This is a genomic window from Vibrio barjaei, assembly GCF_001639065.2.
GTDB lineage: Bacteria > Pseudomonadota > Gammaproteobacteria > Enterobacterales > Vibrionaceae > Vibrio > Vibrio barjaei.
Genome location: NZ_LQXO02000052.1, coordinates 1 through 44,513, shown reverse-complemented (window position 1 = coordinate 44,513; position 44,513 = coordinate 1). Strand labels below are relative to the sequence as shown.

General features: G+C 44.6%; 41 protein-coding genes. 25 read left to right on the top strand and 16 right to left on the bottom strand.

Annotated features, from left to right (window positions below):
• On the top strand, positions 1–181 hold a 181-nt coding region (locus AWH66_RS26250), incomplete at its 5' end, for a hypothetical protein (RefSeq protein ID WP_276204921.1).
• Positions 182–189: 8 nt separating this feature from the next.
• Here AWH66_RS26250 and AWH66_RS20625 read toward each other — a convergent pair.
• Positions 190–708 (bottom strand): regulatory protein ToxS, encoded by a 519-nt coding sequence (locus tag AWH66_RS20625; protein WP_063604089.1) that lies wholly within the window; start codon positions 706–708, stop codon positions 190–192.
• An 11-nt stretch (positions 709–719) separates the two neighbouring features.
• Positions 720–1,550 carry a winged helix-turn-helix domain-containing protein gene (locus tag AWH66_RS20620; protein WP_063604090.1) on the bottom strand — a complete coding sequence of 277 codons (831 nt, stop codon included), beginning with the start codon at positions 1,548–1,550 and terminating at the stop codon, positions 720–722.
• A gap of 261 nt (positions 1,551–1,811) precedes the next feature.
• On the opposite strand from AWH66_RS20620, the gene htpG reads away from it, so the two are divergent.
• The 3 genes from htpG to hemH all read left to right on the top strand — a co-directional run bounded on the left by htpG (position 1,812) and on the right by hemH (position 5,758).
• Positions 1,812–3,716 (top strand): molecular chaperone HtpG, encoded by a 1,905-nt coding sequence (gene htpG, locus AWH66_RS20615; protein WP_063604091.1) that lies wholly within the window; start codon positions 1,812–1,814, stop codon positions 3,714–3,716.
• Positions 3,717–4,035: 319 nt separating this feature from the next.
• Entirely contained in the window at positions 4,036–4,680 is a 645-nt protein-coding gene (gene adk / locus AWH66_RS20610) for an adenylate kinase (protein ID WP_006071083.1), read from the top strand.
• A gap of 118 nt (positions 4,681–4,798) precedes the next feature.
• Positions 4,799–5,758 (top strand): ferrochelatase, encoded by a 960-nt coding sequence (hemH, locus tag AWH66_RS20605; protein ID WP_063604092.1) that lies wholly within the window; start codon positions 4,799–4,801, stop codon positions 5,756–5,758.
• Between the two features lie 75 nt (positions 5,759–5,833).
• On the opposite strand, the gene AWH66_RS20600 is transcribed toward hemH, so the two are convergent.
• Positions 5,834–7,219, bottom strand: a complete 1,386-nt coding sequence (locus tag AWH66_RS20600) for a peptide MFS transporter (RefSeq protein ID WP_006071085.1) — start codon at positions 7,217–7,219, stop codon at positions 5,834–5,836.
• Positions 7,220–7,522: 303 nt separating this feature from the next.
• Between AWH66_RS20600 and rfaH the strand changes: the two genes are divergently transcribed.
• Positions 7,523–8,014 carry a transcription/translation regulatory transformer protein RfaH gene (gene rfaH, locus AWH66_RS20595; protein WP_006071087.1) on the top strand — a complete coding sequence of 164 codons (492 nt, stop codon included), beginning with the start codon at positions 7,523–7,525 and terminating at the stop codon, positions 8,012–8,014.
• Between the two features lie 57 nt (positions 8,015–8,071).
• On the opposite strand, the gene dapD is transcribed toward rfaH, so the two are convergent.
• The 3 genes from dapD to AWH66_RS20580 all read right to left on the bottom strand — a co-directional run bounded on the left by dapD (position 8,072) and on the right by AWH66_RS20580 (position 10,683).
• Positions 8,072–9,103 (bottom strand): 2,3,4,5-tetrahydropyridine-2,6-dicarboxylate N-succinyltransferase, encoded by a 1,032-nt coding sequence (dapD, locus tag AWH66_RS20590; RefSeq protein ID WP_006071089.1) that lies wholly within the window; start codon positions 9,101–9,103, stop codon positions 8,072–8,074.
• Between the two features lie 263 nt (positions 9,104–9,366).
• Positions 9,367–9,663 (bottom strand): YebG family protein, encoded by a 297-nt coding sequence (locus AWH66_RS20585; protein ID WP_006071091.1) that lies wholly within the window; start codon positions 9,661–9,663, stop codon positions 9,367–9,369.
• Between the two features lie 126 nt (positions 9,664–9,789).
• Entirely contained in the window at positions 9,790–10,683 is an 894-nt protein-coding gene (locus AWH66_RS20580; protein ID WP_006071093.1) for a LysR family transcriptional regulator, read from the bottom strand.
• A 97-nt stretch (positions 10,684–10,780) separates the two neighbouring features.
• On the opposite strand from AWH66_RS20580, the gene AWH66_RS20575 reads away from it, so the two are divergent.
• The 4 genes from AWH66_RS20575 to recD all read left to right on the top strand — a co-directional run bounded on the left by AWH66_RS20575 (position 10,781) and on the right by recD (position 21,337).
• Positions 10,781–11,755, top strand: coding sequence for a TDT family transporter (locus AWH66_RS20575; protein ID WP_038229216.1), 975 nt, complete (start codon positions 10,781–10,783; stop codon positions 11,753–11,755).
• A 76-nt stretch (positions 11,756–11,831) separates the two neighbouring features.
• Positions 11,832–15,308, top strand: coding sequence for an exodeoxyribonuclease V subunit gamma (recC, locus tag AWH66_RS20570; protein WP_063604093.1), 3,477 nt, complete (start codon positions 11,832–11,834; stop codon positions 15,306–15,308).
• A 246-nt stretch (positions 15,309–15,554) separates the two neighbouring features.
• Entirely contained in the window at positions 15,555–19,172 is a 3,618-nt protein-coding gene (gene recB / locus AWH66_RS20565) for an exodeoxyribonuclease V subunit beta (RefSeq protein ID WP_063604094.1), read from the top strand.
• Positions 19,172–21,337 carry an exodeoxyribonuclease V subunit alpha gene (recD, locus tag AWH66_RS20560; protein ID WP_063604095.1) on the top strand — a complete coding sequence of 722 codons (2,166 nt, stop codon included), beginning with the start codon at positions 19,172–19,174 and terminating at the stop codon, positions 21,335–21,337. Before recB ends, recD begins: the two co-directional genes overlap by 1 nt.
• 67 nt (positions 21,338–21,404) lie before the next feature.
• Here recD and AWH66_RS20555 read toward each other — a convergent pair whose 3' ends face one another.
• Positions 21,405–21,584, bottom strand: a complete 180-nt coding sequence (locus tag AWH66_RS20555) for a hypothetical protein (RefSeq protein ID WP_006071100.1) — start codon at positions 21,582–21,584, stop codon at positions 21,405–21,407.
• A 198-nt stretch (positions 21,585–21,782) separates the two neighbouring features.
• Positions 21,783–23,120, bottom strand: coding sequence for an amino-acid N-acetyltransferase (argA, locus tag AWH66_RS20550; protein ID WP_063604096.1), 1,338 nt, complete (start codon positions 23,118–23,120; stop codon positions 21,783–21,785).
• Positions 23,121–23,266: 146 nt separating this feature from the next.
• On the opposite strand from argA, the gene AWH66_RS20545 reads away from it, so the two are divergent.
• From AWH66_RS20545 to csdE, 4 genes are all read left to right on the top strand, one after another.
• A complete protein-coding gene (locus AWH66_RS20545) occupies positions 23,267–23,713 on the top strand; it encodes a DUF2850 domain-containing protein (protein ID WP_063604097.1) in 447 nt (148 codons plus the stop codon).
• Positions 23,714–23,783: 70 nt separating this feature from the next.
• The gene (gene mltA / locus AWH66_RS20540) at positions 23,784–24,881 is read left to right on the top strand and encodes a murein transglycosylase A (protein WP_063604170.1); all 1,098 of its coding nucleotides are present in this window, start codon (positions 23,784–23,786) and stop codon (positions 24,879–24,881) included.
• A 106-nt stretch (positions 24,882–24,987) separates the two neighbouring features.
• Positions 24,988–25,800, top strand: coding sequence for a tRNA cyclic N6-threonylcarbamoyladenosine(37) synthase TcdA (tcdA, locus tag AWH66_RS20535; protein WP_063604098.1), 813 nt, complete (start codon positions 24,988–24,990; stop codon positions 25,798–25,800).
• 9 nt (positions 25,801–25,809) lie between these two features.
• Positions 25,810–26,241, top strand: a complete 432-nt coding sequence (csdE, locus tag AWH66_RS20530) for a cysteine desulfurase sulfur acceptor subunit CsdE (protein WP_063604099.1) — start codon at positions 25,810–25,812, stop codon at positions 26,239–26,241.
• Between the two features lie 81 nt (positions 26,242–26,322).
• On the opposite strand, the gene csdA is transcribed toward csdE, so the two are convergent.
• The 4 genes from csdA to AWH66_RS20510 form a co-directional block, all read right to left on the bottom strand.
• The gene (gene csdA, locus AWH66_RS20525; protein ID WP_063604100.1) at positions 26,323–27,522 is read right to left on the bottom strand and encodes a cysteine desulfurase CsdA; all 1,200 of its coding nucleotides are present in this window, start codon (positions 27,520–27,522) and stop codon (positions 26,323–26,325) included.
• Positions 27,515–28,120 (bottom strand): DJ-1 family glyoxalase III, encoded by a 606-nt coding sequence (locus AWH66_RS20520; protein ID WP_063604101.1) that lies wholly within the window; start codon positions 28,118–28,120, stop codon positions 27,515–27,517. Before AWH66_RS20520 ends, csdA begins: the two co-directional genes overlap by 8 nt.
• Positions 28,113–29,006, bottom strand: coding sequence for a 2-dehydropantoate 2-reductase (panE, locus tag AWH66_RS20515; RefSeq protein WP_063604102.1), 894 nt, complete (start codon positions 29,004–29,006; stop codon positions 28,113–28,115). The genes AWH66_RS20520 and panE overlap by 8 nt, the downstream gene beginning before the upstream one ends.
• A gap of 130 nt (positions 29,007–29,136) precedes the next feature.
• A complete protein-coding gene (locus tag AWH66_RS20510) occupies positions 29,137–29,922 on the bottom strand; it encodes an outer membrane protein OmpK (RefSeq protein ID WP_063604103.1) in 786 nt (261 codons plus the stop codon).
• A 305-nt stretch (positions 29,923–30,227) separates the two neighbouring features.
• Between AWH66_RS20510 and AWH66_RS20505 the strand changes: the two genes are divergently transcribed.
• The 3 genes from AWH66_RS20505 to AWH66_RS20495 all read left to right on the top strand — a co-directional run bounded on the left by AWH66_RS20505 (position 30,228) and on the right by AWH66_RS20495 (position 32,176).
• The gene (locus AWH66_RS20505) at positions 30,228–30,824 is read left to right on the top strand and encodes an LON peptidase substrate-binding domain-containing protein (protein WP_063604104.1); all 597 of its coding nucleotides are present in this window, start codon (positions 30,228–30,230) and stop codon (positions 30,822–30,824) included.
• A 91-nt stretch (positions 30,825–30,915) separates the two neighbouring features.
• On the top strand, positions 30,916–31,494 hold the full coding sequence (locus tag AWH66_RS20500; protein WP_063604105.1) for an RNA polymerase sigma factor: 579 nt from the start codon (positions 30,916–30,918) through the stop codon (positions 31,492–31,494).
• Between the two features lies 1 nt (position 31,495).
• Positions 31,496–32,176, top strand: coding sequence for a ChrR family anti-sigma-E factor (locus AWH66_RS20495; protein ID WP_063604106.1), 681 nt, complete (start codon positions 31,496–31,498; stop codon positions 32,174–32,176).
• Positions 32,177–32,244: 68 nt separating this feature from the next.
• Here the strand turns inward: AWH66_RS20495 and AWH66_RS20490 are convergent, their stop codons facing one another.
• The 4 genes from AWH66_RS20490 to AWH66_RS20475 form a co-directional block, all read right to left on the bottom strand.
• Positions 32,245–33,612, bottom strand: coding sequence for an AmpG family muropeptide MFS transporter (locus tag AWH66_RS20490; protein WP_063604171.1), 1,368 nt, complete (start codon positions 33,610–33,612; stop codon positions 32,245–32,247).
• A 124-nt stretch (positions 33,613–33,736) separates the two neighbouring features.
• Positions 33,737–34,282 carry a peptidylprolyl isomerase gene (locus AWH66_RS20485; RefSeq protein WP_083400087.1) on the bottom strand — a complete coding sequence of 182 codons (546 nt, stop codon included), beginning with the start codon at positions 34,280–34,282 and terminating at the stop codon, positions 33,737–33,739.
• Positions 34,282–34,851, bottom strand: coding sequence for a YajG family lipoprotein (locus AWH66_RS20480; RefSeq protein WP_063604107.1), 570 nt, complete (start codon positions 34,849–34,851; stop codon positions 34,282–34,284). The genes AWH66_RS20485 and AWH66_RS20480 overlap by 1 nt, the downstream gene beginning before the upstream one ends.
• A 126-nt stretch (positions 34,852–34,977) precedes the next feature.
• Entirely contained in the window at positions 34,978–36,108 is a 1,131-nt protein-coding gene (locus AWH66_RS20475) for a methyltransferase (protein ID WP_063604108.1), read from the bottom strand.
• A 151-nt stretch (positions 36,109–36,259) separates the two neighbouring features.
• Here AWH66_RS20475 and bolA point away from each other — a divergent pair, with 151 nt between their 5' ends.
• From bolA to nqrM, 9 genes are all read left to right on the top strand, one after another.
• A complete protein-coding gene (bolA, locus tag AWH66_RS20470) occupies positions 36,260–36,568 on the top strand; it encodes a transcriptional regulator BolA (RefSeq protein ID WP_062458105.1) in 309 nt (102 codons plus the stop codon).
• A gap of 505 nt (positions 36,569–37,073) precedes the next feature.
• Positions 37,074–38,414 (top strand): Na(+)-translocating NADH-quinone reductase subunit A, encoded by a 1,341-nt coding sequence (locus AWH66_RS25750; protein WP_063604109.1) that lies wholly within the window; start codon positions 37,074–37,076, stop codon positions 38,412–38,414.
• A 3-nt stretch (positions 38,415–38,417) separates the two neighbouring features.
• A complete protein-coding gene (locus tag AWH66_RS25745; protein ID WP_063604110.1) occupies positions 38,418–39,659 on the top strand; it encodes an NADH:ubiquinone reductase (Na(+)-transporting) subunit B in 1,242 nt (413 codons plus the stop codon).
• Positions 39,649–40,431, top strand: a complete 783-nt coding sequence (locus AWH66_RS20455) for a Na(+)-translocating NADH-quinone reductase subunit C (protein WP_063604111.1) — start codon at positions 39,649–39,651, stop codon at positions 40,429–40,431. Before AWH66_RS25745 ends, AWH66_RS20455 begins: the two co-directional genes overlap by 11 nt.
• Positions 40,431–41,063, top strand: coding sequence for an NADH:ubiquinone reductase (Na(+)-transporting) subunit D (locus tag AWH66_RS20450; RefSeq protein WP_006075183.1), 633 nt, complete (start codon positions 40,431–40,433; stop codon positions 41,061–41,063). The genes AWH66_RS20455 and AWH66_RS20450 overlap by 1 nt, the downstream gene beginning before the upstream one ends.
• 7 nt (positions 41,064–41,070) lie before the next feature.
• Positions 41,071–41,667, top strand: a complete 597-nt coding sequence (gene nqrE, locus AWH66_RS20445) for an NADH:ubiquinone reductase (Na(+)-transporting) subunit E (protein ID WP_006075182.1) — start codon at positions 41,071–41,073, stop codon at positions 41,665–41,667.
• Between the two features lie 17 nt (positions 41,668–41,684).
• Entirely contained in the window at positions 41,685–42,908 is a 1,224-nt protein-coding gene (gene nqrF / locus AWH66_RS20440; RefSeq protein ID WP_063604112.1) for an NADH:ubiquinone reductase (Na(+)-transporting) subunit F, read from the top strand.
• Positions 42,909–43,070: 162 nt separating this feature from the next.
• Positions 43,071–44,096: an FAD:protein FMN transferase gene (locus tag AWH66_RS20435; RefSeq protein ID WP_063604113.1), complete on the top strand. Its 1,026-nt coding sequence runs from the start codon at positions 43,071–43,073 to the stop codon at positions 44,094–44,096.
• A 12-nt stretch (positions 44,097–44,108) separates the two neighbouring features.
• Entirely contained in the window at positions 44,109–44,342 is a 234-nt protein-coding gene (nqrM, locus tag AWH66_RS20430; RefSeq protein ID WP_006075179.1) for a (Na+)-NQR maturation NqrM, read from the top strand.
• Positions 44,343–44,513 lie beyond the last annotated feature (171 nt).

The following is a 44,513-nucleotide window of genomic DNA, read 5'->3' as shown; positions in this document are numbered from 1 at the left end:
CTTCAAGTTCGATTTTGGCACAAGCAAAGCAAGCGCCAAACGCAGCATTGAGCCTATTAGGCTAAGCATCGCCTTAGATGGCAAACAAAAAACCAGAGCATTGGCTCTGGTTTTTTTATGGGCTAACACTTTTTTGCTACAAAAAACAAAAGAGGCAGATCGCCTCCTTTATAAAATTTAATATCTGACTTAGTTGGAAAACAAGATGGATGAACCTTGGTTTAAACTGGTCAGCAATAGTGTTTTTTCGTTAACGATATCAATACGGCGACTTTGCTGAGCTTCCATTTTTAGGAACTGCTTAATCATCGCAAGTTGCTCATGAGTAAACTCATCCGATTGTGCCGTCGCGGTGTCTTTGAACTCTCGAGGTGAAATCAGTAAGTAGTTGTCACTAATGGTCCAAGTGCCTTTCTCTGAAATCTTAATCAAGGTGTGCTTTTCAGGATCACTACCGTACAAGCGCATTGAAGATTCACGGATATACTCACCACCCGGTAAATACTTTACGTTAGCCGACATTTCTAAACGGCTTAACGGTCCAATATCCGTATCCGGATAGTCACGAGCAGCAATAATACCTACCATGTTGGATTGCCATTCATTGGAGGTTAGAACTTGCTCGATTTTTAAATCACTTCCCCAGTAAAGCCAAGCACTTAGAGCAGTAGATAGAGCAAGTAAAATAGCAGCGTATTTCATTTTCATCAGGACACTCCTTACTTGCACACTTTGCTTAAGTCTGATTGCTCAGTAAAAATACGCATTGTGCTATTTTCACCAGAGAACTCGACGCTATGAATAAAGTTAAGGGCAATTTGATCACTCTGATCGCCTGTTACAATCACCTCTAGAGGCAGCATGTCGTCGGTATGTGTTTCAATATACTTAGCAACACATTGCTCAATCTTTGGTTGCCAGCTAGAGACGTCAGGGTGGTTTTCAGGCGTTACAATCTTAACGCTTTCCACCGTACCAAGCTCTTTAAAGCTTGATTGCGCTGGATTGGTTGCCATAAGCACAAGAATAGGTAACAAAATTGCCACCACGACCATTGCCCAAACGGTTGGTGGGGTTTTCTCTTTTGGAGCTGGTGGGATGACTGGATCTGAGTAAGGAGTCGCTGACGCGGTACTTGGCTCTTGCAGTTCTTTGGCAAGGTCAACAACAGGAGCTTCGTTTATGGCTTCTGAGGACGCTACAGGTACAGAACGCTCTACACTAGATATAAGCTGATAGCCACGTTTAGGTACTGTCTTAACAAATTGCGGTGACTTTGTTGGATCTTTCAGCATCTTACGGAGCGTAGAAATAGCTTGAGTCAAGCTTGAGTCATCGACCTCAAAACCTTGATCTCTCCAAACAAATTCATGAAGATCGTTACGGGTCACGACTTCGTTCGGTCTTTCAGCGAGTAGAAGTAAAATGCGACTTTCATTACTACCAAGACGGACTACTTCATCGTTATTGGTTTGATCGACTAAAGAGTTGCTATTTGGGTCGAAAATGTACTTTTGACCGAGTATAAACTTAGTGCCTATGTTACTCATTGCATTCTTCTTTTTAGTGCCGCAACGCGACAGATACTGATATTTTGGCACTGAATGACTGCAGGGCCAATTATAGGATTTTAGGATTTTTTTATAGTCAGGGGCAGTAGGATAATAAAAACAAATCAAAAAAACAGCATTTTTATGTTTTTTGACCTTGAATTTACAATCTTCATCCTCATTTCTTTAGCAGATTAATCATACGAATAGCGAGTTCCAGAAAATGTCGAAACTCGATATTAAATGTGTAATGGAGATAGCATGAGCACCGCTGAAACTAACAATAAAGAAACCCGTGGCTTTCAGTCAGAGGTAAAACAACTTCTTCACTTAATGATTCACTCTCTGTATTCAAATAAAGAGATCTTTCTAAGAGAGTTAATCTCGAATGCGTCTGACGCGGCCGATAAGCTGCGCTTTCAGGCGCTATCGAACGCTGACTTATATCAAGGTGATGCAGACCTAGGCGTTAAGTTGTCGTTCGATGCAGACAGTAACACATTAACCGTTTCCGATAATGGTATCGGTATGATGCGCGATGACGTGATCGAACACTTAGGTACCATTGCAAAATCAGGTACAAAAGAGTTTTTTGCTAAATTGTCAGATGAGCAAAGTAAAGACTCACAACTTATCGGTCAATTCGGTGTTGGTTTCTACTCAGCGTTTATCGTGGCAGACGCAGTGACCGTGCGCACACGTGCAGCGGGCGCAGCAGCCGATCAAGCAGTGCAATGGCACTCAGCAGGTGAAGGCGACTACACCATCGAAGATATCACTAAAGAAACTCGTGGGACGGATATCATTCTTCACATGCGTGAAGAAGGCAAAGAGTTCCTATCTGAATGGCGCCTTCGTGATGTGATCAGCAAATATTCAGACCACATCGGCATTCCTGTGTCTATTTGGACGCTTGAGCGTGATGAAGAAGGTAAAGAGACAGAACAAGGTAAGTGGGAACAGATCAACAAAGCTCAAGCACTTTGGACTCGCAACAAATCTGATATTACCGATGAAGAGTATCAAGAGTTTTATAAGCATGTGTCTCATGATTTTGCTGACCCTCTGCTATGGAGTCACAACCGCGTAGAAGGTAAGAACGACTACACTAGCCTGTTGTATATTCCAGCTAAAGCGCCTTGGGATATGATGAATCGCGATCATAAGAGCGGACTAAAGCTTTATGTGCAACGTGTATTTATTATGGATGACGCAGAACAGTTCATGCCATCTTATTTGCGTTTTGTCCGTGGTCTAATTGATTCAAATGACCTACCACTAAACGTTTCGCGTGAAATTCTTCAAGACAACAAAGTAACTCAGTCGCTGCGCGGTGCATGTACCAAGCGCGTGCTAACTATGCTCGAACGCATGGCTAAGAATGATGAAGAGAAATATCAATCGTTCTGGAAAGAGTTTGGCCTAGTAATGAAAGAAGGCCCTGCGGAAGACATGGCAAATAAGGAGAAGGTCGCTGGCCTGCTTCGTTTTGCGTCGACGGAGGTGGATTCTGCTGAGCAAACTGTGTCTCTTGCGTCTTATGTTGAGCGCATGAAAGAGGAACAAGACAAGATCTATTACCTAACTGCGGATAGTTACGCGGCAGCAAAAAACAGCCCACACTTAGAGCAATTCAAAGCGAAAGGCATTGAAGTTATTCTGATGTATGACCGCATCGACGAATGGCTGATGAACTACCTAACCGAGTTTGACGGTAAGCAGTTCCAGTCCATTACTAAGTCGGGTCTTGATTTAAGTAAATTTGAAGACGAAGCGGAAAAAGAGAAGCAAAAAGAGACAGAGGAAGAGTTCAAGTCTGTGGTCGAGCGCACTCGAGCTTACTTAGGTGATCGCGTTAAGGAAGTTCGCACTACGTTCAAGCTTGCGACTACTCCAGCTGTTGTGGTTACCGATGATTTCGAAATGGGCACACAGATGGCGAAGCTGCTTGAAGCGGCCGGTCAGGAAGTGCCTGAAGTGAAGTATATCTTCGAAATTAACCCAGAGCATGAGCTAGTTAAGCGCATGGCAGATGAAGCGGATGAAGACGCCTTTGGTCGCTGGGTTGAAGTATTACTAGGGCAAGCAATGCTAGCTGAGCGTGGCTCTATGACAGACCCGTCTCAATTCCTAGGTGCAGTGAATAAGCTTTTGTCTAAAGTCTAATAACCTTAGATTTATTTTGTGACTCAAAGCATAAAAATGAGCCCAATAGTATTGGGCTCATTCATTTTAAAGTGTGGTTTAACACAGAGTTAGCGAACTTTAGGTGCTTGTTGGCTATTCTTTAGTCGTATTTCGCGCCAAGCAAAAGATTTCTGTGTTAGAATGCGCCGCACGCATAAACATTCAAATCTTTGTTGAGCAATGTTTATACATTCAGAATTCACCTTTATACCGAAACTTATCGTAAAGCAGCCTCTAAGGTGAAGCCTTTCGCTGTGAGCTTCGGTATAAAATCTTTTTAAGTATAAGAGGACAAGTCATGCGCATCATTCTTTTAGGTGCTCCAGGTGCTGGTAAAGGCACACAAGCTCAATTCATCATGGAGAAGTACGGTATCCCTCAAATCTCTACTGGTGACATGCTACGTGCAGCAATCAAAGCAGGCACTGAGCTTGGTAAGAAAGCCAAAGCGGTTATCGATGCAGGTCAACTAGTATCAGACGATATCATTCTTGGTCTAATCAAAGAGCGTATTGCTCAAGATGACTGTGAAAAAGGTTTCCTACTAGATGGTTTCCCTCGCACTATCCCTCAAGCTGATGGCCTGAAAGAGATGGGTGTTGACGTAGACTACGTTATCGAGTTTGATGTTGCTGATGACGTGATCGTTGAGCGTATGGCGGGCCGTCGTGCTCACCTAGCATCTGGTCGTACATACCACGTTGTTTACAACCCACCTAAAGTGGAAGGTAAAGACGACGTAACAGGTGAAGACCTAGTGGTTCGTGATGACGACAAAGAAGAGACAGTGCGTGCTCGTCTAGGCGTTTACCACGATCAAACTGCGCCGCTGATTGCTTACTACGGTAAAGAAGCAGAAGCGGGTAACACTAAGTACCTGAAATTTGACGGTACTAAGCAAGTTGCTGACGTAAGCGCAGATATCGAAAAAGCTCTGTCTTAATTCGCAATTGTGAATCAAGTAAAAAAACGACCTTATTAGGTCGTTTTTTTTGATCCATGGATGGTCAGCTAGAGTATATAATCCGTTTAGAAATCAAATAACAACTAAAAGGAAGTCTATGAGCGGTTCGCTAAAAACGGGAGTTTTGCTGGTTAACTTAGGTACGCCTGATGAACCTACAGCAAAAGGAGTGAAAGCGTTCTTACAAGAATTCTTGCACGATCACCGCGTTGTGGATATGAATCGTTGGCTTTGGTGCCCTATTTTGCACGGGGTCATCTTGCCTATTCGTTCTCCTAAGGTCGCTAAACTGTATCAATCAGTGTGGATGGAGCAGGGCTCACCACTAATGGTGTATTCCCGTCAACAAGCTGACAAGCTGGCGCAAGCTCTAAATATGCCTGTTGAACTCGGTATGAGCTACGGCAATCCTTCGCTTAAAGATGGTCTATCAAGACTACTAGACCAAGGGGTTGATAAGGTCGTGGTACTGCCACTTTACCCTCAGTACTCTGGGACGACGACTGCCGCTGCATTTGATGGTATCGCCAAAGCTTGTAAATCTATCTCGACGCTTCCTAGCATTTCATTGGTACGCGACTATCATGACAACGCTCGTTATATCAAAGCGCTAGCCAATTCAGTACGAGCACATTGGGAGCAGCATGGGCGAGCGGATTACTTACTGTGCTCATATCATGGAATTCCAAAACGCTACGCTGATAACGGTGATGTCTATCCCCTGCATTGTGAGGCGACGACTAAGCTTTTGGGTGAAGAGTTAAGCCTAGGTGAATCACAAATAGGAATGAGTTATCAGTCTATTTTTGGTCGCGAGGAATGGTTGCAACCGTATACGGAACAGACGTTAAAGCAGATGCCTAATAAAGGCATCAAATCGCTTGATATCATTACTCCAGCATTCTCCGTGGATTGTTTAGAAACACTGGAAGAAATCGCGGTGGAGGCGAAAGAAACCTTCATCGAAGCGGGTGGCGAAAGTTATCGTTATATTAGCTGTCTTAACGATTCGCAGGAACACATCGACATGATGGTTGAATTGGTTCAGTCTGCTTAATGGCTTGTCTTAATAACTAAAAAGGGTCAGACATTCAATGTCTGACCCTTTTTAGTTATTAAGCTTATTCGTTTATTAAGCGAGTTGTGCTTGTTGCTCTTCTACTTCTTGAGCCTTGCTAATGCCGTTAGACTCGGCACCGTGCATCCATTTTACTAAGGTACTTGAGAACACGAGTAAAATAACACCACAAATGACGGCCGTTGCGGCAATGCCACCAAAGATAGCCATTGCACCTAGTTCACCAACGTGTGAACCAATAAGGCCAGCCACATAGTTTGCAATCGCATTGAAACCGAACCATGCACCCATCATAAGTGATGCAAGGCGAAGCGGTGCCAATTTTGTCACAAGTGATAGGCCGATTGGAGATAGGCAAAGCTCACCTAATGTGTGGAAGAAGAACGCACCCACTAACCAAAGCATAGAGGTTTTAACCGCAGTGTCGCCGCCTTGCTCCATCACTGCACCAACCATACAAAGGAAGCCAAGTGCTAGGAAGAATAGTGCTAGAGCAAATTTAACTGGAGAGTTAGGTTCACGCTTACCAAGTTTCACCCAAACTGCCGCTAAAACAGGAGCAAGAGTAATAATGAAGAACGGATTTAGCGATTGGAACCAAGCTGCTGGTACTTCAAAGTCACCAATCATACGGTCTGTATATTGCTGCGTGTAGATGTTCATCAGGCCACCAGCTTGTTCAAAACCAGCCCAGAAAACGATAACAAATAGACCCATGATAAGGATAACTTTAAGACGATCGATCTCTTCTTTAGTTAATGGCGCTTTTGTTTTTGAGTTGTTCAGTGCTTTTGCACGAGCAGCTGCAGGCACGTTACCGATTTCACCTAACCAAGATTTCGCCATAGTAAGTTGCATGATTAAGCTGAGCACCATACCGATACCAGCAACTACAAAACCTGCTGACCAACCGAATGAATCGGTTGCTGAACCCACAACGATACCCGCTAGTAGTGCACCTAAGTTGATACCCATATAGAAGATAGTGAAGGCACCATCACGACGGTTGTCGCCTTCTTCGTAAAGGTCACCAACCATGGTTGAAATGTTTGGCTTAAACATACCGTTACCAGCGATAAGAAGTGCCAAACCACCATAAAATAAGTGCGCATTAGGCTCGCCTGATGCCGCAGCAGCCAGAGTGAATTGACCCGCTGCCATCAATACACCACCAATGATGATAGATTTTCGTTGGCCTAGGAAGTTATCGGCAATGTAACCACCGATAAGCGGAGTGATGTAAACAAGTCCAGTATAGATACCATAGAGATCTAGAGCATCTTTAGTGGACCAGCCCATACCGCCATTCATAGTAGCATCAGTTAAGAACAGAACTAGGATGGCACGCATTGCGTAATAGGAAAAACGTTCCCATAGTTCGGTACCGAACAATAGAAACAGGCCTCGTGGGTGGCCTAGGATGTTGTGCTGTGCTGTCATAAGTTTTACTAATTTTAGTTATCAAAGAATATAATGTGCCAACTTGTATACATGACCAAATTAATAACTGCAATAGCATTAATTAATAGATATTGTGAATAAAATGTTTAACACAATGAAATGTAAGTAAATTTTTCAGGGATGGTACGAGAAAAATGTGCTGCAAACTAACATTTCATTTTTTGTTAACTCGCAATTATTAGGAATATTCCTCTTTACTATTCGATTCATTAATTGAACTTTAGAGAAAGACCGCAAATTTAGTGATACGATGTAGGTAATTAGAAACATTATGCAGTGAAAATGAAACGTTGGTATTTGCTTTATTGTAAGCGCGGAGAACAAGCTCGCGCGAAAATGCATCTCGAAAATCAAGGCTTAGAGTGCTACTACCCAGAGATCTCGGTAGAAAAAATATTGCGTGGCAAACGACAGAATGTGAAAGAGCCGCTCTTTCCATCCTATGTATTCGTGAAGTTTGATTATGAGGTAGGACCTTCTTTCACTACCGTTCGCTCGACACGAGGTGTGGTTGATTTCATTCGTTTTGGTGCTCAACCAAAAGAGATCAATGGTGATCTGATTTTTGAATTAAGATCGATGGTTCATTGTGATGAGCCAGATTGCGCTGACCTTCCTGACAAAGGGGAATGCGTGAGAGTGATTGGTGGTCAGTTTGCGGGCATTGAAGCCATTTTCCAAGAGGCTGACGGTGAGGCGCGTTCTATTATGTTAGTCAATTTGATTAACAAACAAGTCCCAGTAAGTATCGACAATAAAGATTTGGATATATAAAAAGAGCCTCAGCATTATGCTGAGGCTCTTTTTTGAACATCGTGATATTGCTACCGACTAGTTATTGCTGTGTAGCTCGCTGTTTAACTCAACCGCAGTCTTATTAGTTAGACATTCGATTTGACCAGTCACAGAGTTGCGACGGAATAGTAAGTCTGGCTTACCTGCAAGGTCACGTGCTTTGACGATTTCTACTTCTTGACCAGAAGCATCAAGCATACGTACTTTAGAACCCGCAGTAACATACAGGCCAGACTCAACAGTACAGCGATCACCAAGCGGGAATCCGAGACCCGCATTTGCGCCCAGTAGTGAGTTCTCACCAATAGACACTACAACCGTGCCGCCGCCTGACAGTGTGCCCATGATAGATGCACCACCACCAATATCAGAGCCGTTACCAACAACAACGCCAGCAGAAATTCGGCCTTCAACCATGCTAACGCCTGTCGTGCCTGCGTTAAAGTTGATGAAACCTTCATGCATAACCGTTGTACCTTCACCAACATGTGCGCCAAGACGTACACGAGAAGTGTCGGCGATACGAACGCCAGTTGGAACCACGTAGTCCACCATTTTAGGGAACTTATCGACGCAATCAACCGTTAGCGTTTCGCCTGCAAGGCGAGCTTCGATTTGGCGGTCAGCCAGCTCTGGAAGGTCGATAGCACCTTGGTTAGTCCACGCGATGTTATGAAGTAGACCAAAGATGCCGTCTAGCACTGTACCGTGTGGTTGAACCAAGCGGTTAGAAATCAGTTGTAGCTTCAAGAAGCCTTCTGCGACAGATTGTGGCTTCTCGTCAGTGGCAAGAATAACGATAACTAATGGTTGAGAAGAGTTTGCTGCTTTTTCTGCGAAGGCTGCATTTTGTACATCGTCGTTTGATGCGAATGCTGTCGCTAATGCAGCGCTTTGCTCTGCAGTTACTTCAATCGCTTGGTTACCGTCTGTGTAACCTGCTACTTCAGCAATGGCTGAGACCAGTGCGTCACTTGGATTTAGACGTGGGTGTGGGAAAAACGCTTCGATGATTTTACCGTCGCGGTTTTTGGTTGCGCTGCCGAAAGCAATTGAAAATGCTGCCATGACTCTCGTTCTCCATGTATAGAATTGTCCAAAAGTCGCGCCAAACTGCAGCGACTTGGTGTAATTTGTTGGCAATCATCTTATAGAGTGACAGGATGTGATGAAAGGGCAAAAATGGCAAAAGTCTGTAAAACGATACCCATTGTCTTTTTAGCGATAGTTTTGTCTAATAAGAAATAGCGCTATTAGAGACAAAAAAACCAGCGGGACCTGATCGGTCGTTGCTGGTTTATTGATGAGAAGGGGGAAATTAAGTAAGCGAATTACGCTGCTGCCTCGCTATCATCCTCTTCTACAGGCTCAACCACTTTTGGTTTCTTTGGCGTTGGTTTGCGCTTGGCACCCAGAGCATAAAGCACTTCCTCTTTACGTTGAGCAAGGAAAAGGGACAGCTCTTCCTGCTTTGCTTCATCTTCAATGAGCTCACTTTCGCCTAGCAGTGAGAATAACTCGTCTGCCATATCCAACATTTTGTCATAAGCGTCAGCTTCAGCTTTAGAGGTAAAAGTCATCTTTTCTTCTCCGTTGCGTTCCACCACGTACTTGACGATTACAGCCATGGTCAATCCTCTAATATGTTAATTTTGAAACGTGTAATACTGTCTGTTTATACAGATGCGAGATCCGCTTGTCCAGTCGGCGGGTCAAAAGTGAGAACTGATTGCCTATTTCCTATTCATGCAAGACTAGGCTTTATCCCACACCTGACAAAAATCGATAAAGTTCTTAAGCAGCGGGCTCTGATATTTCTCTTTATGAACTAATACCCAGAACCGTCGCTTCATATCCAGCGCAACGGGAAGTTGTTTGATACGACCGTCATTAATCGCTGTTTGTGCGGCAAGTTTAGATAAACATGCGAGACCTAATCCCGCCGATACGCAGTTAATGATCGCTTCTGTGGTATTCAGCTCGAATGCTTCGTGCCATACCTCTATTCTTGGTGCAACCGTTCTTAAAAAAAACTCTCTTGTGCCGGAACCAGGCTCTCTCAATATCCAATCGCTGTTTTCAAGCAAGGACAAATCGTTCATATCACTAGTTGCTAGTGGGTGATTGACCGAGGAGACGATACACATTTCATCTTCACTAAACTGAGTGCTATTAAGTTCGGGATGCAGCGTCTTACCTTCAACCAAGCCGATATCTAACTCATAATCGATGAGCTTTTGGCAGATCAACGCGGTATTGGAGATAAACAACTGTTGTGCTTTATGCTGGTGTTGTTGGCGAAAGTCACTTAATAAAAACGGCGCTAATTGATTACCAACGGTGTCACTGGCGCCAATGCGTAATTGCCCGCGATAACTTTGTTCATCGCTAAATAGAGATTCTATGTCGCGACTTCGACTAAGCAGTTCATCGGCGAGAGGGAGTAACTTCTGACCCTCTTGATTGATCACTAAACGGTTATTTACCCGATCAAAAAGAGCATGGCCGATTTGCTTTTCTAGTTCACTTAACGACATACTCACCGCCGCTTTTGAGAGAAACAGTGTTTCCGACGCAGCAGTGAGAGTTTGATGCTGAGTGACGGCTACGAAGACTTTAAGTTGCTTAAGCGAGATATGTGGGGTCATGTTTAGTTAATCTGAACGTTAGTTGAGTTTTAATAGATATACCTAAACATAAGGCAGAGTTAGAATAAGCGCAACACATTAATTGAGGCAGCTAATAATGATTGCGACCGTGAAAAAAGCACACTACAGAGTTAAAGGCGCACCTACACCAATGGCAGGATTGGCTTTAGGTATCGCGAGTCTTGGCTGGTGTTGGGAAAATGCACTGGAACTGCATCATGGCGCACAGTGGATGGGCGCGGCCATCGCGAGTGTATTACTTGTGATTTTGGCTTACAAATTTTTATTTCATAACCACCTATTAAGAGAAGACCTAGCACACCCTGTTGTGGGCAGTGTTGTTCCTACGTTTGCAATGGCCACTATGGTGGTCTCTCACTCAGTTGGTCAGTTTTTACCAAGACTCGGTGATGGTATCTGGCTAGTTGCTGTAGGCTTACATATTGTGTTCCTAGCAAGCTTTGTTTATCACCGTAGTCGTGATTTCGAATTGCACCATATGGTGCCAAGCTGGTTTGTACCACCTGTTGGTATTGTGGTTGCGGATGTGGCGTTCTCTGGTAATCCAAATCTGCAATGGGTCGCAAATGGTGCTTTGTACTTTGGTCTAGGTGTGTACGCAGTGATGCTTCCTACCATGATTTATCGTTTGATTTTCACTCACGAAATTCCAGACGCAGCTAAACCAACATTAGCGATTATGGCAGCGCCTGCGAGTCTCTCACTTGCCGGTTACCTAACCGTGGCAGCAGAGCCTTCACCAGTGATACTTGCACTGCTATTCGGTATTGCAGTACTGATGACGATGATTATCTATTTAGCGTTCATTAAATTGCTTCGCTTACCATTTAGCCCAGGCTATGCGGCGTTTACCTTTCCTATGGTTATTGGTGCTACAGCCTTGTACAAATTGGTGGCTTGGATGGGTGCTCACGGAATACCAGAGAGTGCGATTCAGCAAGTTCGAATGCTAGCCAATATTGAGTTAATTGTGGCAACGATTGTTGTGAGCTACGTAGCGGTCCGTTATCTAATGGCTTACCTACCTAAACCCTCACATCAAGCAGCGTAGAGTTCAAGTGAATATTAGAACTGAAGTTAATGTGTTAATCTTGAGTGAGGACAATTAGTTAAAGGCGCGCGGCAACGTGTTCACCGTTTATCACTCAAATCAAATCGATGTATTGAAATCTCTGCTGGTGCAATTAATCAAAATTGACCCACTAGAGAATCCATTTGAAAAAGAACAGATTCTTGTGCAAAGTCCAGGTATGTCACAATGGCTGAAAATGGCGCTGGCACAAGAATTTGGCATTGCTGCCAATATCGACTTTCCACTTCCCGCGACGTTTATTTGGGACCGATTTGTTCAAGTCTTGGATGAGGTGCCCAAGCGCAGCGCATTCAATAAAGAAGCGATGACATGGAAAATCATGCATCTGTTACCGCTTCATCTCAATGACCCAGACTTTGCTCCGCTCGCTCAGTACCTTTCCGATGATGCCGATGCCTCGAAACGCTATCAATTGGCAGAAAAAATCGCCGATATCTATGACGGCTATTTGGTTTATCGACCAGAGTGGATAGCGGCATGGGAAGCGGGGGAACCTGTCGTTGAACTAGAAGAGCAGCAGCCTTGGCAACCTAAGCTATGGCAGGCGTTGTATGATCATACGGTAGCGTTAGGTCAGTCACCTTACCACCGTGCTAACCTCTATGAACACTTTATTGATGCCTTAACACACAATGTGGATGTGAAGTCGCATGGTTTAGATAAGCTGCCTAAGCGTTTATTTGTTTTCGGCATTTCTTCTTTGCCTCCGCGATATTTGGACGCACTTAAGGCGCTCGGGCAGCATATTGATGTGCATCTGATGTTCACCAACCCTTGTCGTTACTACTGGGGTGAAGTGCGGGACAGAAAATATCTTTCTAAGCTTGCTGCCAACAAGCGTAAGCACTTACAACAAATTGCTGATGTGGCACATTCTGACGATATGTCGATGGTGGAGCAGCTTAAAGGCTCTATCGAGCAAAATATCGAAGATGAACTGCATATCTCTGAAGTTGGCAACAGCTTACTGGCATCTATGGGTAAGCTAGGTAGAGATAATCTCTATCTCCTCTCACAGCTAGAGTCAAACGAGATAGAAGCATTTGTTGATATACAGCGAACTACGCTGTTGGAAAATATCCAAGCGGATATTTTGAACTTAGAAGAACACCAAGATGATCAGCTATTGCTAAGTTCTCAACATAAGCCAACCATTTTGCCTCAAGATCATTCACTATCTTTACACGTTTGCCACAGTCCAATGCGTGAAGTGGAAGTGTTGCATGATAACTTGCTAGCGATGTTTGATCGTAACCCCGATCTCAAGCCGCGTGATGTGATTGTCATGGTAGCCGATATCAACGCCTATAGCCCTGCGATTCAGGCGGTATTTGGTAATGCTTCCGGTGAGCGCTACATTCCATTTTCGATCTCGGACCGAACGGCAGACAAAGAAAGCCCTTTATTGAATGCTTTTAACCTATTATTGCAGTTACCTGAGTTGCGTTGTTCCAGTAGTGAGTTACTTGAATTGCTTGAGGTACCTGCTATTTTGCAGCGATTCAATATCAGTGACAGTGAATTTGCTACATTAAAACTTTGGGTCGAAGAGGCTCAGATACGTTGGGGTTTGGATAACCACACTGCCAGTGAGTTCGACTTACCTGAATTTGAGCAAAACTCATGGATGTTCGGTATTTCTCGAATGCTGGCCGGGTATGCTATTAGTGAACAAGCTGGCTTGTTTGAGTTTGAGCATGGCACCATTGCGCCTTATGAGCAGACTCAAGGTATGCAAGCCGAAAGTGCAGGCAAACTGGCACAGTTTATCGATACCATTACCAAGTATCGTGGATTGCTTGCCAAATCCGCACCAATAGATACATGGCAAACCAACATAAATGCCTTGTTGGATGATTTCTTTGATGTTGATCTAGAAGGTGAAGTGGTTGTAAAAGCGATTCGTGACACGCTTTCTGGTCTCAAAGAACAGCTTCAAGATGCTCGCTATAGCGAACCACTTGCACCTCGCATTGTACGCCAATATTTTATCGATAAGCTATCGGGATCACGAGTCAGTCAGCGCTTCCTTGCTGGGCAAGTCAACTTCTGTACCTTAATGCCAATGCGCTCGATACCATTTAAAGCTGTGTGTTTGCTTGGTATGAATGACGGTGTTTACCCGAGAAGTGTTCCACCTGAAAGTTTTGACTTAATGACAGGTCGCACCAAACCGGGAGATCGATCTCGTCGAGATGATGACCGCTATCTATTTTTGGAAGCCTTATTATCGGCACAGCAACAGCTTTATATTAGCTACGTTGGACGCTCTATTCAGGACAACACTGAGCGAGTACCTTCGGTACTAGTATCAGAGCTGTTGGAATATTGTGAGCAAAACTACTGCTTGCAAGGAGATAGTGAGTTAAGCGTGGATGAGTCTGGAGCCAAACTTCGCAACAGTTTGGTTCAGGAATACGCGATGGTGCCGTTTAGTGCTTCTCATTTTAAGTCCGCACACAGCTATCAAAGTTATGCCTCCGAGTGGCTACCCGCTGCTTTGCAGCAGCTAAGTAATGTGAGGTTTGACGGTTCAGAGCCATTTACGCTTGAGCCTATTGAACGTGCCGTCGGCAGTGTTGTTGAGCTGGAACTTACCGAGTTGCAGCGTTTTTGGCGGTTGCCCGTTCAATATCTATTCAACCGCAGGCTTGAAGTCAGTTTTGATTCACAGCAGTTTACAACCGAAGACGATGAACCCTTTGCGCTTAATGGATTAGAGAGCTTTGTATTGCGAAAAGAGCTACTTGATTTCTTTACTAAATCAGAAGACGGCACTGACTTAATAACGGCATTTAAATCCGAACAGAAGGCGCAAGGCTATCTACCTATCAATCACTTCGGTGATTTGGAATTTGCATCGAACGTGGCGCAAACCGAAGAACTCGCTAAGGCCGTGAGACCGCTGTCGAATAAAGCATTGGACGATACCGAAATAAACCTGCAATTAACCTTGGGTTCGATCACCATTAAATTACAAGGTTGGGTCACGGGTATTTATGCCTCAGGCTTGCTTAGATACCGTAGTGGGCGTTTGCGTTCTAGTGACTATTTAAGTGCGTGGATTGACCATCTAGCACTGACCCTCGCAGGTCAACCAGCAGCGACCCATATGCTGGCCTACGACAAAAAAGAAGGGGTAGTACATCGTGTCTATCCTCAACTTGATAGTGTTCAAGCAGAACAGTATATGAAGCAATTACTTGAGTTGTTTCTTGGTGGTTTGGATAAACCTCTAGCCTATTTCCCTGAATCGGCATTAGCAGGTATCGAGGCAAACTATAGTCGAGGCAGCTGGACTCCGAACGATGAAAAGATGTTGAGTAAAATGGAAGCTCGATTTATCGGTGGTTATATGCAAACGGGAGAACGCGAGAATCCTTATATTTCTAGAGTCTGGCCTGAATGGAGTGAAGTGCTTGCCAATGATCTCAAGTTAGTCTCGCAGCTCGTGCTAGAAGCCCCAAGAACCCTAAGTATGAATGCTGAAGAGTACTATTCTCATGAATAGGGGAAGTTTCGTGAATTTGGGAAGGCTGCGTGAGCAAGAAAGGGGGCGGCCGCCAGTATTTTTATAGTGTGTAGGGAGATTGCTGTGCGGCCAAGTAGGTCAGAGGGACCAGTTTCTAGGGCGCATAGTAGTGGGAGCAGATAATGAATTCCGTGAATGCGATCGCACCCTGTATAAATGATAGTTTCATCTTATTGATAGAATTAAAGAATTAAGCGTTGGATCACACAGTTGAGTTTAAACACCATGTCACAGAGCCATGAACCAATAGCGTTAGACACCATGCAGTTTCCATTGCACGGTGCAAGATTAATAGAAGCGTCAGCGGGTACTGGTAAAACATTTACCATTGCGGGCCTTTATTTGCGCCTACTTCTCGGTCATGGCAGCGACCAAAGTCGTCATAAACAGCCACTAACTGTCGACCAGATCTTAGTCGTAACGTTTACTGAAGCGGCAACGGCTGAGCTTAGAGATCGTATTCGCGCTCGAATTCATCAGGCTCGAATTGCTTTTGCGCGCGGTGATAGTGACGACCCGGTCATTAAACCTCTTCTAGATGACATCACAGATCATCGCTTTGCGGTAGATACTTTGCTTCAGGCAGAACGTCAAATGGACGAAGCGGCGGTGTACACCATCCACGGTTTTTGCCAAAGAATGCTGACACAAAATGCGTTTGAGTCTGGATCTCGATTTAATAATGAATTCATCACCGACGAAAGCCGACTAAAAGCTCAAGTGGTCGCAGATTTTTGGCGCAGTCAGTTTTATCCTCTGGGGTTGGAGCTTGCAAGTGAAGTCCGAAAGCTATGGGCGACGCCAAATGATCTACTCCAAGTCATTACCAGTTACCTGACAGGTCCGGCGCTGTCGCTAACAAATGTCGATGCTTGCAGTGATATTACCCAGCTTCATGCACAGAATTTACAGCGAATCCGAACCCTTAAATCGGAATGGCAAGCGGTCGCTGACGACATTGTTGGATGTGTGAGTCAATCGGATGTAAACAAACGCAGTTACACTAAAAAGTCACTGCCGACTTGGGTTGAGGCGATTACTGATTGGTCTAAACAAGAAACATTGGACTACTACCTACCAACGCAATTAGAAAAATTTGCTCAAAACGTTCTTACAGAAAAAACGCCAAAAGGCGACGCGCCAACGATGACGATCTTTACTGAGATTGAAGCCTTCTTAGCACAGCCACCTGAGCTCAAAACCTCGTTGTTGGCATTGGCTATTCAGCATTGTCGTCAGCGATTGGCTCTAGCTAAGGAACAAAAGCAATGGCTCTCATTTGATGATTTGCTGACCCATTTGTCGGCGGCTTTGGACAGCGAATCTGGTGACAGTCTGGCGGAAAAAATCCGAACACAATTTCCGGTTGCGATGATCGATGAGTTCCAAGATACGGATCCGCTTCAGTATCAGATATTTAGTCATGTGTACTTAAGTCACGCCGGCTGTGGTTGGTTTATGATTGGTGACCCGAAACAGGCGATCTATGGATTTCGTGGCGCTGATATCTTTACTTATATACAAGCTCGAAACCAGGTACAAGACCACTATACGCTAGGTACGAACTGGCGTTCCAGCGAGAGTATGGTCAACAGCGTTAATGCACTGTTTAAGCAGGCAGATTCGGCTTTTCTCTACGATGATGACATTCCGTTTCATGCTGTCAATGCTAGCCCTAAAGCGAGTAAAATGCAGTGGCAGTTTAACGGTGAACATCAAGCGGCAATGCAGTTTTGGCTCCAAAACGCGGAATCCCCCGTTGCTAAAAGTGAGTATGTACCGACGATGGCAGCCGCTACCGCTCAGCACATCAAACAGGTGTTAACCCAGTCCCAAACCGGTAAAGCAGCGCTGATTAATGGCGACAAAAACGAAGCAATTGAAGCGGGCAATATCGCTGTGTTGGTGAGAACTGGTAGTGAAGGTCAGTTGATTAAACAGGCCTTGGCTGAGCGCGGTATCGCTAGTGTTTATCTTTCCAACCGGGATAGCGTTTTTACCAGCGAAATAGCTGATGACTTACTGCGTTTGATGCTAGCAGTTTGGCATCAAGACGATGAAAGAATGCTAAAAAGTGCGTTAGCCTCCCAGCTATTTGCTCTGCCTGCCGTTCAACTGGACAGCCTCAATAATGATGAAAATCTCTGGGAACAAGTGGTTGCTGAATTTCGTGACTATCGCCAACAGTGGATATCACGCGGTATTTTACCAATGCTGCGTTCAGTATTGTTTAAGCGAGAAATCTCCAACCGATTGTTGGCTACTGATGGTGGTGAGCGATTACTTACCGACTATCTCCACTTGGGCGAACTGCTGCAAGCAGCAAGACAAGATATGGAGAGCGACAGTGCATTACTACGCTGGTTGGGGCAAGCGATAGAGGATGCCAAGCAAGGATTAGGCTCTAGTGACGAGCATATTCAGCGTTTAGAGTCAGAGCGTAATCTCGTTCAGATTATCACTATTCATAAGTCAAAAGGTTTGGAATACGACTTGGTTTATTTGCCGTTTGTGGTGAGTTATCGAGAAGCGATGGAAGCCAAGTATTATGATGCCGAAAGCCAATCATCGGTACTCGATCTACGTCAATCGTCAGCCTCTTTGGCACAAGCCGATAAAGAGCGGCTTGCCGAAGATTTGCGCCTCATTTATGTGGCATTAACTCGTGCAGTTTATGGCTGTTTTATCGGGATGGCGCCACTGAGAAATGGCCGCTCAACCAAGGAGCCAACTGGACTTCATCACAGTGCAATAGGACATCTAATCCAAAATGGTCAAGAAATGGGAGTGAGCGAGTTAGGTTCCGCGCTCGATCAGCTTGCCAATGCTTCTCAAGCAATCGCGATCACTGAGGTGCCAGAGTTGGATGAGGAGCGCTATCAAGAGTTGGTACAACCAACCGAAGAGCTCGTCGCTAAAGATCAATCAATAGCCATTGATCGTGATTGGCGAATCACCAGTTACTCAGCCCTTGTAAAACAGAACCACCACTCCAACGATAGTGAAGTGTTTATTGAGGCATCTGGGCTAGATATCGATTCATCTGAAGAGCATGAAGTGGACGTGTTATTAGAGCCAGAAAAAACCATTTTTCATTTTCCTAAAGGAGCGCGTCCCGGCACATTTTTACATACCGTGTTTGAAGAAATCGAATTTAATGAGCCCGCGACTTCACCACAAAACAGCGAGGTCATTCGACAACTTCTTGAGCGAGAGCAGTACGATGCAGAATGGTTACCGGTGATTCAGCAACTTGTCGATCAGGTCATGAATACAGCGCTAGATGGTGAAGCGCTGTACTTAAGAGATAAGGACTCTACGCAACGTTTGGTGGAGATGGAATTTCTGTTGCCGATTGAGGTGCTCGATGCGGTGTCATTAAACCGTGTTATACAACGCTATGATGCGTTATCCGCTAAGGCAAGTGAACTGGGCTTTTACACCGTTAAAGGCATGCTTAAAGGTTTTATTGACTTAGTATTCGAACATCAGGGTAAGTACTATGTGCTCGACTGGAAATCAAACCATCTAGGCGATGAGATGGAGCGTTATCAAAAACATCAACTCGATAACGCTATGGTTGATCATCGTTATGATCTCCAATACCAGATTTATGCATTAGCGCTACATCGATTCTTGAAAACCCGTATCGCTGATTACGACTATGACCAGCATTTTGGCGGGGTGTTTTATCTCTTTTTACGTGGTGTTAGGCCTGACTCTGACTCCGGTATTTTTAGTGCTAGACCAGACAAAGCCATGATAGAAGCATTAGATGGGCTTATTTCAGGAGAGTCTTTGCAATTGGATGAGACAAATGAGCAAATGGGATTAGGGTTCTGATGGTAATGGTATTAAAAAACTTCTCCGAATGGGTCACGTATCTAGCGGAAAAAAGTGTCTTGAGACCGCTGGATTTTCAGTTTGCGAAGTTTATCTCTTCCATTGAGCAACAGCATCGAGATCCGTTGATGTGGTTAGCTGCGGTTACAAGCTACCAATTAGGTCAAGGGCATATTTGCGTCAACCTTGATGCAGATGAGCAAGTCTCCCTGCCGATGCCAAGCTTGATCGGTTTATACGGTGAAGCTGCTGAGTCGCTAGAGTGCATGGTGAATCAAGTCGATTGGCAAAAGGTAATGACGGAAGCGTCTACGGTTACCTGTTTGTCTCCAAACGACATGATGACATCGGCGGTCACGCCATTGGTTTGGCAGCAAAATAGATTATATCTACAGCGTTATTACTACTTTGAACAGACAATCGCTACTCGCCTCCATGCCATGGCTGAACCGATTTCCATTGAGAGAGATGCGCTGCAAAGCGTCGCAGAGATGTTAGATCGCTTATTCTCGCGTGAGTACCATTATCTTTATTCTGCTTTGTCTGCGCTACCCGCAGAGCAGAATAATCAGGTTATGCGTCAGCAAGTTATCTGCGATTTTCTCGATGTGGTTAAGGTGGAGCCTATCGACTGGCTATATGTTGATGACATAGTCACGCAAGCGACAAACGTCAAAGCACTTCAAGGTTTGGATGATGCTGTTCCATTATCTCTGTGTTTAAACTGGCAAAAAGTGGCAGCCGCAGTTGCGCTTACTCGTCGATTCGCCGTGATATCGGGTGGGCCTGGTACTGGCAAAACTACTACAGTAACTAAATTGTTAGCCGCGATGGTGCATCAGGCGAATCAAGCCGGTGAATCACCTTCAATTAAGCTGGTAGCGCCAACCGGGAAAGCGGCAGCTCGTTTGACTGAGTCCATAGGTAAAGCGGTCGACTCGTTAACAGTGGAGCCGGAAATAAAGCAGCAAATTCCAACGGAGTCGAGCACGCTCCATCGCTTGCTCGGTGCAATCCCTGGTCGCGTTGAGTTTCGACATAACAAAGCTAACCCACTGCATTTAGATGTGTTGGTTCTCGATGAAGCGTCTATGGTGGATCTGCCCATGATGCATCGTTTATTGGATGCCTTACCAGCGCATGCTCGACTTATTCTTCTTGGAGACAAAGACCAGCTAGCCTCAGTGGAAGCCGGGGCAGTGTTGTCGGATATTTGTGACTTTGCTCAGTTTGGTTACAGCAGTCAGCAAAATGATTTGATTCAAGCGTTAACGCAGTTTGATTGCCGATTAGCTGGCAAAGTGGAATCTTCAAAATCCGCCTCAGCATTGGTTGATAGTCTTTGCGTGCTACAAAAAAGCTATCGTTTTGATGCAAGGTCTGGCATCGGTCAATTGGCTAAGCAAGTTAATTTGGCAAACAGCTATGGTTTTGATCAGGTCTGGAACAAAGCATTTGATGATATTGAATGGCTAGCTTTGAGTGCGGATAGCTATCAACAGTTAGTTGATAAGCTAGTACGCACATACAAAGAATACCTTGCGTTATTGCTGCGCTCCAATCCGCAAGAAGAACTACAAAGTGCTGAAGCTTTGTCACATTGGCAGCAGCGTTTGGCGAGAGAGGTTCTCTCCAGTTTTGCCCAAAGCCGGTTATTGTGTGCGGTTCGCGAAGGCGACTTTGGGGTTTCAGGGCTTAATCAGCGAATCGAAAAACGTCTAAAGCAACGCGGGCTTATCTCCCGTGGTGACGAGGCGTGGTATATCGGCCGCCCTGTGATGGTGACGAGAAACGACCATGGTCTTGGCTTATTTAACGGTGATATAGGCATTTGTATGTGGGACTATTGCGCTGAGACACCAAGACTGAAAGTATTTTTTGAATTGCCTGATGGTAGCATTAAGTCTGTGCTGCCGAGCCGCATGCCAGAGCATGAGACGGCTTATGCGATGACGATTCATAAGTCTCAAGGCAGTGAGTTTTCTCATACGTTTATGATTTTACCGACCGACTTCTCGCCCTTGTTGACTAAAGAGCTAATCTACACTGGCATTACCCGAGCGAAAAAACAGTTCACTTTGGTGGCAGATCAACGAGTCGTGAATCGAGGTATTCGCCATAAAACGTTACGACATAGTGGTTTAGCGAAGCGATTAGCGAATTAAAGCGTGAGAAAGAGGGGGATGCAGTGAGTGGTTTTCCACCATCCATGGCGGTAGATGTCCAAAGCCTTTAGTTAAAGACTTCTGAATACGTGATTTGGTTGATTCGATACTGCTGTTGGTATATCTTCATTAGAGACTTTACCTTGTCGGTTACCGGAAACACGCAATGGACATTGTGTCCTTCTAAGAACTGGTTTTCAGCCATATCCCAGAAGCTCTGAATGGAATTGCAAATAACTGTACGCATAGATGTCACTCTTAAAGTTGTCGTGGCACACCTAGCTATCCTTGCACTCCCCAAAAAGCGCTATGTATTTGGGAGTCCCATCACAAAAATGCCTGTGATTTGAGCGAATTTTAGACAGTAATCTTTGAGAAGTAAAATAATTTGTGAGTTTTATTGATAGCAATCGATTTCATAAAATCGACTGCTATCGAGTCATGATTAAACTGCGACGGACAAGATCTTTGATTTGCGTTGTAGGTTGTACAAATCTTGTTTTGCCATTGGTAGGGCCTCTACACCGATCTCTAAAAATCCTTGTTCTCTAAACCAGTGTAAACTGTGAGTGGTTAGCACAAAAATCTGCTTTATTCCTTTCATCTTTGATTGTTGTTTCATGTGGCTGAGTAATAACACGCCACGGTTGCCATCACGATAATCTGGGTCGATTGCGACACACGCCATTTCTGCCATTTTCTCATTTGGATATGGGTAAAGTGCTGCGCAACCAATGATTAATCCATCTTTTTCGATGATAGTGAATTGATGGATCTCTTGTTCAAGTTGTTCACGGGAGCGACGAACTAAAATACCTTTCTCTTCAAGCGGGCGAATCAGATCAAATATACCGCCAATATCATCAATATCCGCCTGACGAACTTGTTCGGCACTGGCCATGACTATCTGCGTTCCGATACCGTCGAGGGAGAATAACTCTTGTATCAACGCACCATCAATTTTATAGCTGATAAGGTGGCAGCGGGGAACGCCCGCTCGACAAGCCGACTGAGCGCCGCGCAAAAAACGTAACGTACCGCTACTTTCTCCCTCGCTGACGCGTTCTTTGTCCTCGAACTGCTCGATAAGTTGATTGACCTCGGCAGGGAATAGTTCTGCGATAGCATTTCCATTGTCATCCAACACACCTTGCTCGGAACAAAAACCAATTAATTTATCGGCATTTAATTTTATTGCGACTTGGGTCGCCACTTCTTCTGAGAGAAGGTTAAAAGTTTCGCCTGTGACAGAGCCTGCAACCGGACCAAGGAGTACGATAGAACCTTGGTCGAGTACTTGGTTGATGCCTTGTATATCGATACGACGAACTCGTCCACTGTGACAGTAGTCGATGCCATTATCGACCCCAAGAGGTTGGGCGATAACAAAGTTGCCACTGATGACGTTAAGTTGATTGCCAGCCATGGGAGTATTATTAAGGCTCATAGACAGGCGAGCGGTGATGTCGAGTTGCAATCTTCCTGTTGCTTGCATCACGTAATCGAGACATTTTTCCGTCGTGACGCGTGTTCCTTTGTGGTAAGGACAATGGCAATCATTTTGCTCCAGTAGTTGGTTTATCTGTGGTCTCGCGCCGTGGACGAGAACTAGTTTGACACCGAGACTGTGCAGTAAGGCAATGTCGCTGACGATATTGGTGAAGTTTTTATCGGAAATCGCTTCGCCACCTAACATAATGACCATGGTCTTGTTACGGTGTGCATTAACATAAGGTGTGGACTGCCTAAATCCTTTAACTAAGGCGGTACTACGAATCTTCACGCGGCTTACTCTTGGTTTATTTATGTTGAAATAATGACTTTTTATTCAGTGTTGCGCAAGGTTTAATTTGCGCAGTTTAGGTGATGAGTTGCATGATTGGATTTGCGGTGACAATATGTCGCTGTCGATAAGTGGTAAGGCTTGGTATGAGTAGTGGTAAGCAAAGCGGTGCAGTCGGAATCAAAGTAAAGCCGGCAGCAAGACTAAAACCCAATAAGTGGTTGGAACGAACCTTAATCGTGCTGGCGTTAGTCGGCAGCTTAGCCGTATTGGGATTATATCAAGACTTGTATGACCGTTATCAATCTCATGCTAATCCGAAACAGGCCGTGTACGGTGTTTGGTATGAAAGAGATGCGGCCCCTTTTGCTAGAGACTCGTTCGAACTCACTCCTGATAAAGTGGTTATCGATAACCGAGTAGTTGCGACAGATTTTGAGCTTACTCGTGATGAATTGTCATTCTATGTTGGTCCTACCTTGTATCGTTATCACATTCTTAATGAAGCTAAAACGGAATTGAGGCAATTATCACCGACTCATTACAATCCCATCTTTGTTTTGTCAGGAAAACACAAAAACAACCTACTATAACGTTCGGTTTTATTGCGCTTTTTTAAAGAGTTTGCCATCCTGAATGCACCACAAATAAGGGATGACTAACTTGATCAAACGTATTCTGCCTCTCGCCTCTGTATTGCTCGTATTTGGCTGCGCACAAACTGACCGCGCTCAGCAATATCAAGATGGCGAATTTACCAAACTGCTTAACAAGACCGAAGTTATCGAGTCGAACCAACCTAGAAACTTCAACTCTTTTGCAAATCAGGCGGATGAGGTGATTAAGAAGTCACCGTCGATGGCCAAAGTCTATCAGCCTTTGTATGAACAACTAGAGGCCTGGGCGATCCAAAGTGGCGATCCAGCGCAACTGGCAAATTTTGGTGTGCAAGCGGCCCAATTAGGTGGCGGCGATAACAAAGGTAATGTGTTATTTACTGGCTATTTTTCACCAGTGATGGAACTGCGTCACAAGCCAGATGAAACTTTCCGTTATCCTGTTTATGCCTTACCCGATTGTTCGCAAGACTGCCCAACTCGTGCTGAAATCTACGGTGGTGCGCTTAACGGTCAAGGTTTAGAGCTTGGTTATGCAAGCAACCTGATTGATCCATTCATTATGGAAGTGCAGGGCAGTGGTTTTGTTCATTTTGAAGATGATGACACGCTTGAATATTTCGCCTACGCGGGCAAAAACAACAAGGCGTACGTGAGCATCGGACGTGTGCTTATTGAACGCGGTGAAGTACCAAAAGAAAAGATGTCGCTTAAAGCCATCAAAGATTGGGTGATGCAGCAAGATGAGCAAACAGTGCAAGAGCTACTGGAGCAAAATACGTCGTATGTCTTCTTCCAGCCTCAAGATGCGGCACCGGTGACGGGTACGGCTGGCATTCCATTATTACCAATGGCGTCGGTGGCGGGTGATCGCTCTGCATTTCCAATGGGAACACCAATCTTAGCAGAGGTACCACTGTTGAATGCGGATGGTACGTGGAGTGGTGCCCACGAATTGCGTCTATTGATTGTGCTTGATACCGGTGGTGCAGTAAAAGGAAACCACTTCGACCTATATCATGGGATGGGTGACTTTGCGGGTACACAGGCTGGCCACTATAAACACTTTGGTCGAGTTTGGAAGCTTGGTCTAGAGAACTCAGCGACAGAGAGTCCCTGGGCATTGCCACCTGAGAAAAAGTAACACCGAGAAAATAGTACGAGCGCGTTTCGTACATAGTTGACCTTTTTACTAAGAGTGCGTATAAATCGCACTCTTTCTTTTTTCTCCGAGACAAGTTAGGTAACCCATGCGAGAACTTAACCAACCAGCTTCTGATAGCTACAATCAAAGATTTGGCGGCACGCGCAGACTATACGGCAACAGTGAGGTCGAGATCTTACGTGCGGCGCATGTTTGTGTGGTAGGAATTGGTGGCGTGGGTTCATGGGCGGTTGAAGCGCTTGCAAGAACTGGCGTGGGTGAGCTTACTCTTATCGATATGGATGACGTATGTGTGACTAACATTAATCGTCAAATCCATGCGATGTCAGGCACTGTAGGTCAGAGCAAAATTGAAGTCATGGCTGAGCGGGTAAAATTGATTAACCCCGAGTGCAAAGTGAATTTAATTGATGACTTCATTACAGCAGATAATGTCTCGGAATACATCAGTAAAGATTTTGACTATGTGCTGGATGCCATTGACAGCATTAAACCTAAGGCAGCGCTGTTGGCTTACTGTCGTAGCAACAAAATCAAAGTGGTGACCACTGGTGGGGCTGGTGGGCAGACCGATCCAACACAAATTATGGTGGCGGACCTGACAAAAACGATTCAAGACCCATTAGCTAAGAAACTAAAAGACACTTTGCGTCGCCATCACAACTTCAGCAAGAACCCTGCACGTAAGTTTGGCATTGACTGCGTATTCTCTACAGAGCAGCTTAAATACCCTCAAGCTGATGGTTCTGTCTGTGGAGTGAAGTCCACGGCGGAAGGTCCAAAGCGTATGGATTGTGCAAGTGGTTTTGGCGCGGCTACGGTAGTGACTGCGACATTTGGCTTTGTTGCTGTGTCTCGCATCGTTGAGAAACTTATTCAGAAATACGCGCAGAAATAGAGGCGGCTTATGTCATTAGATAACAACAACCCATTTGGATTGGAAATCAACGCACAAGATGTTGTTGACGCTATGGCTCAATTTAAAGGTTGGGAAGACCGCTATCGACAGGTCATTCAGTGGGGCAAGAAGTTGCCAGCATTGGATGAATCCCTCAAGCAGGATCAGGTTCTAGTTGCTGGCTGCGAAAGCTCAGTATGGTTAGTACTGAGCCAGCAAGAAGGTAAATGGCAGATTCAGGCAGATTCTGATGCGCGAATCGTTCGTGGCTTGATCGCCATCGTTTTGGCCGCCTTCAATGGTAAGACATCGGAGCAAATATTGGCGTTTGACTTGGATGAGTATTTCGCACAGTTAAATCTTATCAATCATCTTAGTCCGTCTCGCGGTAATGGCTTGAAAGCCATTGTTGACGTCATTAAGTCTAAAGCGTCAGAGTAATTGATTATAAATAAGGTCGACTCACATTCGTTAGTCGACTTTGTTATTGAAGCTATGTTATTAGAGCTTAGGGCGTTATCGCTACAGCATATCCACCGCTTTGGTTAGTGCGGTAAGAAATTTCTCTACATCTTCTTTTGTGTTGTAAATAGCAAAAGATGCTCGAACTGTTCCCTTCACACCAAGCGCATCCATTAATGGGTGAGCACAGTGGTGACCTGCTCTTACTGCAATGTTCTGTTGATCTAACAGCGTGGCGATATCTTGATGGTGAACGCCATCCATCACAAAAGTGATGACGCTTGCATGCGGTTGATAACCGATGATGCGAATATCCTCTATAGCGCTCAACCCCTGAAAAGCTAGGTGTTGTAGGTCACTGATGTGACTCTCCATTAGTTGGCGGTCATAGCTTGATAGCCAGTCTATGGCACAAGCTAGTGCTAAGGCCCCAGCCACGTTCGGAGTCCCGGCTTCAAACTTTCCGGGTAGTTGGCTAAATGTGGTGCCTTCAAAAGAGACTTTCTCCACCATTTTGCCTCCGCCATGCCAAGGTGGCATAAACTCCAGCAAGTCTAGCTTGCCATACAGCACTCCAATGCCAGCCGGAGCATACAGTTTATGGCCTGAAAAGACATAAAAATCAGCATCCAACGCTTGAACATCAGTTGGCAGATGAACAATACCTTGCGCACCATCGACCACTAAAATAGCATCGGTATGAGTGCGAGTCAGTGCCCCAATCTTATCTAAAGGTAGGACAGTTCCAGTTACATTGGTGACTTGAGTTGTAGCGACAATTTTTGTTTTGGGGCTAAGTAGCGCCTCAAATGCTTCCAAATCAAAATGGCACCCTGCCGTGATTGGGATCTTAACGACCTTTGCGCCGGTTTGCTCAGCAACGATTTGCCAGGGGACAATATTCGCATGATGCTCCATTTCGGAAACCAGGATCTCGTCACCAGGTTGTAGGGTGTTTCGAGCATAAGTTTGCGCGATAAGGTTCAGTGCTTCGGTTGCCCCTCGTGTCCAGATGATCTCTTTACTGGAAGCTGCATTAATAAAGCGTGCCACGGTTTCTCGAGCCGCTTCAAAGCGCTCGGTTGCAACCGCCGTGAGTGAATGGGAACCACGATGGACATTGGCGTTTTGGTTACCATAATACTGAGTGATGCAGTCGATTACGGCTTGCGGTTTTTGTGTCGTTGCCGCACTGTCCAGATAAACCAAATCGCCATCAATAGCTGGGAACTGGGCCCGAATGTTGAGTAGCTCACTCATCGTATTTACCCATTTTATGGTAGTGAAGGGTTGGGTTGGTGATCATAGGTTCAGCCACTTGCCAGGCTTTTTCTTTACCACATAAGGCGATGATAATTTCAATCGCAAATTCGAGGGCGGTTCCTGGGCCTTGGCTTGTGATAAGGTTGTGGTTGACGTCAATCGTCACTCGTTTACTGCGCCAGCGGTTTTCTGGGATATGTGATTGAAAACTCGGGTGACCTGTCATCAGCGCATTCGGGTAAAGCTGATGATGTTGCAGTACCAAGGCTGGAGCAGCGCAGATAGCGCCAACCAGCTTGCCGTCGTATTGATGTTGGCGAACCATTTCAACTAATAATGTGCTGTCTCGAAATGTTTCGGCGCCGCCTACACCGCCAGGTAAGGCGATAACATCGAACTCTTCATCGGCAACATCGACTAGCCTGCAATCTGCAGTCAAGGTGACACCACGTGACGCTTTCATCGTCAGCGCGCCATCAAATGCAGCGCTGGCGACGGTCACGTTGAAACCTGCACGTACCATAATGTCGATGATGGTAATCGCTTCCATCTCTTCGGTGCCTGGCGCTATGGGAACAAGGATTTTCTTAGTCATGTTGATTCCAACTTGATTCGATCTGTTTAATTTGATGATACAAGGCTAGGTTGGTGGGAACAGCAATACCGTATCGCTTGGAAATAGAGACCACATAGCCGGTAATAAAATCAATTTCGCTTTGTCTTTTATTATAAATGTCTTGATGCATGGATGAGTAGTTTTGCGCAGTGGCATGGATGACTTTGTAGACGGTGTCCAACATCTCTTCTACTTTAAGATCCACTCCCACTTGGTTCGCACACTCAGTTGCTTCGCACACAATCATGGCGATCTGTTGCTGATAATCTTTATGAGCTAGTCCACCATTTTGACAGTTATTGATAGCTGTTAATGGGTTTATGGCACAGTTAATAACAAGTTTGCTCCATAGCGCAGTTTGAATTTCAGAATTCCAAGCTACTGGCTTGAAAGCATGGTCGAGAACGTCGGTGACAAAGGAACAACGTGAACCTTTGTCATTCCAGGCCCCAATAAAGGTCTGTCCAAGGCCGGTATGGCGTATTTGTGAGCTTGATAGTTTAAGCGCGCCGTGAGTAGAAGTACCAAGTAACACTGGATGGTGATTAATGGCGGTTTCTAGGTGCTCAACGGTGCCCATACCATTGTGAAGAAAGAGCAAGATGGTATCGCTATTTAAATGTTCAAGTAGTGGCTTTAAAGCCAATTCCACTTGCCATGCTTTCAATGTAACGATAACAAGATCACTCGCTTTAAATGAGGTGACATCGCAATTGGGGAATTGGATAGCACTGCCACCATCTAGCTCGATGACTACGATATCTTGAGGAGAACGCCCCCAAACCGAAACTCGATGCCCTGCCTGATGAAGCTTATAAGCGTATAAAGAGCCAATGGCGCCGGGGCCCAAAATAGTAATATTCACAATAGCTATGTAATCGTGGAAAGAGAGGCTAGAAGAATAGCAAATTTAGCTGTGGTTTTCGAAAGCTATGTTACAGAGTGGGCGATACAAAAAATGGCGCCGCAGCGCCATTTTATCTAACTTCGAAGAATTAGAAGTTGTATTGTAGACGGTAGATGATTGCATCACCGTAGTGCTGTTGATTTGCACCAGAAGAACCGTAAACACCAAGCTTGTTGTTGAAGTAACGGTATTGGATAGCTGCAGTTAGGTGCTCTGTTGCGTGCCAGTTGAATAGCAATGCACCGTTAAGGCCGTTTTTACCGCCTTGGTTTTCTGCATACGCATCGTTACGGTCAAATTCGATTTCGTTCCAGTTAACGAATGAGAAGTTTTGACCAAACGCTTCGAAACCGTAGCGTGCTGTCCAACCTGCCATGTAGCCATTTCGACCGTTAACATTTTTGTTGGCTCCAAAATCATCCCATGATGTGATGTCATGAACACCAATCCACGGTTTGAAGAACCAGTTATCACCTTGTAGAGCCGTATAACCAAGACCTAGAACACGGTTGGTTTCACTTTGTGATGGGTTGTCGTGGTGGTATACCTGACCGTATAGCGATACGCCAGTATCACCTAGGTAAACGTGCGCAGTACCTTTGAATGAGTTCTTTTGCTCAGAGGCACTTTTTTCAACACTTTCGCGATCGTAGAAACCGTATAGTTCACCCCAAGTGAAGCCTGCGCCACCCTCAATACCAAGAACAAACTGGTTACGACCGTTACCGTTGTTACCATCTTGGATAGAGTTAGGACCGTGATCCCAGCTCTGATGATCAAGATAAACGCCACCAAAACCGTATAGATATTCTGCTGAAGCTGGTACAGAAGCTACCGCTGCAACAACGCCAAGAGCTAAAAGTGATTTACGCATAGTGTTAACTACTCTTTAAGTTGTACTGAAATTAGCCGCGAATCCATGCGAACTCATCCGATGGGTGGGCATGATAGCGATTTATATCTCAAAGTAAATGTGCAACATCGCAAACGTTTACTAAAGTTTGTGAGAGGAATCACAAATACTAACGGTGGATGGGAACTTTTATAAATAGCCTACAATTTAATCAATATTGTCGATCTGTGTGATAACAAAATCTCGATAGTTGTTAACACATGTCGGTTCTGATCGTATTGAGTGAGTTAGCGTAGAAAGGGTATCGAAAACAAAAAGGAACTATGATGACGCAGATAAAGTTGTTTCCGTTGCGCTCTGTGGTGTTACCCGAGGGAAAAATGAGGCTTAGGATATTTGAACCTCGTTATAAACGCATGGTAACGGAGTGTCTTAAAAACGAATCAGGTTTCGGCGTCTGTTTGATCAGTGCATCTGCGGGAGCCATCCCAAGTAACGTGTCATCTATAGGGACTTACGTCAGCATCGTGGACTTCGAGAGCCTTGAAGATGGGATGCTCGGCGTCACCGTGTCTGGAATACGCAAGTTCCAGATTCATCATGTTGAATCTGAGGAAGATGGTTTGCGCCAAGCTCAGGTCAGTTGGATAGAGAGTTGGCCTCCAACCGATCTAAGTGATGAAGACCAATTTCTTGGAGAGCGACTTCAACACGTCTACGAAAAGTTTCCTCAAATTGGCGATCTGTACCTTCATCGATTTTTTGATGATGCGACTTGGGTTAGTCAGAGGTGGTTGGAAGTACTGCCACTCGAATGTCATCATTTTGAATACCTTGTAACTCAGCAAGACTGTTCAGCTACGTTGTCATTTTTGGGGGAAGCGTTTCACAGTGACGATGCAGACAATGTGACCCGACACTAAATATTTGAGTAGTCGCGTTGATCGTTATTCTGAGTTCGTCGTAATAAACTAGGTAGAAAATTAGATCATCTGGAACACTAGGGATACAGGCATGACATTAGATAGTCCCCAAGCCCTTAGTAAGCAAGAATGGGCAGAATGTATGGAACGGGTCAAGCAAAGGGACAAAAGTGCCTTCGCTAACCTATTTAACTATTTCACTCCGCGATTGAAACAATTCACGTACAAGCACATGGGTAATGAGCAGGTAGCCATTGAAATGGTTCAAGAAACCATGGCGACGGTATGGCAAAAAGCACACTTATTTGACGGCTCAAAAAGTTCATTGTCGACTTGGATTTATACGATTGCTCGTAACTTATGTTTTGATATGCTCCGCAAGCAAAAGGGTAAAGAGTTGCATGTTCACGCTGATGACATCTGGCCTACAGATTATTGCCCACCTGATTTTGTTGAGCACTACTCACCTGAAACTGATCGGTTGAAAGAACAAATAATTAAGTTCTTGGATGAGTTGCCCAAGGCTCAAAGGGAAGTGGTGCGAGCGGTTTATCTGGAAGAGCTACCTCACCAACAAGTTGCTGAGATGTTCAATATTCCGCTGGGGACTGTTAAATCGAGGTTGAGATTAGCAGTGGAGAAACTTCGACATTCAATGGAGGCAATTTGATATGAGTCACCACCCTAATTCAGAATTATTAAAGCTTTATGCGACGGGTGAGATAGATTCTGCGCACGGCGCAGCAATCGCCTCACACATTGAGTCTTGCTCAGAATGTCGAGCTGAAGTTATGAAATTTGAAGCAGAAGCTGGCGAAGCTATGATGTCGTTAAGCTCGAAGGAAGAAAAATCTTCAAAAGATCTAGAGCTGGTTTTTTCTAACATGCTTGACGATATAATGACTCTTGATGCTGATTACTCTAAACCCAAGGTGAGAAAACCCGGCAGGGTGCAAGTAGATGGCAAAGAATTTATTGTTCCGGCGACGATAGCACCTCTCGTAGAAAGGATGAGTGAATGGCGCAGTTATGGCGGCAAGGTGTTTACGTCGACAATTGATGTGGACGAGGAATGCAGAGTAAGTCTCCTCTACATCAACCAAGGCGTTCAGGTGCCCCAGCACACCCATAAAGGGTTCGAATCGACACTTGTGTTACACGGTAGTTTTAAAGACGAAAACGGCGAATATCATGTTGGAGATTTCATTCGTGAAGACGGCGAAACCAAGCATGCGCCTCAGACCGTTGAGGGACAAGATTGTTTGTGCCTATCGATCCTAACCGAGCCAATGATCTTCACTCAGGGCGTAGCAAGAGTGTTCAACATGTTTGGAAAGGGAATGTATCCATAGAGTGCAGGTAAGGTAATACCGTAAAGGAAAGAGCCTCAATATACTATTGAGGCTCTTTTGTATTTCAGCTATTCAACTAACTTATCTTCTTTGATGTCTTGTCGGTCTCTTTCGCGTGCTTTATCCAAGAGGTCGGTGAAATAGTGCCTTAATGAATAGAGCATAATAAGACTTGGAATGACCATTAGCGAAGTAATGACAAAGAATAGAGCCCAGTCGTTTAGCGCATCAACTAATTCTCCACTAAATGAAGCCAAGGTAGTTCTACCGAAGTTACCCAAAGAGGCTAATAGTGCGTATTGTGTCGCTGAGAAAGCCTGTCCCGTAAGCACGGTAAGGAACGAAACGAAAGCGACTGTGGAGAAGGCTGTGGTAAAGTTATCCACTAAAATGGTTGCTAAGAACAGGTGCTCACTCGGGCCAACTTTCGCGATCCATGCAAACATCAAGTTACTAGCACTCATCGCGATACCACCAATCATTAATCCTTTTACAATACCAAAGCGGACGTTGAACATGCTGCCTAATAGCGTAAATAAGATGGTTGCGCCCCAGCCAATGAGTTTGGAATAGTAGCCGATTTGCTCGTTACTAAAACCGACCTCTTTGTAGAACGGAATTGACATTCTACCTAAGAAGGCTTCGCCGATCTTAAACAAGAAAACAAACAACAGTAGGGTAATCGCGACCTGAACACCATTACGGCGGAAGAAGTCGAGAAAAGGTTCAATAACAGTAACTGAGAGCCAGCTAATTACTGGGTTGCCAACCACTTTCTCATGGCGCTTCTCCGCTTCAGCTTGCAGTTTATCCCGTGCGGTTGTTGGTTCTCCTACGAGAAGGGTAAATAGCATCAAAATAGCAACGATACCGGCCATGCCGTAGTAGACGCCATTCCATCCCATTGAGTCGGCATTGATAAACGCGAGGTAGCCAGGTAAAGAGTAGCCTGTCCACCAACCAATCACAGCCATAGCTGATGCTTGGGGTAGCTTGTTCGACTCAGATTTCGGGAAGGTGTCGATACGAAATGCATCGATAGCAATATCTTGTGTCGCTGATGAAATAGCGATGCACAAAGCGAGCATTGATGTAAACATCAAATCATTGGCGGGGTTAACACCTGCAATGAGTAAGGTAGCAACCAGAATGAAGCTCTGACACAAGAATATCCAACTACGACGTTGACCGAGAGCTGAGTGCAGGACAGGTAATTTTACCCTATCGACTAATGGGGCCCATAAAAAGTTGATTGCATAGACCGCAAAAACAGAACCAAAATATCCGATAGCAGCACGAGTTAAACCTGCATCTTTAAGCCATCCTGACATATTCGAGCCAATCAGGACCCATGGAAAGCCACTTGAGCATCCCAGCATAAAGACCCAAAGCAGTCGTTTGTCCCAATAGCTTTTGACCGTGTCTAACCACGTCATTTTTTGTTCCACAGTTGCGCTCCCTTTATCCCACAATATAGCTAGCCAGTACAAATATCGAACTATGCTATCAAGCTATGGGTTTAGTTGACTATCAATATTGAATCAACTTTTCAATGCTAAGTTACTGAATAATTTCCATTTTAGTAATGACGATCGGCTCCAGTGGAACATCTCGCATTCCATGAACGCTACGTGTTGGTTTCTGTGCCATTTTCTGAACGACGTCAAAGCCTTCGATGACTTGGCCAAATACTGCGTAACCTGGGTTCGTCACACTATAATTCAAGAAGTCATTATCAACGAAGTTAATAAAGAACTGACGTGTCGCAGAGTTTGGATCTTGAGTTCTCGCCATGGCAATGGTCGCAGCGTCATTATCCAGTCCGTTAAAGGCTTCATTTTTGATTGGGGCATTAACTGGTAAGCGGTTAAATTTGCTGTCAAAACCACCACCTTGTGCCATAAACCCCGGAATTACGCGGTGAAATTGACTGTTTACGTAACTGCCATCTTCGACATAGGTTAAGAAGTTTTCTACCGTAAGAGGTGCTTTCTCTTGATTCAATTCGACGATAAATGAACCCAAATTAGTTTCGACTTCTACTTTTGGTCCCGCAAAAACGCTAGTAGCGATCAGTGCTAGGGAAGCGACAAGTGTTTTCATCATTAGAAACGTTCCTTCATGTAATCTTGTAGCTCAGTATCGTTAGCAATTTCTTTTAAAACAAGGTTTACGGTGTCGTTAAGTACGGTTTCGATCTCTTCGTTAGAAGCACTCATTAAGCCAGAACGCTTTGCCGTGCCTGTGTAGGTTTTAACCAATTTACCTTGTTCATTTTCTGCAGTTAGTTCAAGAATGACCGTCGCGTTCATGTCATTTTCCATCACGGTATGCTTGACCGAAACTAATGCTTCTTGGATTTCAACTTTTAGTGTGTTCTTACTGTTTACGGTAACCTGGTAACCCTCTGAAGAGAACTGATTAACTAAGGCGTTCTCGATACCGATGCGAACATTTTGTCGTGTATGTACTGGGGTGATGTTTGCTCGACCGTTATCCAGTAAAGCTACGTATTGGGCAGTACGTACATCTTGGCTGGAGATGGACATCGCCTTACCTTCAACGAGCTTGGCAGCGCTGGTTGCTGCCGTAGGCGCAAAATTAATCTGTTCTTTTTGAGGACTTGCACATGCAGCAAGTAATACGACTGAAGCAGCCAAAACGAGCTTTTTCATTGATTATTCCTTTTCACACTCTTCAAAATGACGAGTAAAGTAATGAAGCCCGCCTGGACTTCATGATGAATACTATCCGATAATTGTTAGACTACATGACTATTAGCAGCAACAATGACTCAAACTTTACTTAGTTGCCTGTAAAATAACAAATTTGGCGTTAGATGCGACAAGTTTTACATTGTGTTTGCCAAAGAGTCGCGCCAGTTTTTTATCGTAGCCTAGATGGCGATTGCCGATAACCATTAACTCCCCTGTATCTCGAAGAACTTGCTTGGCATCACAGAACATCTGCCACGCAATGTGATCGGTCACCGCTTGTTGTTGATGAAAAGGAGGGTTGCAAATCACCAAATCTTGACTATTTGCTAGGAAGCCGTCTAAGCAATTATTCGCCACAAACTCACAACCATCGAGCGCTATGTTGTTTAAAGTTAGGTTGTGATGAGCTGACTTCACGGCCATAAAGCTTTCGTCGATAGCAGTGATATTTGCTTGAGGATTGAGCTGCTTTAACTTAAGTGTCAATACGCCATTACCGCAGCCCAAATCCACGATATCTTGATATTTGGTGTTGCTCTTAAGATGTTCTAGGATAAACCTAGCACCCAAATCAAGACTTTCTCCTGAATACACATTTGGTAAGTTGGAAAGTACCAATTTATGTTCTGCTACTGGCCAGGTGGTATAAGGGTCAAGAGTCTCTTGATACGCGCTGTTCAGCTCTGAAAACACCAAACGATGCTTTTTCCAAGCGAGTGAAGTTGTGGTGTGTCCCGCATATTTTTCAAAAATTTTAAGAGTAGAACTATGGATCTCTTTTGCTTTGTTCACGGCAATGAGCGAGCAGTTATCTCTGTACTTTAAGGCGATTTGGTTGAGCTGCCACGTTAAGTAACGATTGTTGCGGGGAATCTGCATCAGCACGATATCTACCTGTTGCGGCCATTCGTCGGTTGAGGTACGAAGATCGATGGGCTTGCAATGGTTAAGCGCTAAATTATGCTTAATACCCTGATGAGAAATAAAAGAATCACTGATTGTAGTCACCTGATGTTGTTCTGAAAACCAGCAACTCAAGGCACCAAAACTGTCGTTCAGAATCAAAATTCTAGAGCCAGCAGGCAGCTTCAGCTCTTCAAAATGTTGAATCAGGTACTCGTCTCCAGCATCCCAAGCTTGAAGTTGTTCATTGTTGAGTTTAGGGAAACGAAATAGTGAATACGAGTGCTCAAATAGGTTTAATTCAGTCTTCATAATGCTGTGATTTGGTGACAATGGTTGTATTTTGACAAAATCTCGGAACTTTCGCCAAGGCGAATATGATTTAAGGGAAGATTCTTGATTAAGTAAAGTATATACTTTACCGCCTAAATAAAAATAAATAGTTACAGCCCAAGGAAGTAAGATGATTCAACAAACCATCGAGCAAAAGCTCCATCAGACTTTCAACCCCACATTTTTAGACGTTCGCAACGAAAGCAATATGCACAATGTCCCTCCAGGTTCAGAGAGTCATTTTAAAGTGATTGTTGTCAGCGATAGCTTTAATGGTGAGCGTCTTATTGCAAGGCACCGCAAAGTAAACACGGTCTTAGCAGATGAATTGGCAGGTCCTGTTCATGCCTTAGCAATCCATACTTATACACCAGAAGAGTGGACAAAAGAGAATCAACTCGCCCCAGACAGCCCTAATTGCGCAGGCGGCGGTAAATAGCTCTATACTCTTTCTAGTTTTGGTGCAGGTCATAGCGTCTCGGTAACAATCACACGCGTCAACAATAAACCTTGGTTATTTTTACGTAAGTGGTTGATGGAGTTGCTACCACTTTGGTGGTAATTCATTAACAGCGTATCAACATATAATGTTATGTGTTTTTGTTAATGAGGAATGTTTCAGGATATGAATGGGGCAATTGCTTATTTTTAAAAGGGTTAATAAGACTTTGTGCGATTGGTCAAAGTTATACATATTCGCAACCCTAGATATAGCAAAAGTTTCGAAATAATGACCCCTTTGCAGGGATTCATCATGGCATCCCCTTTGCAAATGATGCTAAACTACCGCACCAGAAAAATCTCGCAGTGATTCTATGACGAGATTGTTAAAATGATGTTGCTGCCTTGGTGCTAATAAAACCAAGGTTAGACACTCAATGTCGTGTCTATATGTTACGCAATTTTAAAGAATCTTTTTCCCGATAAAAGTAGTGCAAGTGCGTATGATTACAATAAAGAAGGGCTTGGATCTTCCTATCGCAGGAACTCCATCCCAGGTGATTAATGATGGTAAGTCCATCACTAAAGTCGCCTTGCTTGGCGAAGAGTACGTGGGTATGCGTCCAACAATGCATGCTCGCGTGGGTGATGAAGTGAAAAAAGGTCAGGTTCTTTTTGAAGATAAAAAGAACCCAGGCGTTAAGTTCACTTCTCCAGCAAGCGGTAAGGTTATTGAAGTTAACCGTGGCGCGAAGCGTGTCCTACAATCTGTTGTGATTGAAGTGGCAGGTGACGAGCAAGTTACTTTCGATAGCTACACAGCTGACCAACTAGCAGGTCTTGATCGCGAAGTGATCAAAACTCAACTGGTTGAATCAGGTATGTGGACTGCGTTGCGTACTCGTCCGTTTAGCAAGGTACCGGCGATCGATTCAACGACTCAAGCGATTTTCGTAACTGCAATGGATACTAATCCACTTGCGGCTGAGCCTGAATTGGTTATCAATGAGCAAAAAGAAGCGTTCGTTGCAGGTCTTGATATTCTGTCTAAATTGACAGAAGGCAAAGTTTACGTCTGCAAAAAAGGAACGAGTCTACCTCGCTCAAATCAATCCAATGTCGAAGAGCATGTTTTCAATGGTCCACACCCTGCTGGTCTTGTTGGCACTCACATGCATTTCCTATATCCAGTTAGCGTGAATAACGTTGCTTGGAGCATTAATTATCAAGATGTGATTGCATTCGGTAAGCTCTTCACAACTGGCGAAATCTATACAGATCGTGTGATTTCACTTGCTGGTCCAGTAGTTAATAACCCTCGTTTAGTCAGAACTCAACTAGGTGCAAGCCTAGAAGATGTCACTAACAACGAGTTGATGCCTGGTGAAGTACGAATCATTTCTGGTTCAGTACTATCTGGTACTCAAGCTTCTGGTCCACACGCTTATCTAGGTCGTTACCATCAACAAGTGTCTGTATTGCGCGAAGGTCGTGATAAAGAACTGTTTGGTTGGGCAACACCAGGTAAGAACAAGTTCTCGATTACTCGTTCGTTCCTAGGTCACCTATTCAAAGGTCAGTTGTTCAACATGACAACTACGACCAATGGTAGTGATCGTGCAATGGTTCCAATCGGCAACTACGAGAAAGTATTGCCTCTAGATATGGAGCCAACGCTATTACTTCGTGATCTTTGCGCTGGTGATTTAGACAGTGCACAGCGTCTTGGTGCGCTTGAACTAGATGAAGAAGATTTAGCGCTATGCACCTTTGTTTGTCCAGGTAAGTACGAATACGGTCAGCTCCTACGTGAGTGCCTAGACAATATTGAGAAGGAAGGGTAATCCATGCTTAAGAAATTCATTGAGGATATCGAGCATCATTTCGAACCAGGTGGCAAACATGAAAAATGGTTTGCATTGTACGAAGCAGCGGCAACGCTATTCTACACTCCGGGTCTGGTTACGAAGCGCAGCTCGCATGTCCGTGATAGCGTCGACCTAAAGCGCATCATGATCATGGTTTGGTTCGCGGTATTCCCAGCAATGTTCTGGGGTATGTACAATGCGGGTAACCAAGCAATTATGGCACTTAACCATCTTTACACTGGCGCTGAGCTTGCAGGTGTTATCGATGGCAACTGGCATTACTGGCTAACTCAAGGTCTTGGCGGAACGCTAGGGACTGATGCGGGTTGGGGCAGTAAGATGCTACTTGGTGCGACTTACTTCCTACCAATCTACGCGACAGTATTTATTGTTGGTGGTTTCTGGGAAGTCTTGTTCTGTATGGTGCGTAAGCATGAAGTTAACGAAGGTTTCTTTGTAACTTCTATTTTGTTCGCACTGATTGTTCCGCCAACACTCCCTCTTTGGCAAGCAGCACTAGGTATTACCTTTGGTGTTGTTGTAGCAAAAGAGATCTTTGGTGGTACAGGTCGTAACTTCCTTAACCCAGCACTAGCTGGCCGTGCTTTCTTATTCTTCGCGTACCCAGCACAAATCTCGGGTGATGTGGTATGGGTTGCTGCTGATGGTTTCTCTGGCGCTACGGCTCTAAGCCAATGGGCACAAGGTGGCGAAGGCGCACTTATCAACAACATTACTGGTCAAACGATCACTTGGATGGACGCGTTCATTGGTAACATCCCAGGTTCAATTGGTGAAGTATCAACACTTGCACTTATGATCGGTGCAGCGATGATTGTTTACATGGGCATTGCTTCATGGCGCATTATCGCAGGTGTAATGGTTGGTATGGTTGCTGTCGCAACGCTATTCAACGTTGTTGGCTCAGACACCAATGCAATGTTTGCAATGCCTTGGCATTGGCACCTAGTGTTAGGTGGCTTCGCATTCGGTATGTTCTTTATGGCAACGGATCCAGTATCGGCTTCGTTCACTAATAAAGGTAAGTGGGCATACGGTATTTTGATTGGCGCTATGTGTGTCATGATCCGTGTTGTGAACCCTGCATACCCAGAAGGTATGATGCTAGCAATTCTATTTGCTAACTTGTTCGCACCGCTATTCGACCACTTTGTGATCGAGAAGAACGTTAAACGGAGAGAAGCACGCTATGGCAAGTAATAACGATAGCATTAAAAAGACGCTGTTTGTTGTTATCGCGTTGAGCTTAGTGTGCTCAATCGTTGTATCGCTTGCAGCAGTTGGTCTGCGTGACAAGCAAAGAGCGAACGCGTTACTAGACAAACAGTCAAAAATTATCGAAGTCGCTGGCATTAAAGAGAATGGCACAGTCGCTGAACTTTATAGTCAGTACATCGAACCTCGTCTTGTGAACTTTGATACTGGTGAGTTTGTTGATACAGCTCCAGATGGTAGCGATGCAAACAACTACGATCAGCGTAAAGCGGCAAAAGACCCTTCGGAGTCAATTCGCCTAACAGCTGAACAAGACCAAGCAAAAATCATTCGTCGTGCTAACGTAGGTACTGTTTATCTAGTTAAGCAAAATGGCAAAGTGAGCAGCGTTATCCTACCAGTACATGGTACGGGTTTATGGTCTATGATGTACGCGTTCGTGGCAGTTCAGACAGATGGTAATACTGTGAACGGTATTACATATTACGAGCAAGGTGAAACTCCTGGATTGGGTGGTGAGATTGAGAACCCATCTTGGCGTGCACAGTTTGTTGGTAAGAAACTGTTTGATGAAAACTTCAAGCCAGCGATCGAAATCGTAAAAGGTGGCGCACCTGAAGGTTCTGAACACGGTGTTGACGGTCTATCTGGTGCAACACTGACAGGTAACGGCGTTCAAGGTACGTTTGATTTCTGGTTGGGTGATATGGGCTTTGGTCCATTCCTAGCAAAAGTTCGTGACGGAGGTCTGAACTAATGTCTAGTGCTAAAGATGTGAAAAAGAGCCTGATGGCACCGGTGTTGGATAACAACCCGATTGCACTTCAAGTTCTAGGTGTGTGTTCTGCTCTAGCAGTAACCACTAAGTTAGAGACAGCATTTGTAATGACTTTAGCAGTAATTTTCGTTACTGCACTGTCTAACTTCTTTGTATCTCTGATTCGAAACCATATTCCAAATAGCGTACGTATCATCGTTCAGATGGCGATCATCGCATCATTGGTAATCGTGGTAGACCAAATTTTGAAAGCGTATCTTTACGATATATCTAAACAGCTTTCAGTTTTCGTTGGCCTTATCATTACCAACTGTATTGTAATGGGTCGTGCGGAAGCATTCGCTATGAAGTCTGAGCCAATCCCATCATTAATCGACGGTATTGGTAACGGTCTTGGCTATGGCTTCGTTCTAATCACTGTTGGCTTCTTCCGTGAACTATTTGGTTCAGGCAAGCTGTTCGGTATGGAAGTTCTACCGTTGGTAAGCAACGGTGGTTGGTATCAGCCTAACGGTATGATGCTTCTAGCGCCTTCAGCGTTCTTCCTTATCGGCTTCCTGATCTGGGTAATTCGTATTATTAAGCCAGAACAAGTAGAAGCGAAGGAGTAACGGCGTCATGGAACATTATATTAGCTTATTAGTTAAGTCGATTTTCATCGAAAACTTGGCGCTTTCTTTCTTCTTGGGTATGTGTACATTCCTAGCGGTTTCAAAGAAAGTTAAAACTTCTTTCGGTCTTGGTGTCGCAGTAATCGTTGTACTTACAGTCGCAGTACCTGTAAACAACCTACTGTATAACCTAGTTCTAAAAGAAAATGCGCTAGTTGCAGGTGTCGACCTTAGCTTCTTGAATTTTATTACCTTTATCGGTGTAATCGCAGCACTAGTACAAATCCTAGAGATGGTACTGGACCGCTTCTTCCCACCTTTGTATAACGCACTGGGTATCTTCCTACCGCTAATCACGGTTAACTGTGCGATCTTCGGTGGTGTATCATTCATGGTACAGCGTGATTACAACTTTGCTGAATCAGTCGTATACGGCTTTGGTTCTGGTGTGGGTTGGATGCTAGCTATCGTTGCGCTAGCGGGTATCCGTGAGAAGATGAAGTACTCTGATGTACCTCCTGGTCTTCGTGGTCTTGGTATCACGTTCATCACAGTAGGTCTGATGGCACTAGGCTTCATGTCTTTCTCTGGTGTTCAACTGTAAGGTATAAGGAATAGTCAATGGACATTATTCTTGGTGTAGTGATGTTTACGCTGATTGTTCTAGCCCTAGTTTTAGTGATTTTGTTCGCTAAATCTAAGCTAGTACCAACAGGCGACATCACGATCTCTGTAAACGGCGATCCTGAGAAGGCAATCGTAACTCAACCAGGCGGTAAGCTTCTGGGTGCTCTAGCTGGTGCTGGCGTATTCGTATCTTCTGCTTGTGGTGGTGGTGGCTCTTGTGGCCAGTGCCGCGTGAAAGTGAAAACTGGTGGTGGCGATATTCTACCTACTGAGCTTGACCATATTACTAAAGGTGAAGCACGTGAAGGTGAGCGTCTAGCGTGTCAAGTTAACATGAAGACTGACATGGACATCGAGCTTCCAGAAGAAATCTTCGGTGTTAAGAAGTGGGAATGTAGCGTTATCTCTAACGATAACAAAGCAACCTTCATCAAAGAGCTTAAGCTTCAGATTCCAGATGGCGAATCAGTACCTTTCCGTGCTGGTGGTTACATCCAGATCGAAGCACCTGCTCACCATGTTAAGTACTCTGACTTCGACGTACCTGATGAGTATCGTGAAGACTGGGACAAGTTTAACCTGTTCCGCTACGAGTCAGTGGTTAATGAAGAATGCATTCGTGCATACTCAATGGCTAACTACCCAGAAGAAGAAGGCATTATTATGCTAAACGTGCGTATCGCTACGCCGCCGCCTAATAATCCTGATGTACCACCGGGTATCATGTCATCGTTCATCTGGTCGCTTAAAGAAGGTGACAAGTGTACGATTTCAGGACCGTTTGGTGAGTTCTTCGCGAAAGAAACAGACAATGAAATGGTATTCATCGGTGGCGGTGCTGGTATGGCTCCAATGCGCTCGCACATCTTTGACCAACTTAAGCGTCTGAAGTCTAAGCGTAAGATGTCTTTCTGGTACGGTGCTCGTTCTGTACGTGAAATGTTCTATGTAGAAGATTTCGACGGCCTACAGGCTGAGAACGATAACTTCCAGTGGCACGTTGCTCTATCTGACCCAATGCCAGAAGATAACTGGGATGGTTACACAGGCTTCATCCACAACGTAATCTATGAGAACTACCTCAAAGATCACGAAGCACCAGAAGATTGTGAATACTACATGTGTGGTCCACCAATGATGAACGCGGCTGTTATCGGCATGCTGAAGGATCTTGGTGTAGAAGATGAGAACATTCTTCTAGATGACTTCGGTGGTTAATCTTCATTGAAGTATCGACATGGCTGGCTCATGTGAGTCAGCCATTTGTTTTTCAGGGATAGCATAATTCCTGTTTCTAAGTCTCTGAAACTATTTACGTTTGTCGAAACCTTAATCTTTTTAGGCAAACGTAAATACTTTTGAAAGTAGGTGAGTAAAAGTATGTTTCATCTAGCTAAACATCTTAAGCTAATTTTGGTTGCATTGTTTGCGACTGTCATTTTATCGGGCTGCGGTAACCAGCGCGAGCAGGTTCATTTGAGTGGACCAACGATGGGTACAATCTACAATGTTAAGTACATTGTGACTGATACGTCTCCTAAACCGGAAGTCATTCAAGCTGAAATCAATCGATTACTTGAAGAAGTAAACGATCAAATGTCGACGTATCGTCAAGACTCAGAATTGAGCCGCTTTAATCGTTACTATGGTACTGAACCGTTCCCGGTGTCCCGTCAAACAGCCATAGTAGTCAATGAAGCCATTCGATTGAATGAACTGACGCAAGGCGCACTTGATGTGACAGTTGGTCCTTTGGTTAACTTGTGGGGCTTTGGACCAGAAGCTCGTCCGGAAGTAGTGCCTAGTGACGAAGAACTGGCGGCTCGTAAAGCGCAAACTGGCATTAAGCATTTGTCTGCAACCGATACAACGCTAAGAAAAGACCTTCGTAGCTTGTATGTGGATCTGTCTACTATTGCAAAAGGTTGGGGCGTTGATGTACTAGCAAACTACCTTGAAAGTATCGGTATTCAAGATTACATGGTTGAAGTAGGCGGTGAAATGCGTCTAAAAGGCATTAATCGTGACAGCGTGAAGTGGCGTATCGCGATTGAAAAGCCAACCGTAGACGAACGCAATGTACAGGAAATTATTGAGCCTGGCGATATGGCAATTGCCACGTCAGGTGACTATCGTAACTACTTTGAGAAAGATGGTGTACGCTACTCTCACATCATTGATCCTTCGACAGGTAAGCCGATTCATAATAAAGTGGTGTCGGTGACGATTTTGGATAAGTCATCCATGACAGCGGATGGACTTGCAACAGGACTGATGGTTTTGGGTGAAGAGAAAGCACTAGAGATCGCTGATCAAAACGATATCCCAGCCTTTATCATAGTTAAAACAGAAGACGGTTTTGAAGAGTTCGCGTCAGAAGCGTTTAAACCTTATCTGAACAAGTAATAGGTCAATCACATGAATACATTTTTAATTACGTTTGGTGTTTTCTTAGCGGTTATTGCTGCCATGTCGATTGGCTATATTATCCAGAAGAAAGTGGTAAAAGGTAGCTGCGGTGGATTAGGCGCTGTAGGTATTGATAAAGTTTGTAACTGCCCAGAGCCATGTGATGCACGTAAGAAGCGTGAAGCACGTGAGCAAGCGCGTGCTGAGAAGCTAGCAGCGTGGGAAAAGGATCGTATTGCTTAAACGTGCAATCCGGTTTGCTGCGGTTTTGATAATCGCGACAACCTTAATACTTGATGAAAGACCAGAGTAATGCTCTGGTCTTTTTGTTTTGATTAGCCGGAAACTCGTCGTATAATTAAACTGTATAAATAAACAGTTGTGAGTGGCGGTGTCTGACAAAATACGAAAATT

Bases quoted from the DNA above. Each gene is read 5' to 3' on its own strand.
- AWH66_RS20625 (WP_063604089.1), bottom strand. From the start codon at position 708: ATGAAAATGAAATACGCTGCTATTTTACTTGCTCTATCTACTGCTCTA.
- AWH66_RS20620 (WP_063604090.1), bottom strand. From the start codon at position 1,550: ATGAGTAACATAGGCACTAAGTTTATACTCGGTCAAAAGTACATTTTC.
- htpG (WP_063604091.1), top strand. From the start codon at position 1,812: ATGAGCACCGCTGAAACTAACAATAAAGAAACCCGTGGCTTTCAGTCA.
- adk (WP_006071083.1), top strand. From the start codon at position 4,036: ATGCGCATCATTCTTTTAGGTGCTCCAGGTGCTGGTAAAGGCACACAA.
- hemH (WP_063604092.1), top strand. From the start codon at position 4,799: ATGAGCGGTTCGCTAAAAACGGGAGTTTTGCTGGTTAACTTAGGTACG.
- AWH66_RS20600 (WP_006071085.1), bottom strand. From the start codon at position 7,219: ATGACAGCACAGCACAACATCCTAGGCCACCCACGAGGCCTGTTTCTA.
- rfaH (WP_006071087.1), top strand. From the start codon at position 7,523: ATGAAACGTTGGTATTTGCTTTATTGTAAGCGCGGAGAACAAGCTCGC.
- dapD (WP_006071089.1), bottom strand. From the start codon at position 9,103: ATGGCAGCATTTTCAATTGCTTTCGGCAGCGCAACCAAAAACCGCGAC.
- AWH66_RS20585 (WP_006071091.1), bottom strand. From the start codon at position 9,663: ATGGCTGTAATCGTCAAGTACGTGGTGGAACGCAACGGAGAAGAAAAG.
- AWH66_RS20580 (WP_006071093.1), bottom strand. From the start codon at position 10,683: ATGACCCCACATATCTCGCTTAAGCAACTTAAAGTCTTCGTAGCCGTC.
- AWH66_RS20575 (WP_038229216.1), top strand. From the start codon at position 10,781: ATGATTGCGACCGTGAAAAAAGCACACTACAGAGTTAAAGGCGCACCT.
- recB (WP_063604094.1), top strand. From the start codon at position 15,555: ATGTCACAGAGCCATGAACCAATAGCGTTAGACACCATGCAGTTTCCA.
- recD (WP_063604095.1), top strand. From the start codon at position 19,172: ATGGTAATGGTATTAAAAAACTTCTCCGAATGGGTCACGTATCTAGCG.
- AWH66_RS20555 (WP_006071100.1), bottom strand. From the start codon at position 21,584: ATGCGTACAGTTATTTGCAATTCCATTCAGAGCTTCTGGGATATGGCT.
- AWH66_RS20545 (WP_063604097.1), top strand. From the start codon at position 23,267: ATGAGTAGTGGTAAGCAAAGCGGTGCAGTCGGAATCAAAGTAAAGCCG.
- tcdA (WP_063604098.1), top strand. From the start codon at position 24,988: ATGCGAGAACTTAACCAACCAGCTTCTGATAGCTACAATCAAAGATTT.
- csdE (WP_063604099.1), top strand. From the start codon at position 25,810: ATGTCATTAGATAACAACAACCCATTTGGATTGGAAATCAACGCACAA.
- csdA (WP_063604100.1), bottom strand. From the start codon at position 27,522: ATGAGTGAGCTACTCAACATTCGGGCCCAGTTCCCAGCTATTGATGGC.
- AWH66_RS20520 (WP_063604101.1), bottom strand. From the start codon at position 28,120: ATGACTAAGAAAATCCTTGTTCCCATAGCGCCAGGCACCGAAGAGATG.
- AWH66_RS20510 (WP_063604103.1), bottom strand. From the start codon at position 29,922: ATGCGTAAATCACTTTTAGCTCTTGGCGTTGTTGCAGCGGTAGCTTCT.
- AWH66_RS20505 (WP_063604104.1), top strand. From the start codon at position 30,228: ATGACGCAGATAAAGTTGTTTCCGTTGCGCTCTGTGGTGTTACCCGAG.
- AWH66_RS20500 (WP_063604105.1), top strand. From the start codon at position 30,916: ATGACATTAGATAGTCCCCAAGCCCTTAGTAAGCAAGAATGGGCAGAA.
- AWH66_RS20495 (WP_063604106.1), top strand. From the start codon at position 31,496: ATGAGTCACCACCCTAATTCAGAATTATTAAAGCTTTATGCGACGGGT.
- AWH66_RS20490 (WP_063604171.1), bottom strand. From the start codon at position 33,612: ATGACGTGGTTAGACACGGTCAAAAGCTATTGGGACAAACGACTGCTT.
- AWH66_RS20485 (WP_083400087.1), bottom strand. From the start codon at position 34,282: ATGATGAAAACACTTGTCGCTTCCCTAGCACTGATCGCTACTAGCGTT.
- AWH66_RS20480 (WP_063604107.1), bottom strand. From the start codon at position 34,851: ATGAAAAAGCTCGTTTTGGCTGCTTCAGTCGTATTACTTGCTGCATGT.
- AWH66_RS20475 (WP_063604108.1), bottom strand. From the start codon at position 36,108: ATGAAGACTGAATTAAACCTATTTGAGCACTCGTATTCACTATTTCGT.
- bolA (WP_062458105.1), top strand. From the start codon at position 36,260: ATGATTCAACAAACCATCGAGCAAAAGCTCCATCAGACTTTCAACCCC.
- AWH66_RS25750 (WP_063604109.1), top strand. From the start codon at position 37,074: ATGATTACAATAAAGAAGGGCTTGGATCTTCCTATCGCAGGAACTCCA.
- AWH66_RS25745 (WP_063604110.1), top strand. From the start codon at position 38,418: ATGCTTAAGAAATTCATTGAGGATATCGAGCATCATTTCGAACCAGGT.
- AWH66_RS20455 (WP_063604111.1), top strand. From the start codon at position 39,649: ATGGCAAGTAATAACGATAGCATTAAAAAGACGCTGTTTGTTGTTATC.
- AWH66_RS20450 (WP_006075183.1), top strand. From the start codon at position 40,431: ATGTCTAGTGCTAAAGATGTGAAAAAGAGCCTGATGGCACCGGTGTTG.
- nqrE (WP_006075182.1), top strand. From the start codon at position 41,071: ATGGAACATTATATTAGCTTATTAGTTAAGTCGATTTTCATCGAAAAC.
- nqrF (WP_063604112.1), top strand. From the start codon at position 41,685: ATGGACATTATTCTTGGTGTAGTGATGTTTACGCTGATTGTTCTAGCC.
- AWH66_RS20435 (WP_063604113.1), top strand. From the start codon at position 43,071: ATGTTTCATCTAGCTAAACATCTTAAGCTAATTTTGGTTGCATTGTTT.
- nqrM (WP_006075179.1), top strand. From the start codon at position 44,109: ATGAATACATTTTTAATTACGTTTGGTGTTTTCTTAGCGGTTATTGCT.